The organism is Mycobacterium kubicae (genome assembly GCF_015689175.1).
GTDB lineage: Bacteria > Actinomycetota > Actinomycetes > Mycobacteriales > Mycobacteriaceae > Mycobacterium > Mycobacterium kubicae.
This window is the reverse complement of the sequence record NZ_CP065047.1, coordinates 3,840,351-3,898,021: the sequence shown is the minus strand read 5'-3', so window position 1 is coordinate 3,898,021 and position 57,671 is coordinate 3,840,351. Positions and strand designations below refer to the sequence as shown.

Genomic DNA, 57,671 nt, shown 5'->3' with positions numbered 1-57,671 from the left:
ACCCGGGTGCGCATCAACGTGGAGGTGCCCTTCACCGAGCTCGAACCCGACTTCCAGCGCGCGTACAAGGAGCTGGCCAAGCAGGTGCGGCTGCCCGGCTTCCGGCCCGGCAAGGCGCCGGCGCGGCTGCTCGAGGCGCGATTCGGCCGGGAAGCGTTGCTGGACCAGGTCATCGAGGAAGCGTTGCCCAGCCGGTACGGACAGGCGGTGACGGAGTCCGACGTGCAGCCGATCGGCCGGCCGAACATCCAGGTGACAAAGAAGGAACTCGGCCAGGATCTGGAGTTCTTTGCCGAGGTCGACGTGCGGCCGAAATTGGAGCTGCCCGATCTGGACGGACTGGCGGTCTCGGTCGATCCCATCGAGGTGACCGACGAAGACGTCGACGCCGAGTTGCAGTCCCTACGGGCCCGGTTTGGCACCCTGACCGGAGTCGACCGGCCGGTGCAGACCGGTGACTTCATCTCCATCGACCTGTCGGCGACGGTCGACGGTGAGGACGTGCCGGCGGCTTCGGCCGAGGGGCTGTCCCACGAGGTCGGCTCCGGCCGGCTCATCGCAGGCCTGGACGACGCGGTGGTGGGACTGTCCGTCGACGAGTCCAAGGTGTTCACCGCCAAGCTGGCAACCGGCGAGCATGCCGGTCGCGAGGCCGAGGTCACCGTCACCGTCAGGTCCATCAAGGAGCGGGAGCTTCCCGAGCCCGACGACGAGTTCGCCCAGCTGGCCAGTGAATTCGACACCATCGAGGAGCTGCGGGAAAACCTGCGCGACCAGGTGCGCAACGCCAAGCGCACCCAGCAGGCCGAGCAGATCCGCAACGCCACCCTCGACGCCCTCGTCGAGCGGGTCGATGTGCCGTTGCCCGAAGCCATCGTCCGGTCCCAGATCGACGAGACGCTGCACACCGCGATGCGTGGGCTCGACCACGACGAAGCCAAGTTCGCCGAAGTGTTGGCTCAGCAGGGCTCCTCTCGTGCGGAGTTCGACGCCGAGGCGCGCAGCGCCGCGGAGAACAATGTCAAACGTCAGCTGCTGCTGGATGCCATCGCCGACGAGCTCGACCTCGAGGTGAGCCAAGAAGACCTGACCGAGCGGCTGGTGCTGACCTCCCGGCAGTACGGCATCGAGCCGCAGCAGCTGTTCGCCTATCTGCAGGAGAACAACCAGCTCGCCGCGATGTTCGCCGACGTGCGTCGTGGGCTGGCCGTGGCTGCGGTGGTGCGCAAGGCCACCGTCACCGACACCGATGGCAACCCGATCGACGTCAGCGAGTTCTTCGGCGACCGTTCGGCCGAGTCCGACGAGCTCGCCGACTCGCTCGATGACGCCGACGAGGTCGACGAGGTCGACGAGGTCGACGAGGATTCGGACGACGCCGACGACGAATTGGACGCGGCGGACGAGGCGGCCGAACCCCAGGCGGAAGAGGCCGACGACGCCAAGTCGTGACGCTGTGAGCGAACGCGCCCTTTTCCGGGGTGCGGGAGCGGGAAACGCCGGGCTCGGTTGGTTAGGGTCGGGCATAGAAGAACTCGAGAAAGCAGGTAACCCAGTCGTGACTGACATGCGTTCGAACTCGTTGGGCCTCAACCTCACGGACTCGGTCTATGAGCGCTTGCTGGCCGAGCGCATCATCTTCCTGGGTTCCGAGGTGAACGACGAGGTCGCCAATCGGCTGTGCGCACAGATCCTGTTGCTCGCGGCAGAAGACGCGGACAAGGACATCTCGCTGTACATCAACTCACCGGGCGGCTCGATCAGCGCCGGGATGGCGATCTACGACACCATGGTGCTGGCGCCCTGCGACGTCGCCACCTACGCAATGGGCATGGCCGCGTCGATGGGTGAGTTCCTGTTGGCAGCCGGTACCAAGGGCAAGCGCTACGCCTTGCCGCACGCCCGCATCCTGATGCACCAGCCGCTGGGCGGCGTGACCGGCAGCGCGGCCGACATCGCCATCCAGGCCGAGCAGTTCGCCGTCATCAAGAAGGAAATGTTCCGGCTCAACGCCGAATTCACCGGCCAGCCGATCGAACGCATCGAGGCCGATTCCGACCGCGACCGGTGGTTCACCTCCCAGGAAGCCCTGGAATACGGCTTCGTCGACCACATCATCACCCGCGCCGCACACATCAGCAATGGAGAAGCCCAGTGAACCCCGAAATGCAGCCTCAGGCGCGCTACATCCTGCCGTCGTTCATCGAGCACTCCAGCTTCGGCGTCAAAGAGTCCAACCCGTACAACAAGCTGTTCGAGGAACGCATCATCTTCCTCGGTGTCCAGGTCGACGACGCGTCGGCGAACGACATCATGGCGCAGCTGCTGGTGCTGGAGTCGCTGGATCCCGACCGCGACATCACCATGTACATCAACTCACCGGGCGGCGGCTTCACCTCGCTGATGGCCATCTACGACACCATGCAATACGTGCGCGCCGACATTCAGACGGTGTGCCTGGGCCAGGCTGCCTCGGCGGCCGCGGTGCTGCTGGCCGCCGGCACCCCCGGCAAGCGCATGGCGCTGCCCAACGCGCGGGTGCTCATCCACCAGCCGTCGCTGTCCGGGGTCATCCAGGGCCAGTTCTCCGACCTGGAGATCCAGGCCGCCGAAATCGAGCGGATGCGCACGCTGATGGAGACCACCCTGGCTCGCCACACCAACAAGGAGCCCTCGGTCATCCGCAAGGACACCGACCGCGACAAGATCCTGACCGCCGAAGAGGCCAAGGACTACGGGATCATCGACACCGTCCTCGAGTACCGGAAGCTGTCCGCCCAGACCGTCTGACGGGTTTGGTGACGGGTGTCGCCCGCTCGTCGCCGAGCCTGCAATCCTGCAGGCGTCTACTCGCTTGGGTTCAGGGGGTAATTGCAACACTTCGTAGTAAGGAGTGTTCGGTGACGCGCCAATGGCAGGGGTTATCGGCTCGGCGTCGGTTCTGGGAGTTGATCGCTGCGGGATGGTCTTCAGAGGATGCCGGTGTTGCTGTCGGCGTGTCTGGAAGCTGCGGCTGGAGATGGTTTTGCAGATTTGGTGGCGTGAATCCACAACTGCAAGCGCCACAGGGGCGCAAGCGTCCGCGGCTGTCGCCTGAGGAGCGCGAACAGATCATGATCGGCACCTCACGAGGTGAGTCGATTCGCTTGATCGCTCATCGATTGAAGCGGGCGCCGTCAACGGTCATGCGCGAGATTGACCGAAACGGCGCTGCTCGCGGTCTGACCGGTCGCTATCGGGCTAAGTATCGGTTCGGGGCCCGCCAGTGCGGGTGGGATGCCACGTCGGGGTATTCGGCGCGGATCGCTCAACGCCGGAGCGAGGAACGGGCGCGCCGCCCGAAGGCCGGCAAGCTGACCCGCTGCCCGCAGTTGGCCGGCAAGGTGCAGGCATTGTTGACTAAGAAATACAGCCCGGAGCAGATCGCCGGCGAGCTAGCCAAGACCTATCCCGACAGCCCGGAGATGCACGTGTCCCACGAGACCATCTACCGAGCGCTTTACGTGCAAGGACGCGGTGAGTTACGCCGCGATCTGGTCACCTGCCTGCGCACCGGGCGCGCGCTGCGTCGACCCCGTAAGAGAGCTCGCGCAGGAGATGGTCGCAGCCGCATTCCGGGCATGGTCAACATCAGCGAGCGCCCCGCCGAGGCCGCCGACCGCGCCGTACCTGGGCATTGGGAGGGAGACCTCATCATCGGCAAGAACCAGGCCTCTCAGATAGGCACCCTAGTCGAGCGCTCCACTGGATTCGTGCAGCTGCTGCACCTACCCGCTAGCCGCCAGGCCGATGTGGTCGCCGAGGCCATGATCGCCAAAATCCAAGTCCTGCCACGAGATCTGTGGAAGACCCTAACCTGGGATCAAGGCCACGAAATGGCCGCTCACGGCCGTATCAGCCTTGCCGCTGACCTCGACATCTACTTCTGCGACCCACATTCACCCTGGCAACGCGGCAGCAACGAAAACACCAACGGCCTCTTGCGCCAATACTTTCCGAAGGGCACCGACTTATCAATCCACTCAGCTGCCTACCTCGACGAGGTTGCTGCCGAACTCAACAACCGGCCACGAAAGCGATTCGACTGGGACAGCCCCGCCAAGATGCTCGATCGGCTACTGTCGAGCGCGTCAACAGCCACTGTTGCAAGCAAACCTTGAATCCGCCTCGAACTTGTCCGGCGAATCTTCAGGCTCGCCGCACGAGGGTAAGAGCTGCGTCGCCAACTCCGCGATGGCGGCGGGACCGACGCGACAGCAGCCGCCGACGATGCGTGCCCCCGCGGCGACCCACTGCGCCGCGAGCCCGGCGGAGAACCGCGACGGCCCCACCCAGGCGCGTCGGCGCACGTCCCAACGCTCACCACTGTTGGGGTAGACGATCACCGGCTTGCCGACGGCGCTCGCCGCAGCGATCGCCGGTAGTACGTCGTCGGGTGCGCAGCAGTTGACCCCGACCGCGACGATCTCGGGCACCTCGGCGGCCACCGCGAAGGCCTCGGCAAGCGGCTGGCCGGCCCGGGTCCGGGTTCCGCTGATCGTGTAGCTCAGCCACGCCGGCACGCCGAGCTCGCGCACGACGGTCACCAGCGCGTGGGCTTCGTCGACGTCGGGGATCGTCTCCAAGGCCAGCACATCGGCGCCGGCGCCGGCCAAGACCTCCATGCGCGGCCGGTGCCATTCGGTCAACGCGGAGATCGAAAGTCCGTAGCGGCCGCGGTATTCGGACCCATCGGCGAGCGCGGCCCCGTAAGGCCCCACCGACGCCGCGACCCACAGCCCGTCCCGGCCCGCCGCGTCGCGAGCGTCGCCGGCCAACCGCACACTGCGGTGCAGCAGCGCAACAGCATCGTCACGGTCGACGCCGCGTGCTGCCAACCCGTCGAAGGAGGCTTGGTAGCTGGCGGTAGTCGCCACGCTGGCTCCGGCGCGAAAGTAGGCCGCATGCACGGCGGCGATCTCCTGTGGCGCGTCGAGCAACAACCGCGCCGACCACAACGGGTCGGACAGGTCGTTTCCACGTGCCTCCAGTTCGGTGGCCAGGCCGCCGTCGCTGATCAGCAGCGAATCCAGCATTACCGCCATTTGGCCACTGTATGGTGATTGCTGGGGGACAGACGGACGTCAATGACGTTACGACCGCGACACGCCAGAGACACGGATTGCGCGTCTCGACGAGGGACGGGCGCCGTCGGGATATGTTCATCAGCACGAGCGGCATGAATACCAAACACGCTATTCGGCGCTAACGGTCGCGGTGGGCCAGAGCAAGCGGGTAGCGTCGGGGATTACACGCGGCACATCAGACTAACGGCGAAATAGGAAGTAGGCCCGAAAGGATCATGGCGCGCATCGGAGACGGCGGTGACCTGCTGAAGTGCTCGTTTTGTGGCAAGAGTCAAAAGCAAGTCAAAAAGCTCATCGCAGGTCCCGGGGTCTACATCTGTGATGAATGCATCGACCTCTGCAACGAGATCATCGAAGAGGAACTTGCCGACGCCGACGACGTGAAGCTCGACGAGCTGCCCAAGCCGGTCGAGATTCGCGAATTCCTCGAGGGTTACGTCATCGGTCAAGACACCGCCAAGCGCACCCTCGCGGTCGCTGTCTACAACCACTACAAGCGAATCCAGGCCGGCGAGAAGGGCCGCGACTCGCGCTCGGAGCCGGTCGAGCTGACCAAGTCCAACATCCTGATGCTCGGGCCCACCGGCTGCGGTAAGACCTACCTGGCCCAGACGCTGGCCAAGATGCTCAACGTGCCGTTCGCGATCGCCGACGCCACCGCGCTGACCGAGGCCGGCTACGTCGGCGAGGACGTCGAGAACATTCTGCTCAAGCTGATCCAGGCCGCCGACTACGACGTCAAGCGGGCCGAGACCGGCATCATCTACATCGACGAGGTCGACAAGATCGCGCGTAAGAGCGAGAACCCGTCGATCACCCGCGACGTGTCCGGCGAGGGCGTACAGCAGGCCTTGCTGAAAATCCTGGAGGGCACCCAAGCGTCGGTTCCGCCGCAGGGTGGCCGCAAGCACCCGCACCAGGAATTCATCCAGATCGACACCACCAACGTGTTGTTCATCGTCGCCGGTGCCTTCGCCGGGCTCGAGAAGATCATCTACGAGCGAGTGGGCAAGCGGGGCTTGGGCTTCGGCGCCGAGGTGCGCTCGAAGGCCGAGATCGACACCACCGACCACTTCGCCGAAGTGATGCCCGAAGACCTGATCAAGTTCGGCTTGATCCCGGAGTTCATCGGCCGCCTGCCCGTGGTCGCATCGGTCACCAACCTGGACAAGGAATCGTTGGTCAAGATCTTGTCCGAGCCGAAGAACGCTCTGGTCAAGCAATACGTGCGCCTGTTCGAGATGGACGGCGTCGAATTGGAATTCACCGACGACGCGCTGGAAGCCATCGCCGACCAGGCGATCCACCGCGGCACCGGTGCCCGAGGCTTGCGGGCGATCATGGAAGAGGTCTTGCTGCCGGTGATGTACGACATCCCGAGCCGCGACGACGTCGCCAAGGTCGTGGTGACCAAGGAGACCGTGGAGGACAACGTCCTGCCCACCATCGTGCCGCGCAAGCCGTCGCGCTCCGAACGGCGCGACAAGACCGCCTAGCGGCACTGACCGCGCCCACTTGGGGGCCGGGGAGCGCGCCAAATTAGAACGTGTTCTAGCAGGCGCCGCGCGACCGTGGGTGTGTCTAACGACTCCATGATCAAATGAAGTGACCAAGATTACAGTTTGTTGATGTTCTGCCCTCCGGCAGGGCGCTGACGTGGCCTTTCGCCGGCTAGCCGTGCCAGCGGGGGCGCCCAGAGGCGGCGAGGTAATCCTTAAAGTAATGCCATAATTGATACCGGCAGTGACACAAATCGTGAGCTTCTGGGGAAGTCACTCCGACGGCGCGTAACCTAAAAGACGCACGGAGTGCCTGTCCGGTTATCAGTGGAGGGCGGAGACGTGGATCCGAACGGCAACGGAGCCGGGGCAGAGTCTCAGAACGGAGCTGCCGGGTCCGCTCGTCAGCGTCTGGAAAATGTGGTCATCCGTTTCGCGGGGGACTCCGGCGACGGCATGCAGCTCACCGGTGACCGATTCACCTCCGAGGCCGCACTCTTTGGTAACGACCTGGCGACTCAGCCGAATTATCCCGCCGAAATCCGGGCGCCCGCAGGCACCTTGCCCGGTGTCTCGTCCTTCCAGATTCAGATCGCCGACTACGACATCCTGACCGCCGGGGACCGGCCCGACGTCCTGGTCGCCATGAACCCGGCGGCACTGAAGGCCAATATCGGAGATCTGCCGCGGGGCGGAATGGTCATCGCGAACTCCGACGAATTCACCAAACGGAACCTGACCAAAGTCGGCTACGTCACCAACCCACTCGATTCGGAGGAGCTGGACGAGTACGTCGTCCACGCCGTCCCGATGACCGCCCTGACGTTGGGCGCGGTGGAATCCATTGGCGCGTCGAAGAAAGACGGTCAGCGCGCCAAGAACATGTTCGCCCTGGGGCTGCTGTCGTGGATGTACGGGCGTCCCATCGAGGCCAGCGAGAAGTTCATCCGGGAAAAGTTTGCCCGCAAACCCGACGTCGCCGAGGCCAACGTCCTGGCGCTCAAGGCAGGATGGAACTACGGCGAGACCACCGAAGCCTTCGGGACCACCTACGAGGTTTCCAAGGCGTCGCTGCCGGCCGGTGAGTACCGGCAGATCTCGGGCAACACCGCCCTTGCCTACGGCATTGTCGCCGCCGGCCAGCTGGCCGGCATCCCTGTCGTGCTGGGCAGTTACCCGATCACACCGGCGTCGGACATCCTGCATGAGCTGTCCAAGCACAAGAACTTCAACGTCCTCACCTTCCAGGCCGAGGACGAGATCGGCGGCATCTGCGCGGCGTTGGGTGCGTCTTACGGTGGGGCACTTGGTGTCACCAGCACCTCCGGCCCGGGCTTGTCGCTGAAGGCCGAAGCGTTGGGCCTCGGCGTCATGACGGAATTGCCGCTGCTGGTCATCGACGTCCAACGAGGCGGTCCCTCAACGGGATTACCGACCAAAACCGAGCAGGCCGACCTGCTGCAAGCGCTGTATGGCCGCAACGGGGAGTCGCCGGTCGCGGTGCTCGCGCCGCGCTCGCCCTCGGACTGCTTCACGACGGCCATCGAGGCGGTACGCATCGCCGTCTCCTACCACACCCCGGTGGTGCTGTTGTCCGACGGCGCCATCGCCAACGGCTCCGAGCCGTGGCGCATCCCCGACATCAGCACCCTGGAACCGATCAAGCACACGTTCGCCAAACCCGACGAACCTTTCCAGCCCTACGCACGTGACCCCGAAACGCTGGCCCGCCAGTTCGCCGTTCCGGGCACGCCGGGCCTCGAGCACCGCATCGGTGGGCTGGAAGCGGCCAACGGCTCCGGCGCCATCTCCTATGAGCCCGTCAACCACGACCTCATGGTTCGGTTGCGGCAGGCCAAGATCGACGGCATCAAGGTTCCCGACCTCGAGGTCGACGACCCGACCGCCGACGCCGAGTTGCTGATCATCGGATGGGGAAGCTCCTATGGGCCCATCGGTGAAGCCTGCCGGCGTGCGCGGCGCAAGGGCATTAAGGTTGCCCACGCCCACCTGCGCCACCTGAGCCCCTTCCCGGCGAACCTGGGCGACGTGCTGCGGCGCTACCCGCAAGTGGTGGCACCGGAAATGAACCTCGGCCAGCTGGCGCTGTTGCTGCGGGGCAAGTACCTGGTCAACGTGCAATCGGTGACCAAAGTGCAGGGACTGGCGTTCCTGGCCGACGAAATCGGCCGGGTGATTCGGGCCGCGCTGGGCGGGACACTGGCCGAAGTCGAGCAGGACAAAACGATGGTCGCCCGGATGTCGGCGGCCACGGTTGGAGCGGGAGCTGACGCATGACGAGCCTCATCGGCAACCTACCGGGCACAGACCTGGGATTGACCGCGAACTTGACCAAAAACGGTCTGGTGCCCACCACCGATCAGCCCCAGAAGGGCAAGGATTACACCAGCGATCAGGAAGTGCGTTGGTGCCCGGGTTGCGGTGACTACGTCATTTTGAACACCATCCGAAACTTCTTGCCGGAGCTCGGACTTCGACGCGAGAACATCGTGTTCGTCAGCGGCATCGGGTGCTCGAGCCGGTTCCCCTACTATCTCGAGACCTACGGCTTCCACTCGATTCACGGTCGCGCACCGGCAATCGCGACGGGCCTGGCGCTGGCCCGCGAAGACTTGTCGGTATGGGTGGTCACCGGTGACGGTGACGCCTTGTCCATCGGCGGCAACCACCTGATCCACGCGATGCGCCGCAACGTCAACATCACCGTCCTGCTGTTCAACAACCGGATCTACGGGCTCACCAAGGGTCAGTACTCACCCACCTCCGAGGTCGGCAAGGTCACCAAGTCGACGCCGATGGGATCGCTGGACCACCCGTTCAACCCGGTTTCGCTGGCCCTGGGCGCCGAGGCCACCTTCGTCGGCCGCGCTCTGGACTCCGACCGCGCCGGGCTGACCGAGGTGCTGCGCGCGGCGGCCGAGCACCGCGGCGCCGCGCTCGTCGAAATCCTGCAGGACTGCCCGATCTTCAACGACGGCTCATTCGACGCGCTGCGCAAAGAGGGCGCCGAAGAGCGGGTGATCAAAGTCCGTCATGGTGAGCCGATTGTGTTCGGCGCCAACGACGAATTCTGCGTGGTGAAGTCGGGATTCGGCCTGGACGTCGCCAAGACCGCCGACGTGGCCGCCGAGGAGATCGTCGTGCACGACGCCTACGCCGACGACACGGCCTACGCTTTCGCGTTGTCGCGGCTCTCGGATCAGAATTTGGAGCACACCGTGCTGGGTATCTTCCGGCACGTCAACCGGCCCACTTACGACGACGCTGCGCGTTCTCAGGTCGCCGCGGCCCAGGAGGCCAAGCCGTCGGACGCGGGCGCGTTGCAGTCGCTGCTGCGCGGTCGTGACACCTGGACAGTCGAGTAAGGGATGGCTGAACTCGTGCCCGACGCAGTTTCACTGGCCGGGGTTGTGTTGGCGGGCGGGGAATCCCGGCGCATGCGACGCGACAAGGCCACCCTGCCCGCGCCTGGCGGCACCACCACGATGGTCGAGCATGTGGTCGGTGTCGTCGGGCAGCGCTGCGAACCCGTTTTCGTGGTAGCCGCCCCCGGGCAACCGTTGCCCGCGCTGCAGGTCTCTGTGCTGCGCGACGAGTTGCGCGGGCTGGGCCCGTTGCCAGCCACCGGCCGTGGACTGCGCGCGGCCGCCGCTGCCGGCGCCCGGTTCGCATTCGTCTGCGCTGTCGACATGCCTTATCTGACAAGCGAATTGATCGATGAGCTGGCTGCCCTGGCGGCCAGGACCAACGCGGAAGTGGTGTTGCCGTGGGACGGCCGCAGCCACTACTTGGCGGGGGTGTATCGGGTCGACCTCGCGGAGCGAGTCGCGGCGTTGGTCAGCGCCGGGGAACGCTCCATGCGTGCCCTGATCGAAGCGTCGGACGTACAGCAGATCGTGGTATCCGATTCTCGTCCACTGGCCAACATCAACTCCCCGGACGACTTCCGAACCCCGGTACAGCCCGGCCGCTAGCCCACGTCGCTCTGCGGCAAATTGCGTCGGCGCACATGCCGGGCCTCGCTGCATTTCTCTGATCGTCACTCAGCGCACCGGCCGTATTGGACATACCATTACAATCCGTTATTCATTGGTGCAGCAGCCGAATTCGGCTCGCCTCACGGTGCAGCGATCCAAATGTGCCGTCCCGCGAATCGGCCCCGCACTTTGCCGTTGCCGCCCACCGGATTTCGACCCTAGCGAACCTCTAGCGAACGGTTGACCGGCGAAATCGAGGGTGAGCGCCCATTGTCCGGTGCCCCCTTGCAGCGACGGACCAGCAGACCGGCCCGGTGCTGTCGGAACTCCCAACCCAACTTCCCTGTCCCACTTACTGTCTCAGCGTCCTTCACTGGCCGGGATGGTGTGATCGACGCCGCTCGAATGCGCCGCTATGAAGTGGATCACCGCTGTGCCGGCGCCGATGGCTACCCGGTCCCGCCGGACTCACACGCAGCAATCTGGTGTGCCAGCTCACAATATCGCCGTGATTCGGCTCACGATTAACTTCGGATGGGCACCTTCGGAGGTCGACCGCAAATTCACAGCTGACCTGCAGCAACCATTGTGGGGCGGGGTCGTGATCCGCCCGTGATCGAACCGATATCGGTGAGCCGGTGAAGATGACGGATCCAAATCGTTATCGTACGGTCCCTTTTAGCCCCAGGGGCTGGCAAGAAATAACCGAAAAAGGAATCCACGGACCCGCGTGCGAGCGGAGTGGGACGGCCGATCGATTAGCCGCCCCGCAGGCAGTGGCCACCGGCCGCGCCAGGCAGATGAAGCCCTCCGCTGTCGTGCCGAACCGAGACGGCACGTCCTGAAACAGCACCTTCCACAAGCAGATGCACTCCTACCCACTCCGGTGGGTAGCTTCGGCGCGCGCGCACCGCGAAAGGAACAAAGTTTGAAGAACGTCCGTAAGACGCTTGTTGTCGCCGCGATCACAGGGACGCTCGTGACTCTGCCGTCGGGTATCGCCAGCGCGGATCCAGCCGATCCCAACGCTGCGCCCGACACCGTGGGCTTTGACCCGAACATGGCGCCGGCGCCAGATGCGCCGCCCGCCGACGCTCCGGAACTGGTCGCGTTCGACCCGAACATGCCGCCGCCGCCGGCAGCGGATGCGCCCGAGGACGTGCCCCCGGCTCCCGCGCCGGCACCGGCCGGATTCGACCCCGACCAGCCGCCGCCGCCCGAGGTGCCTCCGGCGCCGAAGCCGGTCAAGGCGTACAGCGTCAACTGGGACGCCATCGCCCAGTGCGAGTCGGGTGGTAACTGGGGCATCAGCACCGGTAACGGCTACGCCGGTGGCTTGCAGTTCACCTCGAGCACCTGGCGTGCCAACGGTGGCTCCGGCTCGGCGGCCGGTGCCAGCCGGGAGGAGCAGATCCGGGTGGCCGAGAACGTGCTGCACTCGCAGGGCATCGGCGCGTGGCCGGTCTGCGGCCGACGCGGCTGATAGTCAGCCACTTACGACAAGTGCCGGGCCTTCGGGCCCGGCACTTCGTCGTTGAGCGGGCCTGTCCGGTCCCGGCGGCATCCCACAACCGTGGGGTAGCGTCGCGCGGGTGACCGCAACGCCGCGCGAATTCGATGTTGTCTTGTATGGCGCGACCGGCTTTGTCGGGAAGCTCACCGCCGACTACCTGGCCAGGACGGCTGCAGACGCGCGAATCGCGCTAGCCGGCCGGTCCAGTGAGCGCCTGCTCGCCGTGCGTAAGACGTTGCCCGGGTCGGCTCAGTCCTGGCCGGTGGTGGAGGCCGACGCCGCTGCCCCAGCCACGCTGCACGAGATGGCCGCCCGGACCAAGGTCGTCGTCACGACGGTTGGGCCCTACACCCGCTACGGCCTGCCCCTAGTGGAAGCGTGCGCCGCCGCCGGCACCGACTATGCCGATTTGACCGGCGAGCCGCCATTCGTCCGCGACAGCATCGACCAATTCCACAAGCAGGCCGCCGACACTGGAGCCCGGATCGTGCACAGTTGCGGATTCGATTCCGTCCCGTCGGACCTGAGCGTGTACGCGTTGTATCAAGCGGCCCGACGCGACGGCACCGGCGAGCTGACCGACACCAACTTCGTCGTGCGTTCCATGGCCGGCGGGCTCTCCGGCGGCACTCTCGCCTCCCTGCTCGAAGTGCTCGACACCGCCTCCCGTGACCCCGAGGCGCGACGTCAGCTCGCCGATCCCTACACGTTGAGCACCGACCGGGCCGCCGAACCCGACCTCGGCGCCCAGCCGGATCTGCCGTGGCGTCGCGGCGGTCAGCTCGCGCCCGAGCTGACCGGTGTATGGACGGCAGGCTTCGGTATGGCGCCGACGAACACTCGCATCGTGCGGCGTAGCAACGCATTGCTGGACTGGGCTTACGGCCGAGAATTCCGCTACAGCGAACACATGAGTTTGGGTTCCTCGCCCGTGGCCCCGGTCGCTTCAGCGGTCTTCAACGGGGTGAGCAACGCCATGTTGGCGCTAGGCAGCCGCTACTTCCGGCTGCTACCGCGGGGTCTGGTCGACCGCGTCATGCCGAAGCCGGGCAGCGGGCCGAGCGAGGCGACCCGGGAGCGCGGCTATTACAAGATCGAGACCTACACCACCACGACCACCGGCGCCCGCTACGTGACCCGCATGGCGCAGCGCGGTGACCCCGGCTACAAGGCGACCGCGGTGCTGCTGGGGGAATGCGCCCTGGCCCTGGCGTTCGACGGCGACAAGCTGTCCGAGCTGCGCGGTGTGCTGACGCCGGCGGCGGCAATGGGTGACGCATTACTGCAGCGGTTGCCCGCTGCGGGGGTATCCCTGCAGACCGAGCGGCTCAACTGAGCCGACGGTCGCACCGATCACCGAGAGGACAGCGCATGGCAGACACGCTCACCGAAGGACAGCAGCTTTCGCGGGGGGAATCTCTGGTCTCCAGCAACGGAGCCTTCTTCCTCACCCTGCAGGACGACGGCAACCTGGTGTTGTCCGCTCGGGGCGAACCCCGCTGGGCCAGCGCCACCAACGGTCAAGACGTCGTTCGCGCCGAAGTGCAGCGGGACGGCAACTTCGTCCTCTACACCCCGGACAAACCGGTCTGGCACAGCGACACCAAGGGCAAGAAGAACGTCAGGCTCGTCCTACAAGACGACGGCAACCTCGTGCTTTACGCCGCAGACGGCACCGCCGCGTGGGCATCGCACACCGAGGGTGAAGTACCGCCGCCACCGGCTGCCGAGGCCCCGCCCGCCGAGGCGCCGCCCGCCGAGGTGACCACCGCCACCGAGGAACCCGTCGCGGAAGCCGCGCCAGAACCGGCGTCCGGGCCGGTCGGCGGTGCCGACGAGCAGATGCCTCCCGCGCCGGAGCCGGCACCCGAAGCCGCCCCCGCGCAGACCTACACCGTCGAATCCGGCGACACCCTGTGGGCCATCGCCGAACGCTTCTACGGCGACGGCAGCAAATACCAGGCCATCGCCGACGCCAGTGGCATCCCCAACCCTGACCTGATCTACCCCGGCCAAGTCCTCACCATTCCGTGATCACCCCGACCGCGCGGCGCTGACCTGCGCGTTTAGGCGATGTCACGCGGTCACCGGTCAATTCCTAGAATTGACCGGTGACCGCAACCCCCCAACCCGCCGATGACCAGCTGCCCAAGTCGTGGGATCCGGCTGCGATGGAGGACGCGATCTACCAGAAGTGGCTGGACGCCGGCTACTTCACCGCGGACCCGAACAGCGCCAAGCCGGGCTACTGCATCGTGCTGCCGCCGCCGAATGTCACCGGCAGCCTGCACATGGGGCACGCGCTGGAGCACACCATGATGGACGCCTTGACCCGCCGCAAGCGCATGCAGGGCTACGAGGTGCTGTGGCAGCCGGGCATGGACCACGCCGGTATTGCCACCCAAAGCGTGGTCGAGAAGCAGCTTGCGGTGGACGGCAAGACCAAAGAAGACTTCGGCCGCGACCTGTTCGTCGACAAAGTCTGGGACTGGAAGCGGGAGTCCGGCGGTGCGATCGGTGGCCAGATGCGCCGGCTCGGCGACGGCGTGGACTGGAGCCGCGACCGGTTCACCATGGACGAAGGCCTGTCCCGGGCGGTGCGGACAATCTTCAAAAGGCTTTATGACGCCGGACTGATCTATCGGGCCGAACGGCTGGTCAACTGGTCGCCGGTGCTGGAGACGGCGATCTCCGACCTCGAGGTCAACTACCTCGACATCGAGGGCGAGCTGGTGTCCTTCCGGTACGGCTCCCTGGACGACGCCGAGCCGCACATCGTGGTGGCCACGACACGCGTCGAGACGATGCTCGGCGACACCGCTATCGCGGTGCATCCCGACGACGAGCGCTACCGCCATCTGGTCGGCACCACGTTGCCGCATCCGTTCGTGGACCGGGAACTGATCATCGTCGCCGACAAACACGTCGATCCCGAATTCGGCACCGGCGCGGTGAAAGTCACTCCGGCCCACGATCCGAACGACTTCGAGATCGGCATGCGCCACCAGCTGCCGATGCCCTCGATCTTGGACACCAAGGGGCGCATCACCGACACCGGAACGCAATTCGACGGCATGGACCGTTTCGAGGCCCGGGTCGCGGTGCGCGAGGCACTGGCGGCGCAAGGCCGCGTCGTGGCGGAGAAGCGTCCCTACCTACACAGTGTGGGGCACTCCGAACGCAGCGGCGAGCCGATCGAGCCGCGGCTCTCCCTGCAGTGGTGGGTGCGGGTGGAGTCGCTGGCCAAGGCCGCCGGCGATGCGGTCCGCAACGGAGACACCGTCATTCACCCCGCCAGCCTGGAGCCACGCTGGTTCGGCTGGGTCGACGACATGCACGACTGGTGCATCTCCCGACAACTGTGGTGGGGGCACCGCATTCCCATCTGGTACGGGCCCGATGGCGAGCAGGTCTGTGTCGGCCCGGACGAGACCCCACCGCCGGGGTGGGAGCAGGATCCCGACGTGTTGGATACCTGGTTTTCCTCTGCGCTGTGGCCGTTTTCCACGTTGGGTTGGCCGGAGAAGACCACGGCGCTGGAAAAGTTCTACCCGACAAGCGTTTTGGTCACCGGCTACGACATCCTGTTCTTCTGGGTCGCGCGGATGATGATGTTCGGCACCTTCGTCGGCAACGACGACGCGATCACCCTCGACGGCCGCCGCGGTCCGCAGGTGCCGTTCACCGACGTGTTCCTGCACGGGCTCATCCGCGATGAATCCGGGCGCAAGATGAGTAAGTCCAAGGGCAACGTCGTGGATCCCCTGGACTGGATGGACAAGTTCGGCGCCGATGCACTGCGCTTCACCTTGGCCCGCGGCGCCAGCCCCGGCGGTGACCTCGCCGTCGGTGAGGACCACGTCCGGGCGTCCCGCAACTTCGGCACCAAGCTGTTCAACGCCACGCGGTACGCGCTGATGAACGGTGCTCGCCTGGCGCCGTTGCCGCCGTTGACCGAACTGACCGACGCCGATCGCTGGATCCTGGGCCGGCTGGAAGAGGTTCGCGCCGAAGTCGATTCGGCGTTCGACGGATACGAGTTCAGCCGAGCCTGCGAAGCGCTCTATCACTTCGCCTGGGACGAATTCTGCGACTGGTACGTGGAATTGGCCAAAACACAACTCACCAACGGGCTCACCCACACCACCGCCGTGCTCGCTGCCGGCCTGGACACGCTGTTGCGGCTGCTGCACCCGGTCATCCCGTTCCTGACCGAGGCGCTGTGGCAGGCGCTGACCGGGCAAGAATCACTGGTCGTCGCCGAGTGGCCGCAATCATCTGGCATCGAGTTGGATCAGGTTGCCGCACAACGCATCGCCGACATGCAGAAGCTGGTCACCGAAATTCGTCGCTTCCGCAGCGATCAAGGCCTGGCCGACCGGCAGAAGGTGCCCGCACGGCTGGCCGGTATCGACGACGCCGATCTGCACACCGAGGTGCCCGCGGTCACATCGCTGGCGTGGCTCACCGCCGCCGGTGCGGACTTCCGGCCCTCGGTGTCATTGGAAGTCCGGCTCAGCCGGGCGACGGTCGTCGTCGAACTGGACACCTCGGGCACCATCGATGTGGCCGCCGAACGCCGCCGCCTCGAAAAGGATCTGGCCGCCGCGCAAAAGGAGATGGCGTCCACGGCCGCCAAACTGGCCAACGCCGACTTCCTGGCCAAGGCCCCCGAGACCGTGGTCAACAAGATCCGCGACCGGCAACGACTCGCGCAGGAGGAAAACGAGCGGATCACCGCCAGACTGGCGGCGCTGCAATGAGTTTCGAGCAATCCGATTGGTCCGATGACCCACCGGCGGTCGAGGTGACGCCTACGCCCGACGAGATCGCCTCGTTGCTGCAGGTGGAACACCTGCTGGACCAGCGCTGGCCCGAGACCAAGATCGAGCCGAGCCTGACGCGGATCAGCGCGCTGATGGACCTGCTCGGGTCTCCGCAGCTCAACTACCCCTCGATCCACATCGCCGGGACCAACGGCAAGACCTCCGTCGCGCGGATGGTCGACGCGCTGATCACGACGTTCCACCAGCGCACCGGCCGCACCACCAGCCCGCACCTGCAGTCGGCGGTGGAACGCATCTCGATCGACGGGAAACCGATCAGCCCGGGCCAATACGTCGCGACCTACCGTGAAATCGAGCCGTTCGTCCACATGGTCGACGAGCAGTCGCAGGCCGCCGGCGGGCCCGCCATGAGCAAGTTCGAGGTGCTGACCGCGATGGCGTTCGCCGCCTTCGCCGACGCGCCCGTCGACGTCGCCATCGTCGAGGTCGGCATGGGCGGGCGCTGGGACGCCACCAACGTGATCAACGCGCCGGTGGCCGTCATCACCCCGGTCAGCGTCGACCATGTCGAATATCTCGGCGACGACATCGCCGGCATCGCCGGTGAGAAAGCGGGCATCATCCACCAGGCCGCCGAAGGTGCACCCGACACCGTCACGGTCATCGCCCGCCAGGTGCCCGAGGCCATGGAAGTGCTGTTGGCTCAAGCGGTACGCGCCGATGCCGCGGTCGCCCGCGAAGATTCCGAATTCGCCGTCCTGGGGCGCCAAGTCGCCATCGGCGGCCAGGTGCTGCAGCTGCAGGGCCTGGGCGGGGTCTACTCAGACATCTACCTGCCGCTGCACGGGGAACACCAGGCGCACAACGCGGTCGTCGCGCTCGCGGCCGTCGAAGCCTTCTTCGGCGCCGGCGCCCAGCGGCAACTCGACGTCGAAGCGGTGCGTGCCGGATTCGCCGCCGTCGCCAGTCCGGGCCGGCTGGAACGTATGCGCAGCGCTCCCACGGTGTTCATCGACGCCGCCCACAACCCTGCCGGAGCGGCCGCCTTGGCGCAGTCGCTGACCGACGAATTCGATTTCCGCTACTTGGTCGGGATCATCAGCGTGCTGGCCGACAAGGACGTGGACGGCATCCTGGCGGCGCTCGAGCCGGTGTTCGACTCAGTCGTCGTCACCCACAACGGGTCACCGCGAGCGCTGGACGTCCAGTCGCTGGCGCTGGTGGCCCAAGAACGGTTCGGGCCGGACCGGGTGATCACCACGGAGAATCTGCGCGACGCGATAGACGCCGCTACCGCGCTGGTCGACGACGCCGCGGCCGCCGAAGGGGAGGCCTTGTCGGGTACCGGGATAGTCGTCACCGGCTCCGTCGTCACCGCCGGCGCCGCTCGCAGCCTGTTCGGCAGGGATCCGCAATGACCGACGATCCGCACCCACAGCCCGCGCCCGGGGATCAGGCCGCGGCGCCCGACCCGTGGAAGAGTTTCGGCGCCGTCATGGCCGCCACCTTGATCCTGGAAGCGATCGTGGTGCTGCTGGCCATACCGGTGGTAGGGGCGGTGGGCGGCGGCCTGAGCGGGCCATCGCTGGGGTATCTGATCGGCCTGGCCGTGCTGCTGATCCTGCTGGCGGGCGTGCAGCGCAAGCCGTGGGCGATCTGGGTGAATCTGGGTGCGCAACTGCTGCTGTTGGCCGGTTTTGCGGTCTACCCGGGGGTGGGGTTCATCGGCGTCTTGTTCACGGCGTTATGGGCGCTCATCGCCTACTTCCGCGCCGAGGTACGGCGGCGCCAAGACCGCGGCGTGCCGCCCGGCGCCTGACGACCGATCGCGTTTTGGGCATCAGCCCGTCGGCACTCTATGTTGGGCAGCGTGACCGAGCGGACCCTCGTATTGATCAAGCCCGACGGCGTGCAACGCCAACTGATTGGCGAGATAATCAGCCGTATCGAGCGAAAGGGCCTCACCATCGCGGCGCTGCAGCTCAGAACCGTCGATGAGGAGCTGGCCAGCCGTCATTACGCCGAACACGAAGGCAAGCCCTTCTTCGGATCACTGCTCGAATTCATCACCTCCGCCCCGGTAGTGGCCGCCATCGTGACCGGCCCGCGGGCGATCACGGCGTTTCGTCAGCTGGCCGGCGGGACCGACCCGGTGGACAAAGCCACACCCGGCACCATCCGGGGCGACTTCGGGTTGGAGACGCAGTTCAACCTGGTGCACGGCTCGGACTCACCGGAATCGGCCGAGCGGGAAATCGCGCTCTGGTTCCCAGGCGGGTAGCGCCCCGGCTGGCAATCTCGGGTGCTTCGGGCGCCGCTCGGGTCAGGGGCGACCGAGCTTGCGAACTGATGTGGGATACTGACTGCGGGTGAACGTCGTCGTACCGGCGTCGGACACTCGAATGAAGACTTAGACAAGCGCGACCATCGCCACTTCATGGATGCGACGCGGCATGTCAAGCCGGCATTCAGTACGGCACCGAGTGGGTTCGCCCTGAGCCGCTCGGAGCGAGACCATCACAAGCTCGGGAGAAAGAGACCCGGGCACATAGCGAAGCCCTCGCGTGGCCGCGTCGACACGACGCGCCCGGGGGCTTGAGGAGAATACGTGGTAGACGGTGCCCCACCATCAGACTCAGCAAATGAACCGACACAGCGACAGGACCTGCCGGACCGGCTAAGAGTCCACTCGCTGGCCCGGACGCTGGGCACCACCAGCAGACGGGTGCTCGACGCGCTGACCGCGCTCGACGGCCGGATCCGCAGCGCCCACTCCAGCGTCGACCACGTCGACGCGGTCCGGGTCCGGGATCTGCTGGCCGCCCAGCCCTCCGACTCGTCCGACGCCGACACCGCGCCCAGCCCCGCCGCGGATCCGCCGGACGAGCCGGAATCCCGGCTGATGCTCGAGACCGCGGTCGAGCGGCCGCACTACATGCCGTTGTTCGTCGCACCCCAACCCGTGACCGCGCCGGTCGACGACGACTCGGCCGACGACGATTCCGACGACGACTCCGGTGACGACCCCGGTGACGACGCAGAGGGCCAGGACGGCGACGACGACGACGAACAGGCCGACCGGCCGGCCGGCAAGCGGCGGCGTCGGGGCCGGCGCGGCCGGGGTCGCGGCCGCGGCGAGCAAGGCGGACCCGATGGCCAGTCCGAAGGCCAGGGCACGGACAACGGCGATGGTGAAAAGCGTGCCGCCGACGGTGTCGACTCTGATGCCGGCTCTGATGCCACCGATGGCCAAGATTCCGACGACTCCGACGACTCGGACGACTCCGACGACACTGGCGACGACGAGAACGGTTCAGCCGACGCCGGCAGCCGACGCCGTCGCCGTCGGCGGCGGCGGAAAACGGGCTCCGCTGACGACAACGAGGACGGTCCGGCGCCGGATGACCCGCCTAACACCGTCGTGCACGAGCGGCCCCCACGCAACGGCAAATCCGGAGGCGGTGACGACTCCGGGGGCAACGAGATCAAGGGCATCGACGGCTCGACTCGTCTGGAGGCCAAACGACAGCGTCGCCGCGACGGGCGTGACGCCGGCCGGCGCCGCCCGCCGGTACTGACCGAAGCCGAATTCCTCGCGCGCCGCGAGGCCGTCGAACGGGTCATGGTGGTGCGCGACCGGGTCCGCACCGAGCCGCCGCACCCGGGTGCGCGCTACACCCAGATAGCGGTCCTGGAAGACGGCATCGTCGTCGAACACTTCGTCACCTCGGCAGCCTCGGCCTCGCTGGTCGGCAACATCTACCTGGGCATCGTCCAAAATGTGTTGCCGTCCATGGAAGCGGCATTCGTCGACATCGGTCGCGGCCGCAACGGTGTCCTGTACGCCGGCGAAGTCAACTGGGAGGCCGCCGGACTCGGCGGTACCGACCGCAAGATCGAACAAGCCCTCAAACCCGGCGACTACGTCGTCGTGCAGGTCAGCAAGGACCCGGTCGGGCACAAGGGCGCCCGGCTGACCACGCAGGTCTCGCTGGCCGGTCGCTACCTGGTCTATGTGCCCGGCGCGTCGTCCACCGGCATCAGCCGCAAGCTGCCCGACACCGAACGCCAGCGGCTCAAAGAGATCCTGCGTGAGGTGGTGCCGTCGGACGCCGGCGTCATCATCCGCACGGCGTCCGAAGGCGTCAAAGAGGACGACATCCGCGGTGACGTCACGCGGCTACAGGAACGCTGGAAGCAGATCGAGGCCAAGGCGGCCGAAATCAAGCAGAAGGCAGCAGGCGCCGCGGTGGCGCTCTACGAAGAGCCCGATGTGCTGGTCAAGGTCATCCGCGACCTGTTCAACGAGGACTTCGCCGGTCTGGTGGTGTCCGGCGACGAGGCGTGGACGACGATCAATGACTACGTGAATTCTGTTGCGCCGGACCTTGTTTCGAAGCTGACGAAGTACGAGCCTGCGGTCGGGCCGGAAGGACAGACCGGGCCGGACGTGTTCGCGGTGCACCGCATCGACGAGCAACTCGCCAAGGCGATGGACCGGAAAGTGTGGCTGCCGTCGGGCGGCACGCTGGTGATCGACCGCACCGAGGCCATGACGGTCATCGACGTCAACACCGGGAAGTTCACCGGCGCCGGCGGCAATCTGGAGCAGACGGTCACCAAGAACAACCTCGAGGCGGCCGAGGAGATCGTGCGTCAGCTGCGGCTGCGTGACATCGGCGGCATCGTGGTCATCGACTTCATCGACATGGTGCTCGAATCCAACCGCGACCTGGTGTTGCGCCGGCTCACCGAGGCGCTGGCCCGGGACCGCACCCGCCACCAGGTCTCCGAGGTGACGTCGCTGGGCTTGGTGCAGCTGACCCGCAAGCGGTTGGGCACCGGATTGATCGAGGCGTTCTCCTCCTCCTGCCCGAACTGCGGGGGCCGCGGCATCCTGCTGCACGCCGACCCGGTTGATTCGGCGCCGTCGACCGGTCGCAAGTCCGAGACCGGCAATCGCCGCAACCGGCGGTCGAAGAAGAACCGCGCCGAAGAACCCGCTGACAAGGGCGTGGTCGCCAAGGTCCCGGCGCACGCTCCGGGCGAACATCCGATGTTCAAGGCGATGGCCGCCGCGGCCGATCGGGATGACGACGAGGAATCCGGTGACTCCGACGAGGAACTCACCGCCGAGACCGACGAGCAGACCCAACCGCGGGCCGCGGCCGACCTCGAGGACACCGAAGACAGCGACTTCGACGACACCGAGGACAGCGAAGACGACTCGGACGACGACACCGACGAAGACGAAGACGACGACGCCGACGAACTCGACGACGAGGACGAGGACCTCGACGAACTCGAAGACGAGGACATCGACGACGACGACGAGGACGACGACGCCGACGACGACGAAGACGCAGAGGACGAGGACGACATCGACGAACTCGACTCCGTCTCCGACGCCGAAGACGACGACTCGCAGTCCGACGACGCAAGCGACCACGCACACGCCGACGACCAAGGCGCCGACGAAGACACCGACGCGGGGCAGGAACCGCTCGCTTCGGCGGTGCCCGTCAGCTCGGCCGGCGGCCGTCCGCGGCGCCGACGCGCGGCGGGCCGCCCCGCGGGGCCGCCGATCCACCCGGACTAACCCCCAGTTGTGGGCCGGTTTGACCCTGTAGCCGCTGGTCAAGTACCCTTGGACAGTTGTCGTCAGGCCGCCCAGTTCGGCCGGCGTCAGCGGGTTTCAGCCAAAGAACCAGCTCAGGCCCGCGCCCAAGACCCACCACCGCACCGCGGGAGTTCGCGCGCCACGCGCCGAACAGCGGCCCAGAAGAGTTAGGCAGGAGCAACGATGGCGACCTACGCAATCGTCAAGACCGGCGGCAAGCAGTACAAGGTCGCCGTCGGAGACGTGGTCAAGGTCGAGAAGCTCGAGTCCGAGCCCGGTGCGCAGGTGTCCCTGCCGGTGGCGCTGGTAGTCGACGGCGCCAACGTCACCACCGACGCCGCTGCCCTGGCCAACGTCGCGGTGACCGGCGAGATCCTCGAGCACACCAAGGGTCCCAAGATCCGTATCCACAAGTTCAAGAACAAGACCGGCTACCACAAGCGGCAGGGCCACCGTCAGCAGCTGACGGTCCTGAGGGTCACTGACATCGCGTGACGAGCCGGCCGGCGAAGAACAGACACCACTGAGCGGAGACCAGAGACATGGCACACAAAAAGGGCGCTTCCAGCTCGCGTAACGGCCGCGACTCCGCCGCACAGCGGCTGGGCGTCAAGCGGTTCGGCGGCCAGATCGTCAAAGCCGGCGAAATCCTCGTCCGGCAGCGCGGCACCAAGTTCCACCCCGGCGTGAACGTCGGGCGCGGCGGCGACGACACGCTGTTCGCGAAGGCTTCCGGTGCGGTCGAGTTCGGCATCAAGCGAGGACGTAAGACCGTCAGCATCGTCGGACCCAGCGCCGACTGAGCGTCGCCATACGGCCGGCGCTGGACATTCGGCCGTAGGTGAAGGGGAACTCTGATGCCTCGATTCGTTGATCGGGTCGTCATTCACACCCGGGCGGGTTCGGGCGGAAACGGCTGCGCTTCGGTCCACCGCGAGAAGTTCAAGCCGCTGGGCGGCCCGGACGGCGGTAACGGTGGCCGCGGCGGCAGCGTCATCTTCGTCGTCGACCCGCAGGTGCACACCCTGCTTGACTTTCACTTCCGTCCGCACATCACCGCGCCGTCCGGCAAGCAGGGGATGGGCAGCAACCGCGACGGCGCCGCCGGTGCCGACCTGGAAGTCAAGGTGCCCGACGGCACCGTGGTGCTGGACGAGAACGGCCGGATCCTCGCCGACCTGGTCGGCGCGGGAACCCGCTTCGAAGCCGCCGCGGGGGGCCGCGGCGGGCTGGGCAACGCCGCCCTGGCCTCACGCGCCCGCAAAGCCCCCGGATTCGCCCTGCTGGGCGAGCAAGGTGAAGCGCGCGACCTAACCCTGGAACTCAAGACCGTCGCCGACGTCGGACTGATCGGCTTCCCGTCGGCCGGCAAGTCGTCGCTGGTCTCGGTGATTTCCGCGGCCAAGCCGAAGATCGCCGACTACCCGTTCACCACGCTGGCGCCCAACCTCGGGGTGGTGTCGGCGGGCGAGCATTCCTTCACGGTTGCCGATGTGCCCGGCCTCATCCCGGGCGCGTCCCAGGGCCGCGGTCTGGGCCTGGACTTCCTGCGGCACATCGAACGCTGCGCGGTTCTGGTGCACGTCGTGGACTGCGCCACCAACGACCCGGGCCGCGACCCGATCTCTGACATCGACGCCCTGGAAGCAGAGCTGGCTGCCTACACGCCGACCCTGCAAGGGGATGCGGCCCTGGTCGACCTCGCCGAGCGCCCGCGCGCGGTGGTACTCAACAAGATCGACGTGCCCGAGGCCCGCGAGTTGGCCGAGTTCGTGCAAGACGAGATCGCACAGCGCGGCTGGCCCGTCTTCATCGTCTCCACAGTCACCCGGGAAAATCTGCAGCCGTTGATCTTCGGGCTGTGGCAGATGATCACGGAATACCGCGCTACGCAGCCGCAAGTGGTGGCGCGCCGGCCGGTGATCCGCCCGATCCCGGTCGATGACAGCGGCTTCACGGTCGAGTCCGATGGGCACGGTGGTTTCGTGGTCAGCGGCGCACGACCCGAGCGCTGGGTGGGCCAGACCGACTTCGACAACGACGAGGCCGTCGGCTACCTCGCGGATCGGCTGGCCCGGCTGGGCGTCGAGGACGAACTGCTGCGGCTGGGCGCTCGACCCGGTTGCGCGGTGACCATCGGCGACATGACGTTCGACTGGGAACCGCAGACCCCTGCGGGCGCTCATGTCGCAATGTCAGGCCGGGGCACCGATGCCCGCCTGGAGCGCACCGATCGAATCGGCGCCGCCGAGCGCAAAGCCGCCCGCCGTCAACGCCGGTCCCACAACATCGGTCCGACCACAGAAAATCCTGATGACCAGCCCGCACCGTGAGGCGGTCCGGACCGCGCGCAGCTTGGTGGTCAAGGTAGGGACCACGGCGCTGACCACCCCGGCGGGCATGTTCGACGTCAACCGGCTGGCCGAGCTCGCCGAGGCCATCGAGGCACGGATGAAGGCTGGCTCCGACGTGGTCATCGTGTCCTCCGGTGCTATCGCCGCCGGTCTCGAACCGCTCGGATTGTCCCGCCGCCCAAAGGATCTGGCGACCAAGCAGGCGGCGGCCAGTGTGGGTCAAGTCGCTCTGGTGAATTCGTGGAGCGCGGCGTTCGCCCGATACGGCCGCACGGTAGGGCAGGTGTTGTTGACCGCGCACGATATCTCGATGCGGGTGCAGCACAACAACGCCCAGCGGACCCTGGACCGGCTGCGGTCCTTGCACGCGGTGGCGATCGTCAACGAGAACGATACGGTGGCCACCAACGAAATTCGGTTCGGCGACAACGACCGGCTCTCGGCGCTGGTGGCCCACCTGGTGGGCGCCGACGCCTTGGTGCTGTTGTCCGATATCGACGGGCTCTACAACGCCGACCCGCGCAAGACTCCTGGGGCGCGATTCATCCCGGAGGTGTCCGGGCCGGCCGATCTGGACGGCGTGATCGCAGGAGCCGGTAGCCATCTAGGCACCGGCGGGATGGCGTCGAAGATGTCGTCGGCGTTGCTGGCCGCCGACGCCGGAGTGCCGGTGCTGCTGGCCCCGGCGACCAATGCCGCGTCCGCGCTCACCGACGCGTCGGTGGGCACGGTGTTCGCCGCTCGGCCCGAGCGGATGTCGGCACGCCGGTTCTGGGTGCGTTATGCCGCCGAATCCGCCGGCTCTCTGACGCTGGACGACGGCGCGGTGCGCGCCGTGCTGCGCCAACGCCGATCCCTGCTGCCCGCGGGAATCACCGCTGTCTCCGGCCGCTTCTTCGGCGGCGACGTGGTCGAATTGGTCGGGCCGGACACGGCAGTGGTCGCCCGCGGCGTCGTCGCCTACGACGCGAACGAGCTGGCGGCCATCATGGGCCGGTCCACCTCCGAGTTGCCCGGGGAGCTGCGCCGGCCTGCCGTGCACGCCGACGACCTGGTGGCCGTGTAGCGGCTCACTGAGCGGATGCGGGCTTGAGATACAAAGCGCCCCAGACGATTTCGGTGAGCGAGGTGGCCAGCTCCGCGTCATACTCGGGCGGATTCGCAGGCAGGTTCTGCTGGCAGGCCCGCTCCACCATCCACGTCAGCGCGCTGGCCATGGTGGCCGCAGGCAGATGGCGGCGGATCGACCCGTCGGCCTGCCCGTCCTCGATGACCTTGGTCAACCGCTCTGACACCGCCGTCAACAGCTGTCCATAGGTCTCGGTGGTGACCGGGTCGTAGGCGGCCATCTCGTTGAGCGCGACCAGCACCGGTTGATGACGGCGATAGCTGGCGATGATGGCCGACATCGCGGCTCGGAGATCCTCTGGATCGTGTCGCCAGGCCACCCCCCACCACCGTTGCGCACCGGAGGTCAGATCGCCGAAAACCTGGCCGGCGAGACGGCGCAGCAGGTCGCCCTTGTCTTCGAAATAGATGTAGAAACTGGCGCGCGAAATACCGGCCTCGGTCGCCAACCGGTCCACGCTCAACTCGGTGAAGCTGGCGCCGTCGCGCATCAGCCGCTCGGTGGCTTCCAACAGCCGGCGTTCCATCTGCTCCCGGCGCAGCTGGCGGTTGGCTTGGGGCTTGCGGGTGACCGACGGCATCGCACCTCCTTGCGTGCAGCAGCATACTCGACCAGTCAACGTATTGACTAGACACGCTGTCTAGTCATAGGGTCGTGCTGCGTGACCGAGGTCATAGTCGAGGGAGGACCGCCGCGATGACAACGATGTATCCCACCGCCCGTCCATATGACGCGGTCGACGTGTCCTCGAGCGCGTTCTGGTCCACGACCGCTGCCGAACGGGACCGCTCGTTTGCGATCCTGCGCGCCGAGCGGCCGGTCAGCTGGCAGCCTCCGGTCGAGGACAATCTCATGCACGACCCCGACGATCCCGGCTACTGGGCGGTCACCCGGCGCGAGGACATCGTCGCGGTCAGCCGCAACAGCGATGTGTTCCTCTCCGGCAAGGGCGTCATGTTCGCCAACGTTCCCGAGGAGTTGCTCGAGGCGTCACAGTCGTTCCTGGCGATGGACCCGCCACGGCACACCAAGCTGCGCAAATTGGCCCACGCCGCCTTTACGCCCAGACAGGTTCGCCGCATCGAGGAGTCGATTCAGAGCAACGCCAAAAGCATCGTCGAAGAGCTGCGCGATGCCGGCAGCGGCGCCGACTTCGTCGAGCACTGCGCCAAGGAACTGCCCATCCGCACGCTGTCGGACATGGTGGGGATTCCCGAGTCGGAGCGTCAGCGGGTAGCAGAGGCCGCCGACGCGCTGGTGTCCTGGGCCGACTCCATCTACCTCAACGGGCGCAATCCGCTCGAGGTGCTGCTGGAAAACCAGATCTACCTGCACCAGGTGGCCGGATCGCTGGCCGCGCAGCGGCGGCAAAACCCAGGCGAGGACCTGTTCAGCAGCCTGGTGACCGCCGAGGTCGACGGTGATCGCTTGTCGGATGCGGAAGTGGCAGCTTTCTTCGTCCTGCTTGCGGTGGCCGGCAACGACACCACTCGCCAGACGGCCAGTCATGCACTCAAGGCGCTCACCGACTTCCCGCGTGAACGGGAGTGGTTGCGAGCGGCCTTCGACGAGCGCATCGGCACCGCCGTGGAAGAGTTCGTGCGGTGGGCCACCCCCGTCATGACCTTTCGACGCACCGCCGCAACGGATTTCGAGCTAGGCGGCCAGGCCATCCAAGCGGGGGAGAAGGTCGTGATGTTCTATGCCTCCGGCAACCGCGACGAGCAGGCATTCGACCACCCGGAGCGGTTGGATCTGGGTCGCAGCCCCAATCCGCACGTCGGGTTCGGCGGCGGCGGACTGCACTTCTGCCTGGGCGCCCATGTGGCACGTGCACAATTGCGGGCCCTTTTCGGTGAACTGCTGCACCAGATTCCGACGATCGAAGCCGGCGACCCGGCCTACGTCCCGGGCAACTTCATCCACGCCATCCGCCGCATGCCCTGCACTTTTTGAATCCTCAGGGCCAGAAGCGTACGGTCGCGCAGAGATTGTGGTGCTGTGCTTTTCGATGTGTCTGTCGGCCGCTTCGAGCCGTTCATCGGCGCATTTGGATTCCTTCAAGAATTCGATGAGGATCCGCACAGTCGCCTCCGAAAAGGTTGTCGCATCAGCAGAACTGGCCCCGGCCAGACCGCCACGAAGCGAAACACGGAGAACACACCATGTGGGCATTGACCACATCACACGGCATGCGGGTGGACGGCATCCGCAGTGAGCACGACGGCCGACTGGCCATTCACATGCTCGGCATCCCCCGGACCATCGGCCCCTACTCATGGCAGGTGGTCGACAACCAGGGGCGGCATTTCGTCGCCGAATTGCGAAGCACCCGGCCCAACGGCTGACGGGCGTCGCTACGGCACAGATGTCCGGCCGGTTACGCCCGTCAGTTCCGCGGCCAACAGCGTCAGCATCTCCGAGCAGCCGGCGTCCACCTTGACGGTGGCCAGATCGTCGCCACGGGTGGGGCCCCGGTTGATGATGGCGATCGGCAGGTGCAGGCCCGCGGCGTGCCGCACGAACCGGTAGCCGGAGAAGACGGTCAGCGACGATCCCGCGACCAGCAGCGCGTCGGCCTGCTCCACCAGTGAGAAAGCCTGTGCCACGCGATCTTTGGGCACGCTTTCGCCGAAGTAGACGATGTCGGGCTTGAGCATGCCGCCACACGCCGGGCAGTCGGCGTACCGGAACGAGGTGGTATCGCCGACGACCGCGTCGGCGTCCGGTGCGACCGCTAATCCGCCGACGGCCTCAGCGCGCTCGATGAAACCCGGGTTGAGCAATTCCAGTTGGTCGGCCAAGGCGGCGCGACTGGTGGTGTAACCACAGTTCAGACACGCCACTTGCGCGTAGGTGCCGTGCAGGTTGACCACGTTGTGGCTGCCGGCCTTGGTGTGCAGCAGGTCGACATTCTGGGTGATCAGCCCGCTGACCACCCCGGCCGCCTCCAGCACCGCCAACGCCCGGTGACCGGCATTGGGCTGGGTGTCATCCATGTGCCGCCAGCCGACGTGGTTGCGCGCCCAGTACCGCTGGCGAAAGACCGGGTCGGCCGTGAACTGCCGAATCGTCATGGGATTGCTGGGCGGCGAGTCAGGTCCGCGGTAATCGGGTATGCCCGAATCTGTGGAAATTCCCGCACCCGTCAATACGGCGACCCGGCGACCGGTGAGCAGTGCGACGAGTTCGGGGGATTCCACTTAACCGAGCGTAGGCATTTGTTGACACCCCGTCACCCGACCCCGGTCCGGGCAACCCGACAATGGAGTGCGATGAGTTTCTATTCCGCTTACCAACATGGCTTCGTGCGCGTGGCGGCGTGCACGCACACCACCACGATCGCCGACCCGGCGGCCAACGCGGCCTCGGTGCTGGGGTTGGCGCGCGAATGTCACGACGAGGCCGTCGCGCTGGCGGTGTTTCCCGAGCTGACGCTGTCGGGCTACTCCATCGAGGACATCCTGCTGCAAGACAGCCTGCTCGACGCCGTCGAGGAGGCGATTGCCGACCTGGCCACCGAGTCCGCCGACCTGCTACCCATCCTGGTCGTCGGCGCCCCGTTGCGGCACCGGAACCGTATCTACAACACCGCCGTGGTCATTCACCGCGGTGTGGTGCTGGGTGTGGTGCCCAAGTCCTACCTGCCGACGTATCGCGAGTTCTACGAGCGTCGCCAGATCGCGCCGGGCGACGAGGAGCGCGGCACCATCCGCATCGGTGACATCGAGGCGCCGTTCGGTCCCGACTTGTTGTTCGGCGCGTCGGACATACCGGGCTTTGTGCTGCACGTCGAAATCTGCGAGGACATGTTCGTCCCGGTGCCGCCGAGCGCGCAGGCTGCCCTGGCCGGTGCGACGGTGCTGGCCAACCTGTCCGGCAGCCCGATCACCATCGGTCGGGCCGAGGATCGCTGCCTGCTGGCTCGCTCGGCGTCGGCGCGGTGCCTGGCGGCCTACGTGTACGCGGCCGCCGGGGAAGGTGAGTCGACCACCGACCTGTCCTGGGATGGCCAGACGATGATCTGGGAGAACGGCGTAAAACTGGCCGACTCCGAACGCTTCCCCAAAGGGGAACGCAAGTCGGTCGCCGACGTCGACGTCGACTTGCTGCGCGCCGAGCGGCTGCGCATGGGCACCTTCGACGATAACCGCCGTCATCACCGGCTGTCGTCAGACGCATTCCGCCGCATCGAGTTCCGGCTCGATCCACCCGACGGGGACGTCGGATTGCGTCGCGAGATCGAGCGATTCCCCTTCGTCCCGGCCAACCGCGAACGGCTGGAACAGGATTGCTACGAGGCCTACCGAATCCAGGTCGCCGGGCTCGAACAGCGGATGCGCGCCTTGGACTATCCGAAGATTGTCATCGGTGTCTCCGGCGGACTGGACTCGACGCACGCATTGATCGTGGCGGCGCAGGCGATGGATCGGGAAGAGCGTCCGCGCAGCGACATCCTGGCCTTCACGCTGCCCGGGTTCGCCACCGGAGAGCACACCAAGAACAACGCGATCAGGCTCTCGCGCGCCCTCGGCGTCACCTTCGAAGAGATCGACATCCGCGAAGCCGCCAACGGGATGCTCAAGGAGATGGGCCATCCGTTTGCCCGGGGCGAGAAGGTTTACGACGTCACCTTCGAGAACGTGCAGGCCGGCCTGCGTACCGACTATCTGTTCCGGTTGGCGAACCAGCGCGGTGGCATCGTGCTGGGCACCGGTGACTTGTCGGAGTTGGCGCTGGGCTGGTCGACTTACGGTGTCGGCGACCAGATGTCGCACTACAACGTCAACGGCGGTGTGCCCAAGACACTCATCCAGCATCTGATTCGCTGGGTCATCTCCTCCGGGCAGTTCGAGGACGAGGTGACCGAGGTGCTGCAATCGGTCGTCGACACCGAGATCACTCCGGAGCTCGTTCCCGCCGGTGAGGAAGAGGAACTGCAGAGCAGCGAGGCGAAGGTCGGTCCGTATGCGCTGCAGGACTTTTCGCTGTTCCACGTGTTGCGCTTCGGATTCGGCCCGGCGAAGATCGCCTTTTTGGCCTGGCACGCCTGGAGCGACCCCGACCGTGGTAACTGGCCGCCCGGTTTCCCCGAGGGCAATCGTCCGTCCTACTCACTGCCAGAGATCCGGCATTGGCTGCAAGTCTTCGTGCAGCGGTTCTACTCGTTCAGTCAGTTCAAGCGGTCGGCATTGCCGAACGGGCCCAAGGTCTCTCATGGCGGGTCGCTTTCACCGCGGGGAGATTGGCGGGCCCCGTCGGACATGTCCGCGCGGATCTGGCTCGATGAGATCGAACGCGAGATCCCCAAGGAGTAGCCGGCGGCTAGCGCTCGTAGGTACCGGTCAACACACCGCGGGCCAGCAGGTGCCCCCGCAGGTGGGCCAGTAGTCCCTTGGCGGTTGTGGTGGTGTCCGGGACCGGCTGGTCGACGGCGAACAGGTGGAATCGGTAATGGTGCTTCCCATGCCCGGGAATCGGGCGCGGTCCGGCATAGCCGTGGTGGCCCAAGTCGGCGCGCAGGAACCGTATCCCGGCCGTTCCCGGTCGCAGCGCACCCTCGGCCACGCTGCTGATGGTCGGCTCGAGCACGGCAACGGTATGCAGCAGCGGGCGGGGCAGCGGAACGTCGATGTCATCGACGATCAGGACGATCGCCCGGGTGCCTGATGGCAGGCCGTCCCACCGCAGCGGCGGTGACACGTTGTCCCCGACACCCTTACCCGCGCTGCTGGCCGGCATCACGCCGCCATCGGTGAAGGCGTCACTCGTGACCGTGATCGACTCCGGTGCCCCGAATGCGATGTCGGCCAACGGACTTCGCTGCGCGCCGGCTCGGACGCCGCGCAGGAGTCGGCCCAGCATCGCCGTCATGCGCCGGTACCCGAGCCGCGGATCGCCACGGCGGGCGAACGCAGCACATCACCCAGTTCGCTGGGTAGATAGCCCTGCTCGACCGACCGCGGGAGTACGCCGCCGCTTTCGATGATGTCGAGGATGAGGTCGGGCAGCCTGGGGACCGTCCCGCACGCGCCGGTGGTGTCATTGCGCCAGGTGCCCTCGGCCAAGTCGAATGTTCCTGTGTCGCCCTCGCCGAACACCGAGGTGGCCTGGGGAATCGTGATTGCCGGAAGCCCCGAGTTCACCGCATTGCGGAAGAACAATGAGTTGAATTCCTCGGCGACCAGGCCGGCGACACCCAGTTCGACGAACAGCGCCGCCACCGGCCGCGAGGACCCGAGGCCGAAGTTCTTTCCGGCCACGACGATATCGCCCGGGGACACTTCGTCGGTCCAGCCCGGACGGACCTGATAGAAGATGTGCTTGGCCGCCTCCGACGGTTCCATCTTCATCGCGTACGCCGGATACATGGCGTCGGTGTTCAGGCTGTCGCCGAACACCCAAACCTTGCCGCGAAACCTCAGCGACGATGCAGTCATGCCGTCACGCTCCTCGGGTCGGTGATGTAGCCGGTGATCGCGGACGCCGCGACGGTGGCCGGCGAAGCCATGAAGATTTCCGCCTCGGTGCTGCCCATCCGGCCGGTGAAGTTGCGGGTGCTGGACGTGATGCATACCTCCCCAGGACCGACCACACCCATGTGATAGCCGAAGCAGGCGCCACAAGTCGAGTTGGTGACCACGGCACCAGCGTCGGCGATGTCTTGCAGGTAGCCGCGCCGCATTGCTTCTCGATACACCGCCTGGGATGCCGGGGTCACCAGAAGCCGCACGCCCGGCGCCACAGCCTTGCCCCGCAGCACTTCCGCGGCTATCTCGAGGTCTTCGAGTTGCCCGTTGGCGCAGGAGCCGATGAAAGCTTGGTCGATCTTTTGTCTGCCCAGTTCGGTGACGGGTGATCCATTGCGGCTCACCGTGCCCGGGCGCGCGACATAGGGCGCCAGTGCCGCCAAGTCGATAGCGCGCACTTCCTGATAGTTGGCATCGGCATCCGGTGTGGCCGCGCAGTAGCCGGTAACCCCGCGCTGCCCGAGGAAGTCGGTCAAGACGTCGTCGGGCTCGAAGGTGCTGAAGTCCGCGGACACTTCGGCGCCCTGGGTGGCGATGGTCCGCCGATCGTGCATCGGGATACTGGCCAGGCCCGGTCCGCCGTACTCGAGGTTCAGGTTCGGCGCGTCACCGTATTCGTTGGCGATGTGCAGGAAGATGTCTTTGCCGCTCACCGTGTTCGGTTTGGTGCCCTGCAGCTCATAGCGCACTGTCGGTGCGACCTGAAACCAGGTCGAACCGGTGCACATGATCGAGTAGACCTCGGCGGGTCCCAGGCCCCGCGCGGCGGTGTTGTAGGCACCCGCGGCGCACGTGTGAGAGTCGGTGCAGGCCAGGATTTCTCCCGGTCGTGCCAGTCCGTTCTCGGCGATGACTTGGTGGCAGATGCCATGGCGGCCGACGTCATAGAAGCGTTCAATGCCGAAGTCGGCAACGAAGGTGCGGGCTTGCCGACCGCCGGCGGCGTCCTTGATGGTCGGTGCAGGCACGGCATGGTCCATGACGACGGCCAGCTTGCCCGGGTCATGGATGCGGGTGGGGGTAATCCACAGGGTGGCGAATTGCAGGTCGATGAGCACGGTCATGTCAACCTCGACGACGACGGTGTCGCCCGGTGACACTGCTTCCAGCCCCGCTTTGCGCGCGAAGATCTTCTCGATGATGGTCATGCCCATGATGCGTCCTTACCTGCATAGGTGCTGTCGAGTTTCAGCCAATCCGCCATTCCGACCAGGTTGAAGAAGTCGGCGGGCCTGCTGGGCAGATGAGCGGCGATATCGGTGCCGTTGAGCTCGCAAAGATGTTGCAGCATGGCCAAACTCGCCTGAGCCAACAGGTTGCCGGGGTGGATTGCGATTGCATAGCCCAAGTCCTGCAGCCGAGCCGCCGACTCGATCGGCGTCATGCCGCCGAGCACCAGGTTGATCAACAGGGGAGCGTCAACCTCAGCCGCGATGCGTTCGATCTCGGCGGCGTCCTGCGGCGCCTCGACGAATATGATGTCCGCACCCGCTTGGGCGTAGCGGTTGGCGCGCTCGATCGCCGCGTCCAGCCCCAGTGGAGCGCGCGCGTCGGTGCGCGCGACCACCAGTAGGTTTTCGTCCGGTCTGGCATCGAGTGCGGCGGCCAGCGTCTGTTCGAATACCGCCGCGTCGACCACCTGCTTGTCGGGTAGATGACCGCAGCGTTTGGGGAAGACCTGATCTTCCAGCTGTATTGCGGCCACGCCGGCAGCATCGTAGGACCGCATTGTGCGCACCACATTCATCGGCCCGCCGTACCCGGTATCGGCGTCCGCGATCAAGGGGACATCGCCGAGTGCGTCGACGAGCACCCGTGCCCGCTCGGCCATTTCGGAAGCAGTGACCAAACCGATGTCCGGCAGCCCGAACCCGGACGCCGCTACACCGGCACCGGTCATGTATGCCGCGGTCTGACCGGTTCTCTTGGTCAGATGCGCGGAGAGACCGTCGAAAACACCTGGTGCGATGACCAACTCGCGCGTGTCCAGCAAGTCCCGCAGCCGCAAGCGGGCCGGTGTGGTGGCCATGTCGTCCCTTCAAACCAGGGCGCCGGCGACCGGCGCGGACAGCAGATCCAATTCATCGTCGAAGTCATCTAGGTCGTCGAGACACAACGGGGTGATCATCGGTGTCATCACCCCTCCACGCTTGACCTCGACTTGTTATATACATATAACAACTATATCGACCGAGCGCAACTGGAGCAATGTGGGAGCATTGAGCACCGTGCAGGAGGCCAGCGGCAAGACCCCGGCGGTGTCGCCGGAGGCCGGCGTGCCCCTGCACCGGCAGCTTTTTCTGGTGTTGCACGATGAGATCGACCGCGGCGTCCTGGGGCCCGGAGATGCGTTGCCCACCGAGGCGGCATTGGGCGAGCAGTTCGGCGTTTCTCGAATCACAGTGCGTCGGGCACTAGCTGACCTGGCCGACCTGGGATACATCGAGCGCAGGCAGGGCGTCGGCTCCTTCGTGCGGGAACACGGTCCTTCCGATCCGTCCCCCGCCGGCCGTTCTTACTTGGACACGTTGCGGCAGACACAGTTCGAGACCGAGGTTGAGGTCCTTGAACTTGGTGTGCGACAACCGCCACGACTTGTCGCTGAAACCCTCGATACCACAGGCGAACTGCTTCACATCGTGCGCGTGCGCCGGCAACGCAGGACCGGTGAACCGCTGATCGTCACCGAGGCTTGGCTACCGGTCCATCTCTCCGACACGCTGACCGCGTCGGCGCTGCAGCGCACGGCGTTGTACGAATTGTTGTCCGAGGCTGGGGTGGTGGTCGACCGGATGCGCCACGAGATCACCGCCGAGATCGCCGGTCCGCGCAACGCCGGACTGCTCGATACCGCGATCGGTGCCGCCCTGCTGCGTGTCAACCGCCTGGTATGGGTGGCCGGCATGCCACACCACTTCCTGTCGATCCTGTTGTCGCCCAGCCGTAGCCGAGTGCTGCTCAGTCAGTCGGGCAGCGAAGCGGGATCTGTCGACGGGTTGGCATTCGCCCACGATGTCCGTGGTGACAGACGCTAATTGCGGTAGGCCCACAGACAAGCTGAACTAGAGGGCGGCCTCGATCGCCTCGGCATCGGGCGCACAGGAGCCCGCCCCGGCGACCAGTGTCGCCAGCGCCCCGGCGGCGCAGGCCCGCCGCAGGGCGTGCTTGCGCTGCTCCGGTGATCCCGGGCCGGACGGCCAGTGCGCGGCCAGCACACCGGCGAACACATCACCGGCGCCCGTTGTGTCAACGGCGCTCACCGCCGGGGCCGGGACGGTGAACTCACCGTCCACACCGGTGTATCGAGCCCCCCGAGCACCCAGGGTGATAACGAAGTGCGGAGCACGCCAACTCCATTGGGCCGCCTCGGCCTCATTGGCGATCACCACGTCTGCGACCGCCGCCAAGTCCGCCAGTTTGGCGTGGGCCTGGGCGACCGGCGAGGCATTGACCATGACCACCGCACCGGCCGACCTGGCTTGCTGCGCCGCCGCCAACGCCGTCGGCACCGCAATCTCCAACTGGGTCAACAACACCTCGCAACCGGTAACCAAATCTGAGGTCACGCTCAGCTCGGCGTTAGCCCCCGGCGCCACCACGATGGTGTTTTCGGCATTGGCGTCCACCATGATGATTGCCGTGCCGCTCGGACCCGCCACTGCGACGGCACCGTCTAAACCGATGCCGTTGGCCCGCAGATGATTCCGCAAGACCTGTGCTGCTGCATCGTCGCCGAAGGCGCCGACGAACTGGACCTGGGCGCCCGCGCGCGCTGCGGCCACTGCCTGATTGGCGCCCTTGCCGCCCGGCGCATGAGCCAGTGAAGACGCCAACACGGTTTCACCCGGGCGGGGTAAGGCCGTCACCTGAAACGTCAGATCCATGTTCACGCTGCCCACCACACAGACTCGCGTCACCATCCGCTGAGGTTATGAATCACCGGCCGGTTACACAACAGTTCGCGGCGACAGTCCGCAACGGGTCGGTATCGACCGCAGGTCAGTTTCTGTCAAACAGCATTTCCGGTGCTCATTGCCGCTAGTCTGCTGCGAGATCGGTCGTGCAGCCCGTATGCGAAAGGAAACCGATGACATCGGGGCAGCCAACGGAGCCGGTGGCGGATGTCGCGCCCCAAGCCCTCAAGCGTGGGCGCCGGCACCGGTTGCTGCCTCGGGTGGGCATCCAGTCCAAGCTCTTGGTCACGCTCTTGGTCTGCAGCATCATGTCGGTCGCGTTAGTAGGCGTCATCGGTTATCTCTCGGGCCGATCGGCATTGCGCGACTTGGCATCCGAACGGTTGGTTGAATTACGGGAATCGCAGAAGCAACAAATCGAGGCGCTGTTCCGAGAAATGACGAACGCGCTCGTCGTCTACAGCAGCGGCTTCAGCGTTGTGGAGGCAACCCAAGCGTTCACCGCGGGATTCGCCCAATTGGCCAACGCTACGATCGACCCCGCCCAGCAGCAGGCGCTGGTCAACTACTACAACAATCAGCTGATCAAACCGATCAGTCGGACCACGGGTGACGATCTCGACATCAACGCACTGATGCCCAGCACCAACGCGGAGAAATACTTACAGGCGCACTACACGGCACCGTTCACCTCGGCCGCCGACGCGATAGCCCACGAGGACGCCGGGGACGGCAGCGCATGGACGGCGGCCAACGCCAAATTCAATTTCTACTTGCGCAGCGTCGTCACCCGGTTCGAATATCGCGACGCGCTCCTGCTCGACATGGACGGCAACGTCGTCTACACCGTGAACAAGGGTCCCGACCTCGGCACGAACGTCCTCACCGGCCCGTACCGCGAGACCAATCTGCGCGAGGCATACCAGAAAGCGTTGCGCTCCAACGACGTCGACTTCGTCTGGATCACCGACTTCCAGCAGTATCAACCGCAACTCGACGCGCCGACGGCCTGGGTGGTCTCGCCGGTCGGGATGAACGGCAAGATCCAAGGCGTGATGGCGCTTCCGGTGCCCATCTCGAAGATCAACAAGATCATGAACGCCGACAAGCACTGGGAAAACGCCGGCATGGGTCCCTCGACCGAAACCTATCTGGCCGGCTCGGACAACCTGATGCGTTCGGATTCGCGGATTTTTCTCCAGGATCCCAACGAATACAAGCGCGAAGCGGTGCAAGCCGGCACTCCGCCCGACATCGTCAACAACGCCATTCGGTTGGGCGGGACGACGCTGGTGCAGCCGGTGCCGAGCCGAGGTCTTCGGGCTGCCCTGCGGGGCCAATCCGGCGTGGACAGCGACACCGATTACCTCGGCAACAGGGAGCTGGAAGCCTATGCGCCGCTGAACATCCCGAACTCCGACCTGCACTGGTCGATTCTGGCCACGCGCGACGACGCGGATGCTTACGCACGGCTGGCCTCGTTCGGCAAGACGCTGGTGATCGCGGTCTCGGTGATGATCCTGGTCATCTGTGTGGCGTCGATGCTGCTCGCCCAAGTGCTGCTGCGGCCGATCCGACGGCTGCAAGCCGGCACCCAGAAATTCAGTTCCGGTGAGTACGAGGTCACCATCCCGGTGACCACCCGGGACGAAATCGGCGATCTCACCGCCGCGTTCAACGAGATGGGCCGCAATCTGGCGATCAAGGAAGAGCTGCTCAACGAGCAGCGTCGGGAAAAAGACGCATTGCTCCTGGCGCTGATGCCCGAGCCGGTCGCTCAGCGGTATCGCGACGGGGAAGAGGTCATCGCGCAAAAGCATCAGAATGTCAGCGTGATCTTCGCCGACATCGTCGGCGTGGACGAGATCTCGAACAACATGTCCAGCGATGAACTCATCGGTATCGTCGACGACTTGTTCCGCCAGTTCGATTCCGCCGCAGAGGCCCTCGGTGTCGAACGAATCCGCACCTTCCACAACGGGTATCTCGCCAGCTGCGGGATCACCACTCCGCGTCTGGACAACATCCACCGCAGCGTCGACTTCGCGCTGGAGATGGGCCGCATCATCGACCGATTCAACAGTCAGACCGGTCACAATCTGCGTCTGCGAGTCGGCATCAACAACGGCGCCGTCATCACCGGGTTGGTGGGCCGATCCAGCCTCGCCTATGACATGTGGGGCGGCGCGGTCAGCCTGGCCTATCAAATGCACAGCGGCGCACCGCAACCCGGCATCTATGTCACCGCGCAGGTCTACGAGGCGATGCGGGACCTGTGGCGGTTCGACGCGGCCGGAACCATCTCGGTCAACGGAACAGAGCAGCAGATCTGGCAACTGTCGGAGCGCCAATGAATATGTTCAGCTCGGCGTGGTTCTACTGGGCCGTCGGGGTCGGGCTGGGATTGCCGGTCGTCATCGTCTTGCTGACCGAAGTTCAGCACACGTTGGTCCGCCGGCGCAGCCGCCTGGTCCGCCAGGTCGGCCTGGTACGCAATTACATGGTGCCGCTGGGCGCGCTGTTGCTGCTCATCGTCAAGGCGACCCAGGTGCCCGCCCACGACACCGTGGTGCGCATCCTCACGACGCTGTTCGGGTTCCTGGTGCTGGTGCTGCTGGTGTCCGCGCTCAACGCCACCCTCTTCGAGAGCGCACCGCAAGATTCCTGGCGCAAACGGTTGCCCGTCATCTTCCTCGACGTGGCACGGTTCGCGGTCATCGGAGTGGGACTGGCGGTGATCCTGTCCTACATCTGGGGTGTGCGCATCGCCGGTGTTTTCACCGCGGTCGGCGTGACCTCCGTCGTCATCGGCCTGATGCTGCAGAACTCGGTGGGCCAGATCGTCTCGGGCTTGTTCATGCTGTTCGAACAGCCCTTCCGGATCGACGATTGGCTGGACACCAACACAGCGCGAGGGCGAGTCGTCGAGGTGAACTGGCGCGCCGTGCACATCGCGACCGGCGGGGGCATGCGCATCACACCCAACGCGGTGCTGGCCAGCACGCCGTTCACCAACCTCAGCCGCCCGCCGGGCACCTACAAGTTGGCCATCACCACGATTTTCTCCAACGACGACCCGCCCGACCAGGTCTGCTCGTTGCTGTCCCGGGTGGCCAGTGCGCTGCCCCAGCTCAAGCCCGGAACCGAGCCGAAATCGGTACCGCTGGGCAACCTCGAATACCGCACCACGATCGGGTTGACCTCACCGGCCGACGACGGCGCCGCCAAAGCCACCTTCCTGCGCTGGATCTGGTACGCCGCGCGCCGCGAAGGTTTGCACCTCGACGAGGCCGACGACGACTTCTCGACGCCGGAACGGGTGCGCGACGCAGTGCGCAGAGTCGTGGCACCGGCGTTGCGGCTCAACGAGACCGACCAGCAATCGCTGCTGCCCCGCGCGCGGATCGTGCGATACGGCACCGACGAGGTGGTCGAATACGCCGGTCAGGTGCCGGCGGGGATGACGTTTTTGATCTCCGGTCGGGTGCGGTTGACCACTACCGCACCCGATGGTTCGGTGGTGCCGATCAGCACGTTGAACGAAGGATCCTTCCTGGGAGTGACGGCGCTGACGCGCCAACCGAACTTGGCCAGCGCCTACGCACTCGACGAGGTGACCGCGGTGGTGATCGAGCGCGACCATCTCGAACACCTGGTGATGCGGGAACCGTTGTTGTTGCAAGACCTTGGCCACATCCTCGAAGAGCGGCAGAGCAAGGTGCGCCGCAGCGGCCGCGGTGAGCGGATAAGTTGACGGGTCAGCGGTATCGGGGGCAGCCTCGCGACCGCTCGTCGCGGATTTCCGGAAGCTGTGCCCAGCCCGATACCCTGGGTTAATGAGTCTGGAAGCACCTGCCCGCAGCGCAGCGGCCCAGCAGTCTGACTTGCGCCAGGAGGTGCACGACGCCGCCCGCCGCGCCCGGGTGGCCGCTCGAGTGCTGGCTACGGTGCCCACGGCGGTCAAGAACCGCGCGCTGCACACCGCCGCCGACGCGTTGCTGGCGCACACCAGTGACATCCTGGCCGCCAACGCCCTAGACCTGGATGCCGCGCGGGCCGCCGACACGCCCGCCGCGATGCTCGACCGGCTGGCGCTCAACCCGCAGCGCGTCGACGGCATCGCCGCCGGGCTGCGGCAGGTGGCGGGTCTGCCCGACCCGGTCGGAGAGGTGCTGCGCGGCTACACACTGCCCAACGGCTTACAACTGCGCCAGCAGCGGGTGCCGCTGGGCGTGGTCGGCATGATCTACGAAGGCCGTCCCAATGTCACCGTCGACGCCTTCGGGCTGACCCTCAAATCGGGCAATGCGGCGCTGCTGCGCGGCAGCTCCTCGGCGGCGAAGTCCAATGCGGCGCTGGTCGCGGTGTTGCGCGAGGCCCTGGTTGCCGAGGAACTTCCCGCCGACGCCGTCCAGCTCCTGTCCTCGGCCGACCGGTCCACCGTCACCCACCTCATCCAGGCCCGCGGTCTGGTCGACGTGGCGATTCCGCGCGGGGGAGCGGGTCTGATCGATGCGGTGGTGCGCGACGCGCAGGTCCCGACCATCGAAACCGGTGTCGGCAACTGCCACGTCTACATCGACCAAGCCGCCGACCTGGACATCGCCGAACGCATCCTGCTGAACTCCAAGACCCGCCGGCCCAGCGTCTGCAACGCCGCCGAGACGCTCCTGGTCGACTCGGCTATCGCCGAGCACGCGCTGCCCCGGCTGCTGACCGCGTTGCAGGACGCCGGAGTGAGTGTGCACCTGGACCCCGACGACGCCGACCTGCGCCGCGAATACCTGTCCATGGACATCGCGGTAGCAGTGGTCGACGGCGTGGACGCGGCCATCGCGCACATCAACGAGTACGGAACCGGACACACCGAAGCCATCGTCACCACCAATCTGGCTGCCGCCCAACGATTTACCGAACAGGTCGACGCGGCCGCGGTGATGGTGAACGCGTCGACGTCGTTTACCGACGGCGAGCAGTTCGGTTTCGGCGCCGAGATCGGGATCTCCACTCAAAAGCTGCACGCCCGCGGCCCGATGGGGCTGCCGGAATTGACCTCGACCAAGTGGATCGTGTGGGGCTCGCCCGTGACTGGCCACACCCGGCCGGCCTGACACCTAGGAGTACATCTGATGAGCGTGCCCGCACAGTCCGTGCCGTTGTTCGCCGATATCGCCGACGTGTCCCGGCGCCTGGCCGAAACCGGCTACTTGCCCGACACCGCGACCGCGACGGCGGTGTTCCTGGCCGACCGGCTCGGCAAGCCGCTGCTCGTGGAAGGTCCCGCCGGGGTCGGCAAGACCGAGCTGGCCCGCGCCATCGCGCAGGCCACCGGGTCCGGGCTGGTCCGGCTGCAGTGCTACGAGGGCGTCGACGAAGCGCGCGCCCTATACGAGTGGAACCACGCCAAGCAGATCCTGCGGATCCAGGCCGGCTCCGGTGACTGGCAGGCCACCAAGACCGACGTGTTCAGCGAGGAGTTCCTGCTGCAGCGTCCACTGCTGACCGCCATCCGGCGCACCGACCCGACGGTGTTGCTCATCGACGAAACCGACAAGGCCGACATCGAGATCGAGGGCTTGCTACTCGAGGTGCTGTCGGACTTCGCGGTCACCGTGCCCGAGCTCGGGACGATCACCGCGGAGCGGACACCGCTGGTAGTGCTGACCTCCAACGCGACGCGCGAGTTGTCCGAGGCGCTCAAGCGTCGTTGCCTGTTCCTGCACATCGACTTCCCGTCGCCGGAACTGGAACGCCGGATCCTGCTCTCCCGCGTGCCTGAGCTGCCCGAGCACCTCGCCGAAGAACTGGTGCGGATCATCGGCGTGCTACGCGGTATGCAACTCAAGAAGGTGCCGTCGATCGCCGAGACCATCGACTGGGGACGCACCCTGCTGGCACTGGGCCTGGACACCATCGACGACGCCGTGGTCGCCGCTACCTTGGGCGTCGTCCTCAAACACCAGTCCGACCAGAAACGCGCCGCCGGGGAATTAAGGCTGAACTGATGGCCACCCGACGCATCCGCCCCACCCGGCCGCTGGCCCCGCACGGGCTGCCCGGTCATCTGGTCGGGTTCGTGGAAGCGCTTCGCGGCAGCGGCATTGCGGTGGGGCCGTCGGAAACGGTGGACGCCGGACGCGTCATGGCAACGCTGGGGTTGGGTGATCGCGAGGTGCTGCGCGAAGGCATCGCCTGCGCGGTGCTGCGCCGCCCCGATCACCGCGACACCTATGACGCCATGTTCGACCTGTGGTTTCCCGCCGCGTTGGGGGCGCGCGTGGTGGTGACCGACGAAGCTCCCGACGAGGACTCCGAGGGACTGCCGCCCGACGACGTCGAGGCGATGCGGCAGATGCTGCTCGACCTGCTCAACGACAACCAAGATCTGGCCGACATGGATGAGCGGCTGGTGGCGATGATCGCCCGCATCGTGGAGGCCTACGGTAAGTACAGTTCCAGCCGCGGCCCGTCGTACTCGTCGTACCAGGCGCTCAAAGCGATGGCGCTGGATGAGCTCGAAGGCAAGCTGCTGGCCGGTTTGCTCGCTCCGTACGGTGACGAACCGACACCCAGCCAGGAGCAGATCGCCAAAGCCCTTGCCGCGCAGAAGATCGCGCAGCTACGCAAGATGGTCGACGCCGAGACCAAGCGGCGCACCGCGGAGCAACTCGGCCGCGACCACGTGCAGATGTACGGCATCCCGCAGCTTTCGGAGAATGTCGAGTTCTTGCGGGCCTCCGGTGAGCAGTTGCGGCAGATGCGCCGGGTGGTGGCGCCGTTGGCTCGCACCCTGGCTACCCGGTTGGCCGCCCGCCGGCGCCGCTCCCGCGCCGGGACCGTCGATTTGCGCAAGACCCTGCGCAAATCGATGTCCACCGGCGGTGTCCCCATCGAGGTGGTCCTCAAGAAGCCGCGCCCGGCGCGTCCCGAACTGGTTGTCCTTTGTGATGTTTCGGGATCGGTGGCGGGTTTCAGCCACTTCACCCTGCTGCTGGTGCACGCGCTGCGCCAACAGTTCTCCCGCGTTCGCGTCTTCGCTTTCATCGACACCACCGACGAGGTGACCCACATGTTCGGGCCCGAAGCGGACCTTGCGGTGGCGATCCAGCGGATCACCCGCGAGGCCGGGGTGTATGCCCGTGACGGCCATTCCGACTACGGCAATGCGTTCGTCTCGTTCGTACAGGCTTTCCCGAACGTATTGTCGCCGCGCAGTTCTCTGTTGGTTCTGGGTGACGGTCGCACCAACTACCGCAACCCGGCCACCGACGTGCTCGAAGACATGGTGACCGCGGCGCGGCATGCGCACTGGCTCAATCCCGAACCCAGGCACCTGTGGGGAAGCGGTGACTCCGCAGTGCCACGCTACGAAGAAGTGATCACGATGCACGAGTGCCGCTCGGCCAAGCAGTTGGCCGCGGTGATCGATCAGTTGTTGCCGGTGTAGGCGGTCACGGCCCGGATTCACGTGGGCGCGCCTGCCGCGTCCTTCCGCATCACCACCAGGTCAAGTAGGAAGCCGGGGCCGTAGGGAACTTGCGCGGTTGCGATCACCTGGTAGCCCAGCACGCGGCGCATCGCGGCCGCCACCGGCGTGCACATCGTTTCGAAGCGGCGGAACCCGGACAGCCTGGCAGCGGTTTCGGTGGTGCGTGCCAGTAGCGTTGCGATGCCTCGTCGACTCCAGCCAGGGTCAATATAGGTCGAGCGCATCACCGCCGTGCCGCTGGATTCCGCTTTTCGTCCGACGATTGAGTCCACCTGCCCGCTCGTGCTCCAGCCACTACCCCCGACCACTACGCCGTCGATTTCACCCACGTAATACGTGCCCGCTGCCACCAGATCGACGTCCAGCTCATAGATCTTCGCGTCATTGGCGGCACGGACCTGCTCGACGGTGAAATAGGGGGACAGCAGCATGTTCACCGCCAGGGCGGCAATCTCATTCACGCGTGGCAGGTCATCGGCCGTCGCCGTGCGAATGGACAACTGGCGAACCAACGGTTGATCGGTTCCCGGCATTGGCCATTCACCTCCTCGTGCTGCCGACTGCACCAGCTCATCGTCGCGCAGTTCGGGTCTTGCGCTGATGCGAAAAGCGCATAGCGACATACCAGAACGGTCATCGTCAGTCTGCGCCCGGTCGGATTCGATAGTTTTGGCTGAGTCGGGTCGCGACATGACGGCAACCGAAGTCGGTCTGGCGGTCAGCCGCAAAGAGAGAGGTACGGGTAACGATGTCCGTTTATTTCGTTGTGAACGCTGCGATCACCAATCCTGGATTGTTAGCGGAGTACATGGCTGAGGTGGCGCCAGTGCTCTCCCAAATCCCCTGCAAGGTCCTGGTTGTCGACGACGACTCTGAGGTGATCGAAGGTCAGCCGGCCGGTGCCAGGACAGTGATACTGGAATTTCCGTCGCGTCAGGAATTCAACGAGTTCTACAACTCACCGCAATACGAGCCACTGCTGGGGAAACGACTAGCCGCCACTGAAGGATTCGCGCTTTTGGTTTCCGGTTTGTCCGCTGACAGCAGCGGACCGGCCCCCACCACATGAGAAACCACCTGGTTCGATTGTCCGGAACGCGTCGGGGAGCACGCGCGTGCTCAGCGTCGCTTCTGAAACACCAACCAGCGCATCTCGATTGGGCTCATCTCCCGCTCGACGGGGAACACGTCCAAGCCGCTGACCCAATTGGCGTACCAGCTGGTGGGCGGCCAAGCGCCGTCGGGCAGGTTCGCACGCTCGTAGTCGTACACCGAATCGTCGGCAACCAACTCGAGAGGCAATCCGGCGACCGCAGCCGACAGCTCATGCCTGGTGAAAATGCTGGTATACGCCTGCTGCCCGAATTCGCGCGCCGCCTGGTCCGGCACGTAGCCGCCCGAGGCGAGAAACGCGTTGAACACCAGGCGCGCACCCGGGGCCAGGCAGTGCGCCGCCAGTTCGAACAACGCACGCAGTTGTTGGGTGCTACGGAAGTCCGACACCACCTCTGACAGTGCGATCAGCGCGTAGTCCTGCCGCAGATCGTCTCGGGTGGCGAACACGTCCCGCACGATGACGCGCACGTCCAGTGACTCGCGCTCGGCGTCGGCACGAATCATGTCGGCGAACTTCGGGGTCATCTCGACCACGTCGACCGGATGACCGCGGCGCGCCAGGGCCAGCGCGTTGCGGCCGGTACCGGCGCCGATCTCGAGAACCCGGTGGGTGCCCGGTTCGGCGGCGTCGTTGGCCAGCGCCCACACTCGAGCGTCGGGCTCGGTCCCGAACAGCGGCGGCTCGCGGGTGCTGATCCAGTCCTCGTAGGCCGCCTCGACCGTCCACCAGCGCGGCTCGACCTGGTAGTGCAAGGTGGGGCCGATGGGAGCGTTGTAGGAGATGACGATCGAGGACCGCGGGGAAGCCGCGTAAGCCTCGCCCAGCTGACCCTCGAGCACCATGCGAACGTGGGCAAGTTCCTCGTCGGAGAACGTGCGCCCGACGGTGGCGAAAAGGTTTGCGCACATCGACACGTACTCGTCGATCATGCTCGGTACGGCGGGCAGCGTGACCTCGCCGGAGACCACCGAGCGGGTGAACAAGCGCCGGGTCATCGCCTCTTTGAGTGATTGCTGCGGGCCCAGTGACCCGAGCGGCACGTCAGTCACAGACTTCTTCTACCCGACCGAGCCCGCTGATGCTGGGAAACGAAGCGTAAACACATGCTCAAGTAAGCTGGCAAACCGTGCAAAAGCCACTGCGCAGGCTCGGTGTGATGGGTGGGACCTTCGACCCCATCCATTACGGGCACTTGGTTGCCGCCAGCGAGGTGGCCGACCTTTTCGACCTCGACGAGGTCGTCTTTGTACCCAGCGGACAGCCCTGGCAGAAGGAGCGCCACGTCTCCGCGGCCGAGGACAGGTATCTGATGACGGTGATCGCCACCGCCTCCAATCCCCGCTTCTCGGTGAGCCGGGTCGACATCGATCGCGGCGGTCCCACCTATACCAAGGACACATTGCGGGACTTGCACACCCTCAACCCCGACGCCGAGCTGTACTTCATCACCGGTGCCGACGCGCTGGCCACCATCCTGACCTGGCAGGGCTGGGAGGAGGTGTTCGATCTGGCGCGATTCATCGGTGTGAGCCGGCCTGGCTACGAACTGCGCCGCGAACACGTCACCGGGGTCCTGGTTGATCTACCCGAGAACGCGCTGACTTTGGTCGAGATCCCGGCTTTGGCGATCTCGTCCACCGACTGCCGCCGCCGCGCCGAGCAGCAGCGACCACTGTGGTACCTGATGCCCGACGGCGTGGTGCAGTACGTCTCCAAGCGCCGGCTGTACTGCCAGCGTCCGGACGAACACGCTCACCCCACCCAATCCCTACCCGCCGGGAACAACGCATGACCGCCAATCAAGAAGCCATCGACATGGCCCGGATCGCCGCCGCGGCCGCCTCGGCCAAACTGGCCAACGACGTCGTCGTCATCGACGTCTCGGGCCAGCTGGTCATCACCGATTGCTTCGTCATCGCCTCGGCGTCCAACGAGCGGCAGGTCAACGCCATTGTCGACGAGGTGGAAGAGAAGATGCGGCAGGCCGGTCACAAACCGGCACGGCGGGAGGGCGCCCGCGAGGGCCGCTGGACTCTGCTGGACTACCGCGACATCGTGGTGCACATCCAGCACCAGGATGACCGCAACTTCTACGCCCTGGACCGGCTGTGGAGCGACTGCCCGGTCATCGAGGTCGACTTGGGCCCACAACAGTCAGCGGGCGGCGAATGAAAATCCGCCGACTGGTGATGCTCCGGCACGGCCAAACCGGTTACAACCTCGGTAGCCGGATGCAGGGTCAGCTGGACACCGAACTCAGCGAGGTGGGCCGCGCGCAGGCGGTCGCCGCGGCAGAGGCACTCGGCAAGCAGCAACCGCTGCTGATCTTGTCCTCGGACCTGCGGCGCGCCTACGACACGGCGATCAAGCTCAGCGAGCGAACCGGCCTGCCGGTGCGGGCGGATGCGCGCCTCCGGGAAACCCACCTGGGCGACTGGCAGGGGCTGACGCACAACCAGGTCGACGCCGGGGCGCCCGGTGCTCGGGTGGCGTGGCGCGAAGATGCGACCTGGGCCCCGCACGGCGGAGAAAGCCGGGTGGACGTGGCCGCGCGCAGCGTGCCGGTGGTGGCCGAGTTGGTCGCCACCGAACCGGATTGGGGTGACGCCAGCGAGCCCGACCGACCGATCGTGCTGGTTGCCCACGGAGGCTTGATCGCCGCCTTGTCGGCGGCGCTGCTGAAGCTGCCGGTGGACAACTGGCCGGTTCTCGGTGGCCTGGGCAACGCCAGCTGGGTACAGCTCAGCGGCTATTCCGACGACTCCGATGCGCAATTCGACGACATCCGCTGGCGGTTGGACGTGTGGAACGCTTCGGCGCAGGTCTCCGACGATGTCCTCTGAGCTGCCCGCCGAGCAAGGGACCAAACCCGTACTGCTGATTTTCGCCGACTCCCTGGCCTATTACGGGCCCACCGGCGGGCTACCCGCCGATGACCCTCGCATCTGGCCCAATCTCGTTGCGACACAACTGGGTTGGGGCGTCGAACTGATCGGCCGCATCGGCTGGACCTGTCGAGATGTGTGGTGGGCGGCCACCCAGGATCCGCGGTCCTGGGCAGCGCTGCCCAAGGCGGGTGCCGTCGTCTTCGCGACCAGCGGTATGGACTCGCTGCCGTCGGTGCTGCCCACCGCGTTGCGCGAGCTCATCCGCTACGTCCGGCCGCCGTGGCTGCGGCGCTGGGTTCGTGAGGGTTATGGCTGGGTGCAGCCACGGCTGTCGCCGGTGGCCCGGTCCGCGCTGCCGCCACATCTGAGTGTGGAGTACCTCGAGCAAACCCGTGCCGCAATCGATTTCAACCGGCCCGGCATCCCGATGGTGGCTTCGCTGCCGTCGGTGCATATCGCCGAGACTTACGGCAAGGCACACCACGGGCGGGCCGGAACGGCGGCGGCCATCACCGACTGGGCGCAGCGCCACCATGTTCCGTTGGTGGATCTCAAAGCCGCTGTGGGCGAAGAGATTTTGAGTGGGCGTGGCAATCCCGACGGTATCCACTGGAACTTCGAAGCTCATCAGGCGGTGGCGGAGTTGATGCTCAAAGCTCTGGCCGAAGCAGGGGTGCCCAATCAGAAGCCGCGCGCCTAGTGACCGGCGACGATGCAGAGCGAAGCGATGAGGAGAAGTGGCGCTAATGACTTGCGCCGGCGACGATGCAGAGCGAAGCGATGAGGAGGAGTGGCGCCGATGACAGTCGTGGTGGTCACCGACACCTCCTCGCGCCTGCCGCCCGACCTGCGCGACCAGTGGAGCATCCGCGAGGTGCCGCTGCACATCCTGCTCGACGACGCTGACTTGCGCGACGGCGTGGACGACGTCCCCGACGACATCCACAAACGCAACGCTACGACCGCGGCGGCCACCCCGGCCGAACTGGCCAACGCCTACCAGCAGGCGTTGGCCGACAGCGGCGGTGACGGAGTGGTCGCGGTGCACATCTCCTCGGCGCTGTCGGGCACCTACGGTGCCGCCGAGCGGACCGCCGCCGATCTCGACCCCGCCATCCGTGTCATCGATTCCAAGTCCGCCGCGATGGGCGCCGGTTTCACCGTGCTGACCGCCGCGCGGGCGGCGGCCAACGGCGCCGATCTGGACACCGTCGCCAGCATCGCCGCGGCCGCGGTGCGGCGCAGCCACGCCATGATGGTCGTGCACCGCCTGGACAACCTGCGTCGCAGCGGCCGCATCGGTGGCGCGAAGGCGTGGTTGGGTACCGCGCTGGCGCTCAAGCCGGTGTTGCGCATCGATGACGGCAAGTTGGTTCTGGCGCAACGCGTCCGAACGTCCAAGCATGCGACGGCCGCCATGATCGACCGGGTGTGCGACATTGTCGGTGACAATGCTGCCGCGCTGGCTGTGCACCACGTCGCCAACCCGGACGGCGCCACGGAGGTCGCCGCCGAATTGGCGCAGCGGCTACCGGCGTGCGAGCCGGCGATCATCACCCCGATGGGGCCGGTGCTCGCGTTGCACGTCGGCGACGGGGCGGTCGCGGTCTGCCTGGCGCTACCCGAAACCTAAACCGGGACAGCGGCTTTGGCCGGGGCCTTACTCAACGGCCGGGCGTGGTCACCGCGCGGGTGCACCACCTGCGGCCACCAGAACCACCGACCCAGCAGCGTGGCGATCGAGGGCATCAACAGGGTGCGCACAATCAACGTGTCCAACAGCAGACCGATGCAGACGGTGGACCCGAACTGGCCCAACACCCGCAATTCACTGCCCAGCATCGCGGCCATGGTGAAGGCGAACACCAGACCGGCGGCCGTCACCACTCCACCGGTGCCCGCCATCGACCGGATGATCCCCGTCTTGAGCCCGTGATGGATCTCTTCCTTGAACCGGGAAACCAGCAACAGGTTGTAGTCAGACCCCACGGCCAACAGGATGATGACCGACAGCGCCGCCACAATCCAGTGGATCCTGATGCCGAACAGGTCCTGCCAGATGAGCACGGACAACCCGAACGAGGCGGCGATCGAGCTGGCCGCGGTGCCGACGATCACCAGCGCGGCCACCACACTGCGGGTCAGCAGCAGCATGATCATGAAGATCAGCGTCAGCGCCGAAACCACCGCGATCATGAGGTCATACTTCTCGCCGTCGGCCATATCTTTGAAGGTCGCGGCGGTGCCGCCGAGGTACACCCGCGCATCGGACAGCGAGGACTGCTTCAAAGCCTCCTGCGCTGCGGTCCGCTCCGACTCGACTCGCGAAATCCCTTCTGGCGTCATGGGATCGCCCTGATGGGTGATGAAGAACCGCGCCGACTTGCCGTCCGGTGACAGGAACATGCGCAGACCCGTCTGGAAGTCAGGGTTGTCGAACGCTTCTGGCGGCAGGTAGAAGAAATCGTCGTTCTTGGACGCATCAAAGCTCTGCCCCATCACGACCGCGGTATTGCTCATCGCCTCCATCTGATTGATCATCGCCGAGAAGGTGGCGTGCATCGTCAGCGTGAGACCCTTTGTGGTCTTCATCGTTTCGATCATCGGCGGGATCAGCACCAGCATCTCGTGGGTGGCCTGCGCCGTCCGGCCGATGTCAGCCGAAAGTTGATGGAATTTCTCGGCCAGCTGGTCGAACCCGTCCAAGGCGTCGAACAGGGATCGGATCGACCAGCAGATCGGGATGTCGTAGCAGTGCTTCTCCCAGTAGAAGTAACTACGGATGGGCCGCCAGAAGTCGTCGAAATCGGCGACGTGGTCGCGCAGGTTGTCGGTGATCTCCGAGGTTTCGGCGGTCGTTCGCGCGCTGTCGTCGGCGGCGTTGGCCAGACCCTGGGTGACCTGGTACATGCGTTGCATCGTCTCGATCATGAACTGCATCGAGTCAGCCATCTTGAGGATGTCGGACATGCGGTCCTTGAGGAAATCCATGTTCTGCATGGTCGTCTGGCTCTGAATGCTGTTTTGAAACGGTATGGAACTGTGCTGAATCGGGATGCCCAGCGGTCTGGTGATGTCTTGAATCATGGCGATCCCGACGGTGCGGATCTCGTTCTTCGCGACTTTGTCCAAGACCAGCATGTCGGCCGGGTTCCGCATGTCGTGGTCGGCCTCGACCATCAACATGTCCGGGTTCATCCGGGCCTGCGAGAAGTGCCGGTCCGCGGCGGCCTGCCCGACGTTGGACGGGGCCGAGGTCGGCAGGTAGTAGCGATCGTTGTAACTGGTCTTATAGCCCGGCAGGGCAACCATCCCGACCAGTACGACCGCAGCGCTGACGGCCAAAACCGCTGCGGGCCAACGCACCACCGCAGTGCCGACGCGACGCCAGAGCCGACCCCGTTTGGCGGCCCGCTTTGACTCGAACAGATGGAAGCGACTGCCCACGAACACCACCGCCGGGCCCAGCGTGAGTCCGGCGGCCACGACGACCAGCATGCCGATCGCAACCGGCGCGCCCATGGTGTTGAACCAGGGCAGCCGCGAGAAGCTCAGGCAATATGTGGCCCCGGCGATGGTCAGGCCCGACCCTAGAACCACCGGGGCCACGCCACGAAATGTGGTGTAGTAGGCGGTTTCTCGGTCTTCACCGGCTGCCAGTGCCTCCTGATAGCGGCCGACTAGGAAGATGCCGTAGTCCGTCCCGGCCGCGATGGCCAGCATGGTGAGGATGTTGGCGGCGAATGTGGTCAGCCCGAAGACGTTGTGGTAACCCAGGACTGCGACCACTCCGCGCGCGCACGCCAGCGCCACGAAGGTCATGAACAGCTGCACGATGGTGGTCACGATGGAGCGGTACACCAGCAGCAACATGATCGCGATGGCACCGAGGGTGAACAGCGTGATCTTGGCCAGGCTGGCGTTGCCGATCAAGTGCATGTCGTCGCTGAGCGCCGCGGGCCCGGTGACGTAAGCCTTCACCCCGGGCGGAGGCGGGTTGTGCTCGATCACCTTGCGGACGACGTCGACGGAATCGTTGGCCAGCGTCGTGCCCTGGTTGCCGGCGAGGTTGAGCATGACGTAAGCGCCCTTGGCGTCGGCACTCTGCGCTCCTGCGGCGGTCAGCCGGTCACCCCAGAAGTCCTGAATGTGCTGGATGTGCTTGGGATCTTGGCGCAGTTGCCGAATCAACTCGTCGTAGTAGCGGTGCGCGGGGTCACCGAGGGGCTGCTGACCCTCCAGCACGATCATCACGGTGCTGTTCGAGTCGAACTCGTGGAAGTTCTGACCCAGACGCATCATCGCCTTCATCGACGGCGCGTCCAACGGCGTCATCGGCGCCGAATGCTGCTCGCTGACGGTTTCCAGCGTCGGCACGATGACGTTGGTGAGGACGGTGATGAAGACCCAGACCAGAATGATCGGCACCGCCAAGATGCGGATCGTGTGGGGAATGACCGGGCGGTGGCCGCGCTCGGGTTTGGCGGGCCGCTGCGTGAGGATCGGGCCGGTGTCTGCGCTGTCTTCGTTATTCAGGTGGCTCTTGTGATTCAGCTCGCTCATGCAGATTTCACCAAGCAGAAGGTCTGGGCGTTTTCGCCGTCGGCTTGTTGATGTTCGCGGACGACACCGTCCACTGTGATGCGACAGCTGATTTGGCTGCTGTCACTTTGCGCCATGATGTTGGCGCTCACCGACGGCAACGTAGTCGAGATCGTCGTCGACCACGGCAGCGGCACGCTGTTGACCTGATGGGTGTTGGCGTTCTCGTCCCAGTAGTTGATGTTGGCGGTAGCGCCGGGCGGTCCGGACACCTCGTAGACGACAACCTTGGGATTGAACTGCACAATCTCGATTCCGGCGCCGGCGTTGGCGTTGAGGTCTTGGGATCCGAAGATCTTGTGCAACCTAGAGACAACGAGTCCTGAGACGGCGAGGACGACCACCAAGAGCAGGGGAATCCACCCCTTCTTCAGCACCCGCGCTATGGGAACCGACTGCATAGCCACCGCCTTCTGCCGCCTTCTTGGGCACCGAACAGGACCTGTAACGCCCCGCCGGGGAGCTTGCTTCCCACGCCAGCAAAAATTGACGCGAACGAAACCTTTGCTCGGCTAAGTATCGTAAACCTTAGTGCACGGCAGCGTTCCTCCGGGTGGCCCGGATGTGTCCAACGACATAGGTGTTATCGGCCCACCCGGCCGGTCACCGGCGGTAAGTCGGCCAGTGTGACGATGCCCGGTTCGGCGGCGACCACCGCCGGAACCGCGTTGGTGACCGGCATGGCGGTGTAGATCATGCCCAGTCCCATGAAGCCCGGTTCGGTCCAATCCTTGGGCGGCAGGCAATGCAAGACCGTGCGCATGTTGGGCAGCCCGAACACCTGAATCACGTGTCCGTGCTCCAGCGGCTTGGGTGGCACGACGTGGTTGCCCATGGTCCAGTTGAATCCGACCGAGACGACGTTGCGGTCACCTACCCAGCCGCGGTGATAGCCGTAGACACTGCCGACCGTGCCGGCCGGGATCTTCATGAACCCGAGGTCACTGTCCGCGGTGGCGGCGGTGAAGGTGACGTCAAAGGTCATCCGGTCCAGCTTCGCGCCGATCGCGTCGGCCATCATCGCCGCCGATTCGGCGAAGACTTCACTTTCCCTTCGCACGTTCTCGGCCAGACCCGGGGTGTCGGGGTCCTGCGAAAACCCCATCGCCGTCTGGGTCTCCGCTGATTCGTAGGTTGAGCAGTCCACCGATTCGGTGATGCGGATCTCGTCGACCCGCTCACAGGAGGCGCTGAGCACCATGCCGACCATGTTCGTCATTCCCGGATGTGCACCGCTGCCGAAGATGGTGGCACCGCCCCGCCGGCACGCGTCGACGATGCGCTCGCGGTCCTGCGGGCTCTGCTTGCCGCCGGTGATCCAGGCGGCGCTCGAGCAGACGTTGACCCCCGATTCCAGCAGCCGAACCAGCTCATCGATGTTGGGCCACAACGGGTTATAGCAACACGCGTCAGCCCCCAAGGCGAGCAGCGCGTCGATGTCGTTGGTGGCCAGTATCCCCGTCGGCTCCGGCCAGCCCGCCAACTCGGCGGCGTCCACGCCGACTTTCTCCGGTCCGTGGGCGTACACGCCGACCAGTTCCATGTCGTCTCGGCCGATGATCGCGTGCAGTGACCGCCGCCCGATGTTGCCGGTCGTCCACTGGATCACGCGTAACGGGCGGTGTGCGCCGGTCGTGGTCATCGGATCGCTCCTTTGCGGCGTGCGAATGGGCCCTCAGGCATCCAACCGAGTGAACTGGTCCTGGCGGTACATCTCGACACACGCGGCGCGCCGGATCTTGCCGCTGGTCGTGATGGGAATCGACCCTGGGGGTACCAAGACGAGCTCGCCGACGGTCAAGCCGTGCACATTGGAAATCGCGGACGTGACATCGCTTTTGACGCCGGTGAGCCAGTGCATCGTGGCCTCGTCGGAATCGCTTCGCTGCTTGAGCTCGATAACGGTGACCAATTGCTCGGTACTGTTCACCGGAACCGAGATCGCCGCGACCCGACCACGGGTGATCTGTTGGACGGTCGCCTCGATGTCTTCGGGATAGTGATTGCGCCCACGGATGATCAGCAGATCCTTGATGCGGCCGACAATGAACAGGTCGCCTTCGAAGATGAAACCCAGGTCGCCAGTTCGCAGCCACGGTGCGTCGGGCGTACCGGGCGAGGGGCCGACGAGCGCTGCGTCGAAGCACCGCTGCTCTTGGGGCTCTTTGCCCCAGTAGCCGTTGGCCACATTGGCGCCGTGTATCCAAATCTCACCGACCCGGCCGTGCGGGCACTCGCGGTGTGACTCCGAGTCGACGATCCGCAGCAAGGGTGATTGCGGCACTTTATATTTGACCAACTCGGCGCCGGTCCGGGCGGTACCTCGCTGCGCGCGGCCGATGGACAGCTCTTCGGTATCGAAGTGCACCGCGTTCGACTCGCTCCAGCTGCCCGCCGCCACGAAGACGGTTGCCTCGGCCAAGCCATAGGCCGGGCGCACCATATGGTCTTGGAAATTGAAGTGAGAAAACCGATCAACGAAGCGGCGCACGGTCCCCGGCTCGACGCGTTCGGCACCGCTGATGATGCCCAACACCTTCCCGAGGTCAAGCCCGGCAAGGTCGCCGTCGGTGGTCTTGCGGGCGGCGAGGTCGAACGCGAAGTTGGGCGCCGCCGAGAACGCATGAGGATTCTCGGCCAACATCCGGATCCATCTGGCCGGCTTCTCCAAGAACGCGATCGGAGTTGTCAGTTCGCCGCGCCAGCCGTTCAGGATCGGTGCGCAGACGCCCAACACCAACCCCATGTCATGGTGAAACGGCAACCAGGACACAGCGGTGCCATTTGGCGGAGCTATCACGTTGAAATCGGCGAACAAGCCACGCATCAACTGCTCGTGATTCGCCTGTAGGTTGCGGTGCGAGATCACCGACCCGGTCGGCAGTCTCGTGGAGCCCGAGCTGTACTGCAGGTAAGCGATGCTGGACAGGTCAGCGGCCCGACTGCTCGTTCCGCCATCACAGTCCAGATTCATGGAATCGATTTCGACGATCTTGGGAACGGCGTCCAGGCGTGCCTGGTCGACATATTCAGTGATGTCTTCGGCGACCGCGGATGTGGTGAGAACAACCGAGGGCGACGTATCGGCAAGGACCGCACTTACCCGCTCATGACTCGAGCCGCGGTGCGGCAAGGGGAGCGGGACGGCGATCAGCCCGGCTTGCATCGACCCGAGGAACGCCTCGATGTATTCGAGGGACTGGGGAGCCAGGATCACCGCCCGGTCCCCGGCCGATCCATGAGGACCCAGCTCGCGTGCCACGTTCAGGGTTCGGCGAGACAGTTGCGCCCACGTGCGACTCTCCCGGACACCGGCCGGATCGTGCTGGTAATCGGTAAAAGTGAACGCTGTGTCCGCGGGGCGCAAGGTGGCGCGTGCATGCAGCATCGAGAGGATGGATGACCGAGGCCCCTGATTCACCGGCGTCACATTACGTCCGTACCAACTCGCCGACTCCGTCGACTTGGGATCGTTTTCTCAGCCCGTGCCGTGGCTCAACACGGACATGGCACCGTTGAGGATTTGCGAGAACGGATCGGCTCCGCCGCCGAACGTCGCCTGGGTGGCGGGTGCGGTGACGGCCGCGGGGTCGAAGCCGCGCACCGGGTCCACTTGGATCGGAGCGGTCGCCGGATCGTCATTTCGCGAATAGCCCGCATTCACCCGCGGCAGCAATATCCCGTCAAGCTTGTTCAGGGTGTCCTCCGGGATCCCGATGTACGCCAATGGCATGACGAGCGGCAGGTGCCTTTCGGGGATCAGGTACGTCGTGGTCGTCGCACCCCTGGAGTTGACCGTTGCTCTGATGTTCTCCGGGGGCACCATGCTCGGATTGGTGAACGCCACCGCCGTGTGACCGGTGGCGAGACCCACCAGCGTGTTGGCGAGCGCGAACCAGTTGTCCGGGCGGTCGGGGAAGTCGGCGATCGAGTCGTACGCGGACACGAAGATCTTGGTGTCGTACTGGCTTTCGAACGGAGGTGGGATGCGGTAGTCGAGTGCGGGCACCACGTCGCCGACGCCGAACATGGCGGTGAGGAAACTCTGGCCGAAGGCGTGCCGGGCAACCGGGTCGCCGAAGGTCGCGAAACTCAACTGATCCGGCGGCGGTGCCGTGGGATCGTTCGCGAGCCGCGCCTGCTCCTCCTCGAGCACCAGCGAACCCTCGGACAGCCCGATCGCGGTACCGCGACCGCCCCTGCGGATCGCTGCGTCGAGGTTGCCCGCTCCCTCTTCGACCGACTCGCCGACGCTGGGGCCGTTGACCCCCAGGCCCGGGAAGGCTTCATCGATTCGGCCGATGCCCGGGAAAAGTCGTTCCAGTACGTGGCCCTGTACCTGCCCGGCGGGATAGCGGACGATTTCGCGGGTCAAGCCCGGGAACCATTCGGCGCCTTCCCGGCGGATGTACTCGTCATAGGGGATACCCAGCACGTGAGCGCCACCGAGGGCGTACGCCATCCCCTCGGTGGATGTACCGGGGGCCGGCGTCGGGCCGGCGGGCGTCTCATCGGCCGACGCTGTCCTGACGCCGAAACATCCTGTGACGCCGACGGTTACCAGCGCCGTAACTCCCGCGAGTAGTTTCTTCATCCCTACTCCTGACCCCTCGGCTTTGCTCGTAGTCTCACACAGATCACGCACGGGCGCTCAACCCCTCCCTACTCGGCGCGTTCGATCGCCGGGCTTCGCACGGACCTCCGGGCGCCCACCTGGGTCGGCCACCAGTTTGCTCTACCCAGCAGCGCCGCGATCGCGGGCACCGTGATGGTGCGGACCAGGAAGGTATCCAGCAAAATCCCAACACCGATCACGAACCCGCCTTGGACCACGGTGTTGATGCTGGAGAACAACAGACCACACATCGAGGCGACGAAGATCAGACCGGCGGCGGTGATCACACCGCCGGTCGAGCCCAGGGTGCGGATGATGCCGTAACGCATGCTGTGCGGTGACTCGTCCCGCATCCGCGAGACGAGCAGCATGTTGTAGTCGGCGCCCACCGCGACCAGCACCACGAACGCCAACGGCGGCACGCTCCAGTGCAATTGCTGGCCGAGTAGGTATTGGAATACCAAGACGCCGATACCCACTGCCGACAAAA

At 65.8% G+C, this 57,671-nt stretch carries 51 protein-coding genes (2 of these 51 cut by a window edge); 35 read left to right on the top strand and 16 right to left on the bottom strand.

What is annotated here, in order from left to right; translation table 11 throughout:
* The 4 genes from tig to I2456_RS18265 all read left to right on the top strand — a co-directional run.
* Positions 1-1,452 carry the 3' portion of a trigger factor gene (gene tig / locus I2456_RS18280; protein WP_085074731.1) on the top strand. It extends 30 nt beyond the left edge of the window, so the window shows 1,452 of its 1,482 coding nt (coding positions 31-1,482); its start codon lies off the left edge, out of view; the stop codon is at positions 1,450-1,452.
* A gap of 115 nt (positions 1,453-1,567) precedes the next feature.
* Positions 1,568-2,158 carry an ATP-dependent CLP protease proteolytic subunit ClpP1 gene (clpP1, locus tag I2456_RS18275; protein WP_068032499.1) on the top strand — a complete coding sequence of 197 codons (591 nt, stop codon included), beginning with the start codon at positions 1,568-1,570 and terminating at the stop codon, positions 2,156-2,158.
* An 8-nt stretch (positions 2,159-2,166) separates the two neighbouring features.
* Entirely contained in the window at positions 2,167-2,790 is a 624-nt protein-coding gene (gene clpP2 / locus I2456_RS18270; RefSeq protein ID WP_116645653.1) for an ATP-dependent CLP protease proteolytic subunit ClpP2, read from the top strand.
* Between the two features lie 110 nt (positions 2,791-2,900).
* Positions 2,901-4,160: an IS30 family transposase gene (locus I2456_RS18265; RefSeq protein ID WP_163703785.1), complete on the top strand. Its 1,260-nt coding sequence runs from the start codon at positions 2,901-2,903 to the stop codon at positions 4,158-4,160.
* Here the strand turns inward: I2456_RS18265 and mmuM are convergent.
* Complete coding sequence (mmuM, locus tag I2456_RS18260) at positions 4,131-5,084, bottom strand: homocysteine S-methyltransferase (protein ID WP_085073389.1); 954 nt, start codon at positions 5,082-5,084, stop codon at positions 4,131-4,133. The two genes, I2456_RS18265 and mmuM, sit on opposite strands and share 30 nt — an antisense overlap.
* 257 nt (positions 5,085-5,341) lie before the next feature.
* On the opposite strand from mmuM, the gene clpX reads away from it, so the two are divergent.
* The 16 genes from clpX (at position 5,342) to proB (ending at position 25,963) form a co-directional block, all read left to right on the top strand.
* Positions 5,342-6,622 (top strand): ATP-dependent Clp protease ATP-binding subunit ClpX, encoded by a 1,281-nt coding sequence (gene clpX / locus I2456_RS18255; RefSeq protein WP_067417265.1) that lies wholly within the window; start codon positions 5,342-5,344, stop codon positions 6,620-6,622.
* 345 nt (positions 6,623-6,967) lie between these two features.
* Positions 6,968-8,923, top strand: a complete 1,956-nt coding sequence (locus I2456_RS18250; RefSeq protein WP_139823072.1) for a 2-oxoacid:acceptor oxidoreductase subunit alpha — start codon at positions 6,968-6,970, stop codon at positions 8,921-8,923.
* On the top strand, positions 8,920-10,011 hold the full coding sequence (locus I2456_RS18245) for a 2-oxoacid:ferredoxin oxidoreductase subunit beta (RefSeq protein WP_068033566.1): 1,092 nt from the start codon (positions 8,920-8,922) through the stop codon (positions 10,009-10,011). Before I2456_RS18250 ends, I2456_RS18245 begins: the two co-directional genes overlap by 4 nt.
* Before the next feature lie 3 nt (positions 10,012-10,014).
* Complete coding sequence (mobA, locus tag I2456_RS18240) at positions 10,015-10,620, top strand: molybdenum cofactor guanylyltransferase (RefSeq protein ID WP_085073387.1); 606 nt, start codon at positions 10,015-10,017, stop codon at positions 10,618-10,620.
* Between the two features lie 931 nt (positions 10,621-11,551).
* On the top strand, positions 11,552-12,106 hold the full coding sequence (locus tag I2456_RS18235; RefSeq protein WP_068033560.1) for a transglycosylase family protein: 555 nt from the start codon (positions 11,552-11,554) through the stop codon (positions 12,104-12,106).
* 109 nt (positions 12,107-12,215) lie between these two features.
* Positions 12,216-13,472, top strand: a complete 1,257-nt coding sequence (locus I2456_RS18230; protein ID WP_085073385.1) for a saccharopine dehydrogenase family protein — start codon at positions 12,216-12,218, stop codon at positions 13,470-13,472.
* A gap of 35 nt (positions 13,473-13,507) precedes the next feature.
* A complete protein-coding gene (locus I2456_RS18225; RefSeq protein WP_085073384.1) occupies positions 13,508-14,170 on the top strand; it encodes a LysM peptidoglycan-binding domain-containing protein in 663 nt (220 codons plus the stop codon).
* A gap of 77 nt (positions 14,171-14,247) precedes the next feature.
* Positions 14,248-16,899 carry a valine--tRNA ligase gene (locus I2456_RS18220; protein WP_085073383.1) on the top strand — a complete coding sequence of 884 codons (2,652 nt, stop codon included), beginning with the start codon at positions 14,248-14,250 and terminating at the stop codon, positions 16,897-16,899.
* Entirely contained in the window at positions 16,896-18,341 is a 1,446-nt protein-coding gene (folC, locus tag I2456_RS18215; protein WP_085073382.1) for a bifunctional tetrahydrofolate synthase/dihydrofolate synthase, read from the top strand. Before I2456_RS18220 ends, folC begins: the two co-directional genes overlap by 4 nt.
* Positions 18,338-18,742 carry a DUF4233 domain-containing protein gene (locus tag I2456_RS18210; RefSeq protein ID WP_085073381.1) on the top strand — a complete coding sequence of 135 codons (405 nt, stop codon included), beginning with the start codon at positions 18,338-18,340 and terminating at the stop codon, positions 18,740-18,742. Before folC ends, I2456_RS18210 begins: the two co-directional genes overlap by 4 nt.
* A 51-nt stretch (positions 18,743-18,793) precedes the next feature.
* Entirely contained in the window at positions 18,794-19,204 is a 411-nt protein-coding gene (gene ndk, locus I2456_RS18205; RefSeq protein WP_068156309.1) for a nucleoside-diphosphate kinase, read from the top strand.
* Between the two features lie 327 nt (positions 19,205-19,531).
* The gene (rne, locus tag I2456_RS18200; RefSeq protein WP_085073380.1) at positions 19,532-22,522 is read left to right on the top strand and encodes a ribonuclease E; all 2,991 of its coding nucleotides are present in this window, start codon (positions 19,532-19,534) and stop codon (positions 22,520-22,522) included.
* A 204-nt stretch (positions 22,523-22,726) separates the two neighbouring features.
* The gene (rplU, locus tag I2456_RS18195) at positions 22,727-23,038 is read left to right on the top strand and encodes a 50S ribosomal protein L21 (RefSeq protein ID WP_068156293.1); all 312 of its coding nucleotides are present in this window, start codon (positions 22,727-22,729) and stop codon (positions 23,036-23,038) included.
* Positions 23,039-23,085: 47 nt separating this feature from the next.
* Entirely contained in the window at positions 23,086-23,346 is a 261-nt protein-coding gene (gene rpmA, locus I2456_RS18190; protein WP_068033552.1) for a 50S ribosomal protein L27, read from the top strand.
* A gap of 54 nt (positions 23,347-23,400) precedes the next feature.
* Complete coding sequence (gene obgE / locus I2456_RS18185; protein WP_085073379.1) at positions 23,401-24,876, top strand: GTPase ObgE; 1,476 nt, start codon at positions 23,401-23,403, stop codon at positions 24,874-24,876.
* On the top strand, positions 24,857-25,963 hold the full coding sequence (gene proB, locus I2456_RS18180) for a glutamate 5-kinase (protein ID WP_085073378.1): 1,107 nt from the start codon (positions 24,857-24,859) through the stop codon (positions 25,961-25,963). The genes obgE and proB overlap by 20 nt, the downstream gene beginning before the upstream one ends.
* Positions 25,964-25,967: 4 nt before the next feature.
* Here proB and I2456_RS18175 read toward each other — a convergent pair whose 3' ends face one another.
* Positions 25,968-26,606 (bottom strand): TetR/AcrR family transcriptional regulator, encoded by a 639-nt coding sequence (locus I2456_RS18175; RefSeq protein WP_085073377.1) that lies wholly within the window; start codon positions 26,604-26,606, stop codon positions 25,968-25,970.
* 116 nt (positions 26,607-26,722) lie between these two features.
* Between I2456_RS18175 and I2456_RS18170 the strand changes: the two genes are divergently transcribed.
* Together I2456_RS18170 and I2456_RS18165 are read left to right on the top strand one after the other, a co-directional pair.
* Positions 26,723-27,982, top strand: a complete 1,260-nt coding sequence (locus I2456_RS18170; RefSeq protein WP_085073376.1) for a cytochrome P450 — start codon at positions 26,723-26,725, stop codon at positions 27,980-27,982.
* A gap of 218 nt (positions 27,983-28,200) precedes the next feature.
* Positions 28,201-28,374, top strand: a complete 174-nt coding sequence (locus tag I2456_RS18165; RefSeq protein WP_163703920.1) for a hypothetical protein — start codon at positions 28,201-28,203, stop codon at positions 28,372-28,374.
* A gap of 9 nt (positions 28,375-28,383) precedes the next feature.
* Here the strand turns inward: I2456_RS18165 and I2456_RS18160 are convergent, their stop codons facing one another.
* Positions 28,384-29,229: an NAD-dependent protein deacetylase gene (locus I2456_RS18160; RefSeq protein WP_085073375.1), complete on the bottom strand. Its 846-nt coding sequence runs from the start codon at positions 29,227-29,229 to the stop codon at positions 28,384-28,386.
* Positions 29,230-29,301: 72 nt separating this feature from the next.
* Between I2456_RS18160 and I2456_RS18155 the strand changes: the two genes are divergently transcribed.
* A complete protein-coding gene (locus I2456_RS18155) occupies positions 29,302-31,344 on the top strand; it encodes an NAD(+) synthase (protein ID WP_068033538.1) in 2,043 nt (680 codons plus the stop codon).
* A gap of 7 nt (positions 31,345-31,351) precedes the next feature.
* Here the strand turns inward: I2456_RS18155 and I2456_RS18150 are convergent, their stop codons facing one another.
* Genes I2456_RS18150 through I2456_RS18135 form a run of 4 tightly spaced genes read right to left on the bottom strand, consistent with a single transcriptional unit; the run spans position 31,352 to position 34,585 of the window.
* Entirely contained in the window at positions 31,352-31,900 is a 549-nt protein-coding gene (locus I2456_RS18150) for a YbhB/YbcL family Raf kinase inhibitor-like protein (RefSeq protein ID WP_068033537.1), read from the bottom strand.
* Positions 31,897-32,466 (bottom strand): LeuD/DmdB family oxidoreductase small subunit, encoded by a 570-nt coding sequence (locus tag I2456_RS18145; RefSeq protein ID WP_085073374.1) that lies wholly within the window; start codon positions 32,464-32,466, stop codon positions 31,897-31,899. The genes I2456_RS18150 and I2456_RS18145 overlap by 4 nt, the downstream gene beginning before the upstream one ends.
* Positions 32,463-33,710, bottom strand: coding sequence for a 3-isopropylmalate dehydratase large subunit (locus I2456_RS18140; protein ID WP_085073373.1), 1,248 nt, complete (start codon positions 33,708-33,710; stop codon positions 32,463-32,465). Before I2456_RS18140 ends, I2456_RS18145 begins: the two co-directional genes overlap by 4 nt.
* Entirely contained in the window at positions 33,701-34,585 is an 885-nt protein-coding gene (locus tag I2456_RS18135) for an isocitrate lyase/PEP mutase family protein (protein ID WP_085073372.1), read from the bottom strand. The genes I2456_RS18140 and I2456_RS18135 overlap by 10 nt, the downstream gene beginning before the upstream one ends.
* A 190-nt stretch (positions 34,586-34,775) precedes the next feature.
* On the opposite strand from I2456_RS18135, the gene I2456_RS18130 reads away from it, so the two are divergent.
* Positions 34,776-35,591: a GntR family transcriptional regulator gene (locus tag I2456_RS18130; protein WP_276052444.1), complete on the top strand. Its 816-nt coding sequence runs from the start codon at positions 34,776-34,778 to the stop codon at positions 35,589-35,591.
* A gap of 27 nt (positions 35,592-35,618) precedes the next feature.
* Here the strand turns inward: I2456_RS18130 and I2456_RS18125 are convergent, their stop codons facing one another.
* Complete coding sequence (locus I2456_RS18125; RefSeq protein WP_085073370.1) at positions 35,619-36,476, bottom strand: ribokinase; 858 nt, start codon at positions 36,474-36,476, stop codon at positions 35,619-35,621.
* A 167-nt stretch (positions 36,477-36,643) separates the two neighbouring features.
* On the opposite strand from I2456_RS18125, the gene I2456_RS18120 reads away from it, so the two are divergent.
* The 5 genes from I2456_RS18120 to I2456_RS18100 all read left to right on the top strand — a co-directional run bounded on the left by I2456_RS18120 (position 36,644) and on the right by I2456_RS18100 (position 43,917).
* Positions 36,644-38,824, top strand: coding sequence for an adenylate/guanylate cyclase domain-containing protein (locus I2456_RS18120; protein WP_085073369.1), 2,181 nt, complete (start codon positions 36,644-36,646; stop codon positions 38,822-38,824).
* Entirely contained in the window at positions 38,821-40,224 is a 1,404-nt protein-coding gene (locus tag I2456_RS18115) for a mechanosensitive ion channel domain-containing protein (RefSeq protein ID WP_085073368.1), read from the top strand. The genes I2456_RS18120 and I2456_RS18115 overlap by 4 nt, the downstream gene beginning before the upstream one ends.
* An 82-nt stretch (positions 40,225-40,306) precedes the next feature.
* Positions 40,307-41,581 carry a glutamate-5-semialdehyde dehydrogenase gene (locus I2456_RS18110; RefSeq protein ID WP_085073367.1) on the top strand — a complete coding sequence of 425 codons (1,275 nt, stop codon included), beginning with the start codon at positions 40,307-40,309 and terminating at the stop codon, positions 41,579-41,581.
* 18 nt (positions 41,582-41,599) lie between these two features.
* Positions 41,600-42,475, top strand: coding sequence for an AAA family ATPase (locus I2456_RS18105; protein WP_068033527.1), 876 nt, complete (start codon positions 41,600-41,602; stop codon positions 42,473-42,475).
* On the top strand, positions 42,475-43,917 hold the full coding sequence (locus I2456_RS18100) for a vWA domain-containing protein (protein ID WP_085073366.1): 1,443 nt from the start codon (positions 42,475-42,477) through the stop codon (positions 43,915-43,917). The genes I2456_RS18105 and I2456_RS18100 overlap by 1 nt, the downstream gene beginning before the upstream one ends.
* A 17-nt stretch (positions 43,918-43,934) precedes the next feature.
* On the opposite strand, the gene I2456_RS18095 is transcribed toward I2456_RS18100, so the two are convergent.
* Positions 43,935-44,651 carry a GNAT family N-acetyltransferase gene (locus I2456_RS18095; protein ID WP_085073365.1) on the bottom strand — a complete coding sequence of 239 codons (717 nt, stop codon included), beginning with the start codon at positions 44,649-44,651 and terminating at the stop codon, positions 43,935-43,937.
* A 56-nt stretch (positions 44,652-44,707) separates the two neighbouring features.
* Between I2456_RS18095 and I2456_RS18090 the strand changes: the two genes are divergently transcribed.
* A complete protein-coding gene (locus I2456_RS18090; RefSeq protein ID WP_085073364.1) occupies positions 44,708-45,028 on the top strand; it encodes a DUF1330 domain-containing protein in 321 nt (106 codons plus the stop codon).
* A gap of 50 nt (positions 45,029-45,078) precedes the next feature.
* Here the strand turns inward: I2456_RS18090 and I2456_RS18085 are convergent, their stop codons facing one another.
* A complete protein-coding gene (locus I2456_RS18085) occupies positions 45,079-46,071 on the bottom strand; it encodes a class I SAM-dependent methyltransferase (protein WP_139823078.1) in 993 nt (330 codons plus the stop codon).
* Positions 46,072-46,232: 161 nt separating this feature from the next.
* Here I2456_RS18085 and nadD point away from each other — a divergent pair, with 161 nt between their 5' ends.
* The 5 genes from nadD (at position 46,233) to I2456_RS18060 (ending at position 49,597) form a co-directional block, all read left to right on the top strand.
* On the top strand, positions 46,233-46,868 hold the full coding sequence (nadD, locus tag I2456_RS18080) for a nicotinate-nucleotide adenylyltransferase (protein ID WP_241008010.1): 636 nt from the start codon (positions 46,233-46,235) through the stop codon (positions 46,866-46,868).
* Positions 46,865-47,248 carry a ribosome silencing factor gene (rsfS, locus tag I2456_RS18075; protein ID WP_068033524.1) on the top strand — a complete coding sequence of 128 codons (384 nt, stop codon included), beginning with the start codon at positions 46,865-46,867 and terminating at the stop codon, positions 47,246-47,248. The genes nadD and rsfS overlap by 4 nt, the downstream gene beginning before the upstream one ends.
* Positions 47,245-47,919 (top strand): glucosyl-3-phosphoglycerate phosphatase, encoded by a 675-nt coding sequence (gene gpgP / locus I2456_RS18070; protein WP_068161476.1) that lies wholly within the window; start codon positions 47,245-47,247, stop codon positions 47,917-47,919. The genes rsfS and gpgP overlap by 4 nt, the downstream gene beginning before the upstream one ends.
* The gene (gene octT / locus I2456_RS18065) at positions 47,909-48,664 is read left to right on the top strand and encodes a diglucosylglycerate octanoyltransferase (protein WP_085073361.1); all 756 of its coding nucleotides are present in this window, start codon (positions 47,909-47,911) and stop codon (positions 48,662-48,664) included. The genes gpgP and octT overlap by 11 nt, the downstream gene beginning before the upstream one ends.
* A 99-nt stretch (positions 48,665-48,763) precedes the next feature.
* The gene (locus I2456_RS18060) at positions 48,764-49,597 is read left to right on the top strand and encodes a DegV family protein (RefSeq protein ID WP_085073360.1); all 834 of its coding nucleotides are present in this window, start codon (positions 48,764-48,766) and stop codon (positions 49,595-49,597) included.
* Here I2456_RS18060 and I2456_RS18055 read toward each other — a convergent pair.
* The 6 genes from I2456_RS18055 to I2456_RS18030 form a co-directional block, all read right to left on the bottom strand.
* Positions 49,594-52,527: an MMPL/RND family transporter gene (locus tag I2456_RS18055; protein WP_085073359.1), complete on the bottom strand. Its 2,934-nt coding sequence runs from the start codon at positions 52,525-52,527 to the stop codon at positions 49,594-49,596. The genes I2456_RS18060 and I2456_RS18055 overlap by 4 nt on opposite strands.
* The gene (locus I2456_RS18050; RefSeq protein WP_085073358.1) at positions 52,524-52,967 is read right to left on the bottom strand and encodes an MmpS family transport accessory protein; all 444 of its coding nucleotides are present in this window, start codon (positions 52,965-52,967) and stop codon (positions 52,524-52,526) included. The genes I2456_RS18055 and I2456_RS18050 overlap by 4 nt, the downstream gene beginning before the upstream one ends.
* 182 nt (positions 52,968-53,149) lie before the next feature.
* On the bottom strand, positions 53,150-54,208 hold the full coding sequence (locus I2456_RS18045) for an NAD(P)H-dependent amine dehydrogenase family protein (protein ID WP_068033519.1): 1,059 nt from the start codon (positions 54,206-54,208) through the stop codon (positions 53,150-53,152).
* Between the two features lie 33 nt (positions 54,209-54,241).
* Positions 54,242-55,954, bottom strand: a complete 1,713-nt coding sequence (locus tag I2456_RS18040; RefSeq protein WP_085073357.1) for an AMP-binding protein — start codon at positions 55,952-55,954, stop codon at positions 54,242-54,244.
* 90 nt (positions 55,955-56,044) lie between these two features.
* Entirely contained in the window at positions 56,045-57,160 is a 1,116-nt protein-coding gene (gene pe, locus I2456_RS18035; RefSeq protein WP_068033517.1) for an acyltransferase PE, read from the bottom strand.
* A gap of 68 nt (positions 57,161-57,228) precedes the next feature.
* On the bottom strand, positions 57,229-57,671 hold the 3' end of the coding sequence (locus I2456_RS18030; protein ID WP_085073356.1) for an MMPL/RND family transporter. 2,557 nt of this gene lie beyond the right edge of the window; 443 of the gene's 3,000 nt are visible here — the last part of the coding sequence; the start codon falls outside the window, past its right edge; it ends in the stop codon at positions 57,229-57,231.

Excerpts from the sequence above, each read along its gene's own strand:
- clpP1 (WP_068032499.1), top strand. The coding sequence starts at position 1,568 with ATGCGTTCGAACTCGTTGGGCCTCAACCTCACGGACTCGGTCTATGAG.
- clpP2 (WP_116645653.1), top strand. The coding sequence starts at position 2,167 with ATGCAGCCTCAGGCGCGCTACATCCTGCCGTCGTTCATCGAGCACTCC.
- mmuM (WP_085073389.1), bottom strand. The coding sequence starts at position 5,084 with ATGGCGGTAATGCTGGATTCGCTGCTGATCAGCGACGGCGGCCTGGCC.
- clpX (WP_067417265.1), top strand. The coding sequence starts at position 5,342 with ATGGCGCGCATCGGAGACGGCGGTGACCTGCTGAAGTGCTCGTTTTGT.
- I2456_RS18245 (WP_068033566.1), top strand. The coding sequence starts at position 8,920 with ATGACGAGCCTCATCGGCAACCTACCGGGCACAGACCTGGGATTGACC.
- mobA (WP_085073387.1), top strand. The coding sequence starts at position 10,015 with ATGGCTGAACTCGTGCCCGACGCAGTTTCACTGGCCGGGGTTGTGTTG.
- I2456_RS18225 (WP_085073384.1), top strand. The coding sequence starts at position 13,508 with ATGGCAGACACGCTCACCGAAGGACAGCAGCTTTCGCGGGGGGAATCT.
- folC (WP_085073382.1), top strand. The coding sequence starts at position 16,896 with ATGAGTTTCGAGCAATCCGATTGGTCCGATGACCCACCGGCGGTCGAG.
- I2456_RS18210 (WP_085073381.1), top strand. The coding sequence starts at position 18,338 with ATGACCGACGATCCGCACCCACAGCCCGCGCCCGGGGATCAGGCCGCG.
- rplU (WP_068156293.1), top strand. The coding sequence starts at position 22,727 with ATGGCGACCTACGCAATCGTCAAGACCGGCGGCAAGCAGTACAAGGTC.
- rpmA (WP_068033552.1), top strand. The coding sequence starts at position 23,086 with ATGGCACACAAAAAGGGCGCTTCCAGCTCGCGTAACGGCCGCGACTCC.
- obgE (WP_085073379.1), top strand. The coding sequence starts at position 23,401 with ATGCCTCGATTCGTTGATCGGGTCGTCATTCACACCCGGGCGGGTTCG.
- proB (WP_085073378.1), top strand. The coding sequence starts at position 24,857 with ATGACCAGCCCGCACCGTGAGGCGGTCCGGACCGCGCGCAGCTTGGTG.
- I2456_RS18175 (WP_085073377.1), bottom strand. The coding sequence starts at position 26,606 with ATGCCGTCGGTCACCCGCAAGCCCCAAGCCAACCGCCAGCTGCGCCGG.
- I2456_RS18170 (WP_085073376.1), top strand. The coding sequence starts at position 26,723 with ATGACAACGATGTATCCCACCGCCCGTCCATATGACGCGGTCGACGTG.
- I2456_RS18155 (WP_068033538.1), top strand. The coding sequence starts at position 29,302 with ATGAGTTTCTATTCCGCTTACCAACATGGCTTCGTGCGCGTGGCGGCG.
- I2456_RS18150 (WP_068033537.1), bottom strand. The coding sequence starts at position 31,900 with ATGACGGCGATGCTGGGCCGACTCCTGCGCGGCGTCCGAGCCGGCGCG.
- I2456_RS18145 (WP_085073374.1), bottom strand. The coding sequence starts at position 32,466 with ATGACTGCATCGTCGCTGAGGTTTCGCGGCAAGGTTTGGGTGTTCGGC.
- I2456_RS18140 (WP_085073373.1), bottom strand. The coding sequence starts at position 33,710 with ATGGGCATGACCATCATCGAGAAGATCTTCGCGCGCAAAGCGGGGCTG.
- I2456_RS18135 (WP_085073372.1), bottom strand. The coding sequence starts at position 34,585 with ATGGCCACCACACCGGCCCGCTTGCGGCTGCGGGACTTGCTGGACACG.
- I2456_RS18125 (WP_085073370.1), bottom strand. The coding sequence starts at position 36,476 with ATGGTGACGCGAGTCTGTGTGGTGGGCAGCGTGAACATGGATCTGACG.
- I2456_RS18120 (WP_085073369.1), top strand. The coding sequence starts at position 36,644 with ATGACATCGGGGCAGCCAACGGAGCCGGTGGCGGATGTCGCGCCCCAA.
- I2456_RS18115 (WP_085073368.1), top strand. The coding sequence starts at position 38,821 with ATGAATATGTTCAGCTCGGCGTGGTTCTACTGGGCCGTCGGGGTCGGG.
- I2456_RS18110 (WP_085073367.1), top strand. The coding sequence starts at position 40,307 with ATGAGTCTGGAAGCACCTGCCCGCAGCGCAGCGGCCCAGCAGTCTGAC.
- I2456_RS18105 (WP_068033527.1), top strand. The coding sequence starts at position 41,600 with ATGAGCGTGCCCGCACAGTCCGTGCCGTTGTTCGCCGATATCGCCGAC.
- I2456_RS18100 (WP_085073366.1), top strand. The coding sequence starts at position 42,475 with ATGGCCACCCGACGCATCCGCCCCACCCGGCCGCTGGCCCCGCACGGG.
- I2456_RS18095 (WP_085073365.1), bottom strand. The coding sequence starts at position 44,651 with ATGTCGCGACCCGACTCAGCCAAAACTATCGAATCCGACCGGGCGCAG.
- I2456_RS18090 (WP_085073364.1), top strand. The coding sequence starts at position 44,708 with ATGTCCGTTTATTTCGTTGTGAACGCTGCGATCACCAATCCTGGATTG.
- I2456_RS18085 (WP_139823078.1), bottom strand. The coding sequence starts at position 46,071 with ATGACCCGGCGCTTGTTCACCCGCTCGGTGGTCTCCGGCGAGGTCACG.
- nadD (WP_241008010.1), top strand. The coding sequence starts at position 46,233 with ATGGGTGGGACCTTCGACCCCATCCATTACGGGCACTTGGTTGCCGCC.
- rsfS (WP_068033524.1), top strand. The coding sequence starts at position 46,865 with ATGACCGCCAATCAAGAAGCCATCGACATGGCCCGGATCGCCGCCGCG.
- gpgP (WP_068161476.1), top strand. The coding sequence starts at position 47,245 with ATGAAAATCCGCCGACTGGTGATGCTCCGGCACGGCCAAACCGGTTAC.
- octT (WP_085073361.1), top strand. The coding sequence starts at position 47,909 with ATGTCCTCTGAGCTGCCCGCCGAGCAAGGGACCAAACCCGTACTGCTG.
- I2456_RS18060 (WP_085073360.1), top strand. The coding sequence starts at position 48,764 with ATGACAGTCGTGGTGGTCACCGACACCTCCTCGCGCCTGCCGCCCGAC.
- I2456_RS18055 (WP_085073359.1), bottom strand. The coding sequence starts at position 52,527 with ATGAGCGAGCTGAATCACAAGAGCCACCTGAATAACGAAGACAGCGCA.
- I2456_RS18050 (WP_085073358.1), bottom strand. The coding sequence starts at position 52,967 with ATGCAGTCGGTTCCCATAGCGCGGGTGCTGAAGAAGGGGTGGATTCCC.
- I2456_RS18045 (WP_068033519.1), bottom strand. The coding sequence starts at position 54,208 with ATGACCACGACCGGCGCACACCGCCCGTTACGCGTGATCCAGTGGACG.
- I2456_RS18040 (WP_085073357.1), bottom strand. The coding sequence starts at position 55,954 with ATGCTGCATGCACGCGCCACCTTGCGCCCCGCGGACACAGCGTTCACT.
- pe (WP_068033517.1), bottom strand. The coding sequence starts at position 57,160 with ATGAAGAAACTACTCGCGGGAGTTACGGCGCTGGTAACCGTCGGCGTC.